The organism is Neobacillus drentensis NBRC 102427 (assembly GCF_001591445.1).
In the GTDB taxonomy this organism is placed as follows: Bacteria; Bacillota; Bacilli; order Bacillales; family Cytobacillaceae; genus Neobacillus; species Neobacillus drentensis.
Map to the genome: position 1 here is coordinate 57672 of NZ_BCUX01000023.1, position 42744 is coordinate 100415.

The following is a 42744-nucleotide window of genomic DNA, read 5'->3' on the forward strand; positions in this document are numbered from 1 at the left end:
CGATTAAGGTTAATAAAATCATGGCGGCCATGATGCCGATTATGATGATTGTGTTAAACCTCTCGACTGTAGCGATTGTCTGGTTTGGCGGACTACGAATTAGTCATGGTCATATGCAGGTTGGTGATATGATGGCGTTTATTCAATATGCCATGCAAATTATGTTCTCGTTCATCATGCTGTCGATGATGTTTGTGATGATTCCAAGGGCATCCGTATCTGCGGTCCGAATCAATGAAGTTCTTGAAACCGTAGCAGATATTAAGGATCCATCAACGCCGTTATCAGAGGATGGCTTAAAAGGGCATGTAGAATTCCAAGAGGTAACTTTCAGCTATCCTGGGGCGGAAATGCCTGCTATTTCTAATATTTCTTTTTCGATGAGGCCGGGTGAAGTGACAGCTATAATCGGTGGAACTGGCTCTGGTAAGTCGACATTGATTAACTTGATTCCGCGCTTTTATGATGTCGACAGTGGAAAAGTCCTTGTCGATGGGATCGATGTTAGGGAAATGGCGCAAGAACAGCTTAGGAAAAAAATTGGGTTTGTCCCCCAGCAATCCGTGCTTTTTACCGGGACCATTGCAGAAAATATACGTTATGGGAAAGAAACGGCAACAACAGCAGAGGTGGAACATGCGGCAGAAGTTGCCCAGGCCAAAGAATTTATTGCCAATATGCCTGAAGGGTTTGATGCGGTAATTGCGCAAGGGGGAACAAATGTTTCTGGCGGACAGAAACAACGATTATCAATTGCGAGAGCCCTCGTTCGAAAGCCAGAAATCTATATATTCGATGACAGCTTTTCCGCATTGGACTTTAAAACAGATGCCAAACTTCGCTCAGCCTTAAAAGCAGAAACTGGTAATTCCACTGTATTAATCGTAGCACAACGAGTAACAACAATTATGGATGCCGATCAGATTATTGTCCTAGATAACGGCGAAATTTCCGGAATTGGCAAACACAAGGAATTGATGGAATCGAGTGCGGTTTACCGTGAAATTGTAATGTCACAGCTGTCAGAGGAGGAAATCGCATGAGTAAGGATCAAAAACCCGAACATAATTCCGAACCTCGCAGACCTGGCCCGGGCCCAGGCGGAGGATTTGGCCCTATGGGTATGGGTATGCCCGTTCAAAAAGCAAAGAATTTTAAAGGAACCTTAAATCGATTAATCAGCTATTTGAAGCCTTATAAATTACAGCTGCTTTCTGTATTGTTAACTGCAATTATTAGTACCATTTTTTCGATCGTCAGCCCGAAAATTATGGGGAAAGCAACAACCAAATTATTTGAAGGCTTGATGATGAAGCTGAAGGGTGTCCCCGGGGCCAAAATAGATTTTGATTATATCGGTCAAATTATTATCTTACTCATTGGCCTCTATATATTGAGTGCAATTTTCGCCTATTTACAACAATACATCATGGCAGGTGTCGCTCAGAAAACAGTGTATAATCTTCGAAAAGAAGTAGAGGAAAAGCTTAACCGGCTGCCTTTAAAATACTTTGATTCACATACCCATGGGGAGATTCTTAGCCGAGCGGTCAATGATGTCGATAATATTAGCACGACCTTACAGCAAAGCTTAACCCAGTTGATTACCTCTGTAGTTACTATTATCGGAGTAATCATCATGATGCTATCAATCAGTCCATTGATGACATTGATTGTAATTGTTACTCTGCCACTAAGTGGTGTGGCGATTGCAAAAATCGCCAAAAAGTCACAGTTGTATTTTAAAGGGCAGCAAAAATCACTGGGCCAGCTTAATGGTCATGTGGAAGAAATGTACACAGGGCATAAGGTAGTCAAAGTATTTGGACATGAGCAGAAATCGATTGAAACATTTGAAGGAATTAATGAAACTCTCTACCAATCCGCATGGAAGGCCCAATTTGTATCCGGGATGATTATGCCACTCATGTCATTTATTAATAATATTGGCTATGTCCTAGTCTCAGTCGTGGGCGGAATCCTGGTTACGAAAAAAGCGATTGAAATTGGTGATATTCAGGCTTTCATTCAATATGCGCGGCAGTTTTCCCAGCCAATTGCTCAAACAGCATCGATTGCCAACGTTATTCAATCAACTATTGCCAGTGCAGAACGTGTATTTGAAATATTAGATGAAACGGAAGAGGTCCCAGAAGCAGTTCAAGCGATAGTAATTACTGCTCCAAAGGGCGAAGTAACTTTTGAACAGGTTACCTTTGGTTATGAGGAAAATGAAATCTTAATTAAAAATATGCAAATTGATGTGAAATCGGGCCAGACAGTTGCGATTGTCGGACCAACAGGGGCAGGGAAGACCACGCTTATTAATTTGTTAATGCGATTCTACGAGCTTAATTCCGGTCGAATCTTAATTGATGGAATTGATACTAGAGATCTTAAAAGGGAACACCTGAGGAGCTTATTTGGGATGGTTCTGCAGGATACTTGGCTATTTAATAGTACGATTTATGATAATATTGCCTATGGAAGGGAAGGGGCAACTAAAGAGGAAGTGGTGGCAGCGGCTCGTGCTGCTAACGCGGACCATTTTATTCGAACTCTTCCGGATGGATATGATACGATTTTGAATGAGGAAGCATCCAATATTTCTCAGGGCCAAAAACAACTGTTAACCATTGCCAGAGCGATTCTCGCTAATCCTGCGATTCTGATCCTTGACGAAGCAACAAGCAGTGTCGATACCCGGACAGAGGTACAAATTCAAAAGGCGATGAACCATTTGATGAAAGGAAGGACCAGCTTTGTGATCGCCCATAGATTATCAACGATTAGAGAGGCAGATTTAATCCTTGTGATGAATAATGGAAGTGTGATTGAAAAAGGAAATCATCTTGAATTACTTGAAAAAGACGGATTTTATGCGGATCTGTATAATAGTCAGTTTACTGGCAGTAATTCAATGAAAGATGCAGGATAAATGGATGCGTTTGGAAAGCTTTGAGCTTTCTGAACGCTTTTTTTAATTCCGGAAAATGAATAAAAATTTCGCTGCATCTCATTATCTTAAGTATACTTAGGAATTGAGATATTTCGCATTTTTGTTTACATAATATTATTATGTAAACTGATAAATTATATAAAAAAGACTGCCATAATGATGACAGTCCTATTATTTAGTCTATTTGTTCTTTCGGCATATCCATCTTATCAACTGCAATTTTAAGATCATCATTCTTTATGTGCGTGTAGATCATCGTTGTTTGGATGGATGAATGGCCTAATTGCCGTCTTAATTTCGGAACATCATTGATCTCAGCATGGTATCTGGTTGCAAACGAATGACGCAGCTTATGTACGGATAATGAAGGTTTACCAAATGAGGTGGCATATTTTTCGATCAGATTTTCAACGGCTCTAGCTTTTAATCTTCGTGATTTTACTTTCGGACCCGTTGGTCCACTAACAAATAATGCCTTTTCATTTTTATCAACGTTGTATTTGGCAGTTCGGACTGCTAAATATTCTTGGAGGTCAGCCATAGCCACTTGACTAAAATAAACGAATTGTTCTTTATTTCCTTTGCGGATAACCCTGACACAGTACTTTTTAAAATCAATATCATCTAGTTCAATGCCAATTAACTCGGAAAGACGAAGTCCAGACCCAAGAATTAATGATACAATGGCTGTATCGCGTTCTTTATTCAATTGATGAAAGTTAAATAACTTTTTATTTTCTTTATTTAAATCGCCGTAATCATTGGCAACAAAGAGGCGAAACTTCTCATATTCATCGCCCAGAAGAATTTTGCCTTCCATTTTAGTTGCCTTCGTTTCCATACTGTCTTTTACTTCATTAAATTCGATTTTTGCCATGACATTACGATTCAAATACGGCTTTAAGTCTGGTGTTTCAGCAATATTTTGCAAATAATTAAACAGTGATTTTAACGCCGATAATTTCCGATTAACGGTTAACTCTTTATTACTTAATTGATAATGGAGATAGTTTAAGAAACTTTCAATCTCTAAGACAGTCATTTGCTCCAATCTTTCTATAGGAATATCTTTGATGCTGCCAGAAGCTAATTGCTCATTGATCATCCAAGTAAAGAAGATTTTATAATCATGACAATAATTGAATAAGGATGCCGTCGAAAGTTTACGTAATTTATGGTTGATGTATTCGTCAACATACCAAGGAAGTTCGTTAAGGATCGTTTGTAGTTTTTGAAATTGATGCTGCTTATTTTGATTTACCATAAAATCACCCCACTTCTATATTTTACTAAATTAAGTTAATTGCGTCAAATTTATATTTTACGCAGTTTACTTATTTAATATGATCAACGACTTCAGGTTTGAATCTTCCCACTATAACCGATAAAAAACGCCGACTGGTCTTTATCACCAATCGGCGTCCCCGCTTCACCTAATGAACTAAAACATTTGTATGCTCTCGCACCATTTCAATAAAATACTTCATAATTCTTAGATCCTCTGTTAATTCCGGATGAAAGGAACATCCTAAAAATTGGCCATCCCGCGCTAAAACAATGCGCTCTTCATGTTTTGCGAGTACTTCAACATTTTCTCCTGCCGCAACGATATGTGGAGCCCGGATAAAAACAGCAGGAATATCCTCTCCTACTCCGCTGATGGACATCTCGACTTCAAAACTATCGACTTGGCGGCCAAATGAATTCCGTTCGACCACGACGTCCATCACCCCCAGATGTGGCGTATCATAACCAACGATTTCTGTTGCCAGTAAAATCAGGCCTGCACATGTTCCAAACATCGGAACTCCCCCGGCGGCTAGAGCTCGAATGGGTTCAAGCAACTCGTATCGATCCAGCAGTTTCCGCATTGTTGTACTTTCTCCGCCAGGCAGTACAAGACCATTCAATTCTTTTAGATCTTCAGCCGATTTAACTGAAATCGCCCTACAGCCAAGCTCTTCAATTTGTCTTATATGCTCTCTGACTGCACCTTGTAATGCAAGTACCCCTATTTTCAGCATATTACCAACCACGTTCCTGCATACGGTCTTTTGCATCTAACGCAGAAATTTCAATACCTTTCATCGGTGTCCCCAGCTCTTTTGAGATTTCGGCAATCAGTTTATAATCTCGGTAGTTTGTTGTTGCAGCTACAATAGCCCGTGCGAATTTTTCTGGATTTTCGGATTTGAAAATACCTGATCCTACAAATACACCATCAGCCCCAAGTTCCATCATTAAAGCAGCATCAGCCGGTGTCGCCACCCCGCCAGCAGCAAAATTGACAACAGGCAGCCTTCCCAATTTTTTAATTTCTAGCAATAATTCAAATGGTGCTCCTAAATTCTTTGCTTCCGTCATTAATTCGTCCGTATTCATACCGACAACGCGTCTTACTTGGGCATTCACTTTTCGAATATGACGAACCGCCTCTACAATATTTCCAGTTCCTGGTTCCCCTTTTGTTCGTAACATAGATGCTCCTTCGCCAATGCGACGTGCAGCTTCCCCTAAATCGCGGCACCCGCAAACAAAAGGTACGGTATAGTCGCTTTTTAATAAATGGTATTCCTCATCCGCAGGTGTCAATACTTCACTTTCATCTATGTAATCGACGCCCATTGCTTCTAATACACGTGCTTCGACAATGTGGCCGATCCGTGCTTTTGCCATTACTGGAATGGTTACAGCGTTCATTACTTCTTCCATAATCCGAGGATCTGCCATCCTTGCAACGCCCCCTGCTGCGCGAATATCGGAAGGTACCCGCTCCAACGCCATTACCGCAACCGCACCGGCAGCCTCAGCTATTTTTGCCTGCTCGGCATTAATGACATCCATAATAACGCCGCCTTTTTGCATTTCAGCCATTCCTCGTTTTACTCTTTCGGTTCCCACTAGTTTCATAAAATAACCTCCATCCATTTGATAATTACTAGTATAATAGAAATTGACTACATGAAAAGGTTCAGTTTCATGAAAAACAATGTGGTCAGTTGGAGGAAATTGCAAATGGATATGCTAATGTTTAAGTTGGATAATGGTACAGAAAAACCATTGTATTTACAGCTTTATAATGGGATCAGAGATGCCATTATCCAAAAACAAATTGAAGTGGGAACCAAATTGCCATCGAAGAAAAAATTAGCGGAATTTTTAAATATCAGCCAAACTACCATTGAAATTGCCTATGCCCAGCTCATGGCAGAAGGCTATGTGGCATCCAAGCCCCGCATCGGTTTTTTTGTGGAAGAGATCGACGAATTACCCTATATTGAAAAAGAACTCCTAAACATGCCTGTAGGAAAGGTCGAGAAAAAAATCATTCAATTCGACTTCCATCCCGGAAAAATTGATGCAGACTCCTTCCCTTTTTCACTTTGGCGAAAATATGCAAAAAATGTATATGATATCAGTTCAAAAGAGTTGCTGGAAATTGGAGACCCGCAAGGAGAATTCGCATTAAGAGTGGAAATTGCCAAATATCTTTATCAATCGAGGGGGATTGTCTGCAGCCCTGAACAGATTGTCATTGGTTCGGGAACAGAACAGCTGCTTCCAATGATTCTAAGGTTACTTGGAAATGATTTAAAATTTGCACTTGAAAATCCTGGCTATTCTGCCATACCTAAAATACAAATGCAAAATAGAGCCATCCCTATTCCGGTGGATGAAAATGGTTTAATCGTGGATGAACTGGAAAAAACGAAGGCCAATATTGTTTACATTACCCCTTCCCACCAGTTCCCTACGGGCGCCGTCCTATCCGCAACCAGAAGAACACAGCTATTAAACTGGGCTGCAAAGGATAAAAGCCGCTACATCATTGAAGACGATTATGATAGCGAGTTTCGTTATATCGGAAAACCTATTCCCGCCTTACAAGGGTTAGACCAAAACGGAAAAGTTATTTATTTGAGCACGTTTACCAAATCATTAATGCCTTCTTTACGTGTTGCTTATTTTGTCTTACCTTCAACCTTACTGCAAAAGTATATGGAGACATTTAGTTTTTACACATCAACCGTACCGAGATTCGATCAACATATTTTAGCTGACTTTATGAGAGATGGCTATTTTTCCAAACACCTAAACAGGATGCGGAAAATTTATCGCAAAAAACATGAAAAATTAACCCGTTTTTTAGAAACGTATTATCCGGATGTCATAATCACAGGTGACCTGGCAGGAATGCATATTTTAATTTCCGTCCCCTTGTCAATAGAGGAAGATCAGTTAAAACAAATAGCGGCAATGAACCATATTGCCATCTATCCAATAAGCGATTATTTGTTAAGTCCCATTGACTATCAATACCCAACTTTTTTATTAGGCTTCGGCGGTATTCCATTAGACCAAATTGAAAAAGGTATACACCAATTAATGCAATGTTGGAACCACAAGATGTCGGGAGGAAGGATCTAATGGCTTTTGTGCCACTAGACCTTCCCCCTCCTTTCTATTTACTAAATACCAAAGGTTATAAAATTACTATCCATGTCTTCACTGCTGTAGCCAAAATTAAAATCCCCATAATGACTTGTAAAACTTTCGTATTTACCCTTTTCCCAGCATTCGCTCCAATAGGTGAAGCAATCAAACTGGCGATAACCATAATGAGCGAAGGTAAGATATCCACTTGCCCTGTTGAGATTTTTCCGGAGACCGCTCCTATGGATGAAATAAATGTGATAGCTAAGGAAGAAGCAATGGTCATTCGTGTTGGAATCTTTAAAACAACCAGCATGATTGGTACTAACAAAAATGCGCCTCCCGCACCTACAATACCAGCTCCAATCCCAACGATGAAAGCAAATAACGCTGCCAGAAATTTATTAAATCGGACTTCTTCTAATGGAATTTTATCAATTCCTTTTTTTGGAACAAATATCATAATAACGGCAATTAATGCTAATAAACCATATACGATATTAATTCCGCTTTCCGTCATGTGAGTGGAACCAAATCCCCCAATAAAACTTCCAATTAAAATACTAATTCCCATGTAGGCAATAAGCGTTTTATTTAAATATCCACCTTTACGGTAAACCAAAACACCCCCAATTGTCGCAAATAACACTTGTATGGCTGTAATACCTGAAACTTCATGTGCTGTAAAATGACCCACCCCAAGCATGACCGGAATATATAACAACATCGGATAGTTGATGATAGCTCCACCTATCCCTAACATCCCAGAAATAAATGACCCAACAAATCCAATTAGGAAGAGCGTTATTATAAGGCTAATATCCATAGTGTCCTCCTTTAGAAAAGGGAACCTTTATTGGTTCCCAATTGTTTCAACCTTATCTAACTGCACAACGGTTTGGTCCGATTTCCATCTCGCGTTGTTTATCTAAGTCAGGATTTATTTTCCCCATATTCGTTTCACGAATCTCTTGATATGCATTTGGCTGTGGTGGTAAGTTTTCGGTAACCATTTTTCTAAATTCGTTTTCATCGTTAATATTTAGACCGTGATTTTTTGCAAACAATGTACCTAATTTTTCTGATACACTACCATCATCGTTTAATTCGTCAATAATCATAAAATGTGCTGGAAGAACAAGAAGATCTTCTGATAATTCTCTGTAACGTTTATAAAGAGTTTCTCTTAAATCCCCCACCCAATCTTCCGCCTTACCAGCTAGGTCAGGTCTTCCGATTGAATCAATAAACAAAATATCACCTGAAAGTAAAAACTTTTTATCCACAACAAAAGAAGTAGATCCAATCGTATGTCCGGGAGAATATAAAGCATGTATATTAATTGTAGTTTTACCTATTGGTACATCATTGCCGTCTTCTAATGGTTGGTAATCAAAGGTTACTTCTGTTGCATCTTTTGGTGGTAACCAATAGGTTGCACCAGTTTTCTCAGCGACTGTACGTCCTCCGGAAATATGGTCCGCATGAAGATGTGTATCAAATACATGGGTAATTCTTGCACCGATACTTTCAGCAAAATCAAGATAGATGTCCGTCATACGTGTTGCATCAAATAGTGCTGCCTCACCATTCGAAACAACCATATAAGATAAGCACCCTTTACCAATTCGAACAAACTGATAAATTTCGCCACCTTCATTTAAGCCACCAACTTTAACCGGTTCTAAATGTTCACTCCACACTTTCATTCCGCCCTTTAGGTAAGAAACAGACAAACCTGCTTCAGAAAGCATTTCTGCTACCATTACGGAAGAACCTTCTTTAGCACAAACGACCAATACTTCTTTATCGGTGGGGATTTTTTCGATGATTTCTTCTACGCCATCAAGCAATTCAAAATAAGGAATATTTAAATAGTCAAAGTTTTCGCCTTCGATTTTCCAATCCTGAAAATCATTTTCATTACGAACATCTAGAATAAATAATTCTTCTTTGTTTAACACCTTTTTTGTTACTTCTTTTGAAGTCATGGTATTAACAGTCATTTTCGAGTTACCCCCTATGGTATTATTATGTTGAAAAAAATATGCTAATTTAAAATTCCTGTTGTTTTCCCAGTCCATTGACTCATACCCGGTATAACATTGATTACATTCGTAAATCCTTTTTCCGTTAATTTTTGCGCTGCCAGATCACTGCGGCTTCCTGTCCGGCATACCACGTAGATTTCATTTTCTTTGTTTAATTCGTCAATTCGCTTTTCCAATTCACCCAATGGAATTGAGATTGCATTGGGGATATGATTAAAGAGGTATTCTGCCGCTTCTCTTACGTCAAGAACTATGATATTTTCATTGGCTTTAATTTTCTTTTCAAGAACATCATTATCTGTTACATTGAGGTGCTTCTTTTCTATAGTTTCATCATTAGAAGATTTGCGAAGATAATGCTTCAGCACTTCACCATCTTCAATGGTTCCCAAATATTGATGCCCTGAACTTTCAGACCATGCTTTCATGTCCGCTTTGGAACCTTTATCTGTTGCTTGCACTTCTAATACTTGACCTGCCTCTAGGTTATTCATAGCCTTTTTTGTTTTAACAATAGGCATCGGACAAGCTAGCCCTTTTGCATCTAAAATCATATTTGCTGTTATGTTATTCATGATAGACCTCCTGTTTATATACCTGCAAGGGTATTATTTTTGTTAAAAAAATTATTCAACTTTACCTTCCCAAGCAAGCATACCACCAGCCATGTTTATCACATTAAATCCATAACTTTCAAGAAATTGAGTGGCACGACCGCTTCTGCCTCCAGAACGGCATACCATGATATATTCCTTTGATTTATTTAATTCATGCATTCGAAATTCAACTAATCCTAATGGAATGTTTACGGCACCTGAGATTTTGCCTGTAGCAAACTCACCCACTTCACGTACATCAATAATATTTAATTTCTTTCCTTCGTTTAATAATGTTTCAACTTCTTTTGCTGTCATTTGTTTCATTTTTAATTCCTCCTATTATTATTTTGTTTAAGACCAAGCACTCATGCCACCTTTGACATTTGTTACTTTTGAAAATCCTAATTTTTTTAGAATCTTACTAGCCTGCCCGCTCCTCATACCACTTTGGCAAATGACAATTACTTCTTTTTCCATTGAAAGTTCTTTCTCTGCTTTTTGGGCAAGTTGTTGAAGAGGGATATTTTTAAAACCTCTAATATGGTTTCCTTTAAATTCACCGGGTGTGCGGACATCAACATATTGTTTATTTTTGTCATTTAATTCGGCTCTTAATTCAGTTGTTGAAATATTGTTAACACCTTTTGTTGGTAAGAACCTCTTGAATATAAACAATAGAAATAGTGCAATAACAAGATAGTTTACATATTCCATTCATTAACCCTCCCTTTTTATATGAACAGATTGACATTTCCTATCTCTGCATCTGCCAAGTACGCTGCTACTCCTGCATATTCGATTGATTCTATTAACTCTTCTTCTTTAAGACCTAACAAATCCATAGTCATGGTACATGCTACTAGTTTTACATCCTGTTCTTGAGCCAATTCAATTAATTGCGGTAAAGGCATCGCGTTGTGCTTTTTCATAATATCTTTAATCATTTTGGGACCAAATCCTGCAAAGTTCATTTTTGAAAGTCCCATTTTATCCGCACCTCTCGGCATCATTTTTCCAAACACTTTTTCCATAAATCCTTTTTTCACTTTAATGTTTTCATCTCTACGTAAGGCGTTCAATCCCCAAAACGTATGGAAAATCGTTACTTCATGATCATACGCTGCTGCACCATTCGCGATAATATAAGCAGCCATAGCTTTATCATAATCTCCACTAAATAACACGATTGTTGTCTTTTTCTTTTCTGTCATGTTGTGACCCCCTGAATGTAATTTTAACCCATACCTGTATAGGTATTAATAAGATGAAAAAAATTATCCTTTTCTTATCCAAAACATAAAAACATCATTTTCTTCTTCATGTTTCAATAGTTCATGACCACCTGATTTAGCCCAGGCTGTAAGGTCATTCTTAGCACCTTTATCCGTAGTATGAATTTCTAAAACTTGACCGGATTCAAGGTCATTCATCGCCTTTTTTGTTTTAACAATTGGCATTGGACAAGCTAAACCTTTAGCATCAAATACTTTTGTTATATTCATGTTTTATTCCTCCTCTCAATCAATTACAATTACCCCTACGGGTATTAATGTTATTAAAAATAAAAGAGGGTGTCAACCCTTTTTTATCGACTTTTTACTAGCAACTTAACAGCTTCTTGTACTAATTCTTCCATGCTTTTTTCCCCTTGTTCATTTGCTTTTTGAACACATTCCACTAAATTGGAACTAACTATTACCCCAATAGTACGGTCAATGGCACTTCGAGTTGCAGATAACTGGGTGATAACTTCTTTACAGTCCTTGTTTTCATCCATCATTTTTAAAATTCCTCGTAACTGTCCTTCAATCCTTTTTACTCTGTTTTTCATTTGATCATTATAATCCAATGTTTTTGCCTCCTTTAACCATTTGTTTCTATTTTCAAGGAATTTTCCCTTACTAATAATTGGTGATGGTTAACAATTGAATATCCTACAACACAAAAACCCTTTTTTCTTAAGAAGCGTATTCCTATATTTTTTTCAAGAGGGCTTGATACAATTAAATGCAGTTCCCTCTTTGAAATTTCTTTTAAGATAAGCAATAGGCATATTCAGTGCTCCATTAATTGGGTTCTTATCTGATTCATTATAATCTCTTAAATCAATTATCTTTATTTTACCCAAAACAAGGTCCTTCAAATTGATACAATGTACACCAAAAACCGGGAAATACCTTCTATATAAAATAATAGCAATTATTGTAGTTAAAAGTAATAATAACATTAAAATCTCCTTCAATGAACTAATGTCATCGACAAGTTATATAATATACCCCTATAGGTATAATGTCAATGGTTTAATTTTTAAAAATTGCTTATAGAAAAATTGACCGCAATAAACATAGCGGTCAAAGAAAAATATCGAATTTATATAATAAAATCATATGCTTTTATCAATGCAACTGATTAACCGGTTTTCAATGCCCTGTGCAAATTGCTTCATCTTTTCTTCCAGCACCTTAAACTCCTTTTGAAAGTCGAGACCTTTTTCCTGAAGCTTTTCCTTAATATCTCTTTTATTTCTTTTCAATCCAAAATTTAATTACATTTTCAACTTGTTCTGTTTTTAACAGGGTGTGACCAGCATTTTTCGACCAAGCAGGAAGGTCATTTAAGGCACCCCTGTCAGTTACATGAAGCTCAATTACTTGTCCGCTCTCCAGTGAATCAATACCTTTTTTAAGCTTAATAATTGGTATTGGACAAGTTAATCCTGTAACATCTACAAGTGTAGCAACCTTTATTTCATTCATACTTTCTACCACTGTTTCGCCACGGTCGTTTGTTGTGGTTTCAACATTTTTGTTTAAATTGCTTCCGTATACAGAAGAATATGTTTTCCAACCACCATCTAAATTAATAGCCTTAAACCCGCTATTATTCAAGATACGTGCTGCTAGATATCCTCTTAAGCCTACCTGACAAGATACATAAATTGGTTTATCCTTAGGCAATTGAATCATGTTACATCTTAAATCATTTAGAGGAATATTGATTGAACCTTCAATAAATCCAAATTCACGTTCCATTGGCTCACGAACATCGATTAAAAGTCCCCCCTTTGCAATAATCTTATCAATTTCATGCCACTGAATCATTTCCAATTCGCCTTCCATGATATTAGAAGCTACATATCCAGCCATATTTACAGGATCTTTCGCTGAAGAATATGGTGGTGCGTAAGACAATTCTAGATTTGTCAAATCTTCAACCGTTAATCCACCTTTAATAGCAGTAGCGATAACATCAATTCGCTTATCAACCCCATCCAGTCCAACGGCTTGTGCCCCGAAAATTTTTCCTGTTTCTTTATCAAAGATTAATTTTAATGCAATCGGTGCTGCTCCTGGATAATACCCTGCATGAGAGCTTGGATGAATATGAACGACTTCATAGGAAATGTCTAAACGTTTCAATATTTTCTCATTATTACCGGTTGCTGCAACCGTTAAATCAAACACCTTCGCAATGGAAGTACCTAATGTTCCTTGGTATTTTTCTTTTTTGCCCATCATATTATTAGCCGCAATGCGCCCTTGGCGGTTAGCTGGTCCTGCAAGTGGGATCATAGCCTTGGTACCGCTAATATAATCCACAACCTCAACCGCATCTCCAACTGCATAAATATCAGGATTAGAAGTTTGAAGAAAATCATTTACAATAATTCCTCCACGCTCGCCAAGCTCCAAGCCGGCTGTCTTAGCTAGTTCATTTTCCGGTCTGACTCCGATTGATAGAATTGTCATATCGGTTTCGATTTCTGTTCCATTAGTAAGAATAACCTTCTTACCGTGGTCAGCAAATGACTCGACACCATTTTCTAAGATTAACTTCACGCCTTTTTCTTTTAAATGCCTGTGTAAGATACTTGCCATTTCAAAGTCAATTGGAGCCATAATTTGATTAGCCATTTCAATAATCGTAACTTCTATCCCTCTATCAACAAGATTTTCAGCCATTTCAATCCCAATAAATCCTCCACCGATTACAACTGCCTTTTTAGGATTATGAGAATCAACATAGTTTTTAATTTTGTCCGTATCAGGAATATTTCTTAATGTAAATAAACTATGGCTATTGGTTAATCCTGGAATTGGGGGTACAATTGGTCTTGCTCCAGGTGATAACAGTAACTTGTCATAGGATACTTCATATACTTCATTAGTCTGTAAATTCTTGATAGTTACGTTTTTGGCATCTGGATTAATGGATACGACCTCGCTTAAATTGCGGATATCAAGGTTAAATCGTTCCGACATTCCTTTTACAGTTTGAACTAATAATTTGCTTCTGTCCTTAATTGTTTCACCGATGTAATATGGTAATCCACAATTTGCAAAAGAAATATGTTCTCCACGTTCGACAAGAACGATTTCCACATCTTCACTGATTCTTCTTAATCTTGCAGCAGCTGTTGCTCCTCCAGCTACTCCACCAACGATAATTACTTTTTGTGTCATGTTATTCCCTCCAAATATATTTTATTTACTATCTTTATAATTTTATTTCTTTTTAGATATACCCTAATGGGTTTAATACCTATAGGGGTATTATATAATCATTAAAAAAAATGTAAAGCCCTTTGATGAGAAGTTCACATTTTCGTCAAAAATGTAGCGATAATAGGATTTAGAGCCTATTTTTTAAAAATAAATGCGAAAAACGTCTGCCTTATAGGCAAACGTTCTTTAGAGGTAAAGATTTATAAATATTTGGCTTTGGTGTATTAATAGCATATTTTCAATTATTAAAAGTGTATAGACTTGTGCTTATCTAAAATTAAAAGAATTCTCCAAAATAAGACTTATCGCACTGGCTATCCACATGAATGATTATGTGGTAAAGTTCAAAAAAAATAGCCCATAAAGGGCTTTTTTTAAGCTAAGTGTAATTATTTTCCTTAAAAACAGATCGAAGCTCCAACTATGATTAACAAGATAAATAATACAACGATTAAAGCAAAACCGCCCCCGAAGCCGCCACCGTAGCCATAGCCACCACAACAACCACCAAATCCGCCGTATCCACCATATCCAAACATTTAATTGACCCCCTTTAGATGTATTCCTTACAATTTATGTTAAGTCAATTAAATTAGGAAGGGCTCTTTCACTATGATTTTTATTAGGACAAACTCATTAATTATTGCTGCTAGTTCTGATTCAACTATCCCACATTTATTTTCAATTTTCGCTCCCTGGCTTGTAATAATAAGGATCGCCTTTATGGTCCTTCATTTCATTATTATCTATAAATAAATTTCCATCTTCTAAAAAAGTGGCTAATGTAATATTTTCTAATTTTCCACCCATTTTTTCAATTTCGTCCATTAGCCAACTACGATCTAATTGCAGATATTTTAAATTATGGTGAATGATTTGACCATCCATTATCAATGGAATCGGGAGATATTCTTTCTTTACATGTAAATTTAAATCATTAGGTTGAACTGGCCGATAGTCCGATTTTGGGATCACACTAATACTACCTGTTCCCTCCATTACTGCAATGGCAATGTTTTGCGTATCTGTGTACCCTTTTTCTCTTAAATGGGACAATAATTGATTGATAGGCATACGCACCCTTTTCAGCCCTTTTTGATCAATATCCCCGTTTTGGATTAATACCGTTGGACTTTCATATAATATCCATCTTAATTTATTATGTAGTGATAAACGTGTAAATACCTTATATAGAATGACTACGATACCAGCATAGATAATTGCCTTTCCTGTATTATTAACCTCTACTGGACTGCTGATGATATTGGTTAGGACAAGAATATACAATAAATCGAAAGAGTGCATTTGTGCAACAGCTTTTTTTCCAGTTAACCTTAAAAATAAGTACCCCACCACAAAAATCAATAATGCACGGTAAAATGAATCCAAATTTGCATCTCTCCTTAGAAACTTTTCACCCTTTTAACATCCCAAGGGAACTAAAGTTATCTTTAGTATGGGAAGTTTCATTCGTGTCTACACCAGAGATTTAATTTGTTTTTCTGTTTCATGAATTGGGTGAATCTTAAAATCAGCTTAACTTCATCCTATTGCGCTAATACTCTCTCTCCTTTTTTTTATGGTATGATTAATTTAATTAATTACTTTAGGAGTGAAATCATGAGTGTACATAAAGATTTAATTAAACATGCGGCCAATCAACATGTAACCTATCAAGAATTCCTGGCTCTCGACCAACAACGGGAACTATATATCGAGGAAGCAATTGAGTTATGTAAACAAGGCCAACCCTTTTCTACTGATAAAATAAATGCAGTCACCAATAGGATTAATAAAATAAACTTGCGCTTTATACCCACGAGAAAAAACGTTACGGGCGAAATGATTCAGGAATTCGTAAGTAAACAATAATAAACAAAACAAAAGCCGGACAGTTTCTACCATGCTGTCCGGCTTTTGTTATATCTATATTTACTTTTTAAAAATAGTCGCGATAACTTGATCATACGTCATTTCCGTATCAACTGTGAATGTACCCGGACGTAAATTTTTCTCGACACCTTTTTTCTCCACATCTTGAGAGAATTTAAAATCATCAGGTACGATTTTTGCCTTTTCAAGCATTTTACCGACATCAATGCTGGTCATTCCCTGTGATACGGTTATAACTGCTCGGTAGGCAATCTTTTTAGAATTATTATTAGCTGCGGAAGCTGTCGCAGCCGCCTTTTTTGCTTCTTCTAATGTCTTATCATATTCTGCTTTCGGTTGTACAACATACCCAGCAGCTAATAGTTTTTCTTGCATCTCTGTTTCTGTTGGTTGAGCAACAACTTTCTGCACGGTTTGTGTTGGTTTAGATGCTGCTTTTGTGACTACCGGATCTTCAGTATAGTAAACAGCACCACAAATGGTCGTTGCTAAAAGAATTCCGGTCGCAAAGCTGCTCACTACATTAAATTTCATGGGCTAATTTGCTCCTTCCATCCTTTGCTGCTAGATACGGGGCAAGTAATTGGTTGATTTCACTCTCTGAAACTTGTTTTTTCTGAGCAATCGTTTCAATCGAATATTTGCGCTTATATAAATCTAGCACTTCACGTTTAAAAATCATTTCTTCTGGAGTCAAATGAACGCCTGCTTCCTTTGTGACCACCTCTATATCAAGCTCCAGGTTGCGAATTTGCTCGTTCACGTTATTGATATCTTTCATAACAGCAATATGGACCATATCAATTTCCTTATGTTTCTGTTTTTCTGCGTTCCGATTTGATGCTATTGAAACGATTAGCAACACAGCTGATATCGCAATTAACAGAATAAATGTCCATTCCATCATATAAGTTTCCTCCTTATTCTACATAACAAACCACATTTCCCTATTATACATCCTAATCGAAAATAATTCGACGAATTTCGAGTAAATGAGACACAAGTCGGATGTTTTGGGAAATTAAACCTCTCTTTCAATAAAATTACTACATAAAAATGTACCCCAGCTATTAATTGTGAAGGCTAAGAGAAGGTTAGATTTATGATATAAAACTAACTCCTTTTTAAATAAGATATCTTGTCCTTAATCGAGTAAGCAGTAAAAGTAAAATAAGCGGAGCTTTTCCGGTTAAATGCAAAATGGAGCCCGTTTCAGGGGATATAAGCGGAGGTTTTCCGGTTATGCAAAGTAAAAACCTCCCTTTTCGAATTTTTCGAGTGAATAGACGGAATCTCTCCGTCTATTTAAGCCTTTTTTAATAATAATTACGAATTAAGCGGAATTTTTCCGTCTATTTATTAGCTCAGGTGATTAACCTACCGTCCCCCAACAGATAGATGCGGATCCTCTGCAGCTTTTTTAACTTTGAAAAAAGCTAACCAAAGTTCCACTAGCAAGCGTATGTGAGTCCAAAATTGGCGCTAGGTCTTCAAAGAATACCACCTGATTCGGAACCTCAACCCTTTCAATATCTAAAGCATAAACAGCGATTTGATACGCATGATCTCCTGTTAATTCAGCGGGCTGCATCCCGTAGTACGGTTTAATCTGTTGCTGCCCTGTCAAACTCTCAGCTGCATTTTCTGCAATTTCCGCTGTATTACTGTCAATATTAACCACGGCCCAGTGAACCCAATATTCATTCAGTATATGGGCATCATAGACTACTACTGCAAATGATTTCGTGTTTGTCGGTGCACCTGTCCATTTTATCGGCAAACTAATATTTTCACCGCCAACGCTATGCTGGACGAATTTGTGTGGAATATTTCCCCAAGCCTCGAATGCTGGTGAAGTTACTTTTAAGTCATTTTCAGGCAGCGTCTCAATCGTTACAATCCCCGCCCCTGACTCTCTGCCTAGTTTAGCTTTCAATACGGTCAATGCTAAACGAACACTGACAAAGAGTTCACCATCTTCAAAAAGGACCGGGTGATCTATACTAAGTGTCGTAGAACCCGGCTCATTGATCGTCACTTGAGTTTCACCTGCTGCCACTTGGAATGAGAAATCATTAATACTTACAGTAGCAGTTGTAAAAGTTTCATTTATTTTTACCTTAGCACCAACACTTTCAAACACTTCCTTTAATGGCACCAGTAGCTTGGAATTTATATTGATTGCTGGTGTGGTCATGCTATTGCCATTAACTTTTAACGGAACTGATATGTTCCGTTGTAAATCATTACTCATCTCATACACCTCTATCGAATTTGGGTTCATTCTATTAATATCCATCACCTGTCAGTAATTCATTCGCCCTTACAGTTCAAACTCCCATTCCTCTCGGAGTATTAAATAGAGCACAAGAAGGATGTTTTCAAACTCTGAAGTCGTTTTCCCTGCAGGATCCAGTCCGATTTTCGGAAATAATACTTCGGCGATTTGGATTGTTAGTTGGTTTCTTTCGGCTAATGGGAGTTGATGAAAACGATGGACGTATGTACTGACTAGTTTCCATTCCTTTATCCCTAAAGATTTCAGCGTCCATTCATCAATGATGAGACCATCCTTGGAAAGCCCTCTGTTTGTAATTTCGTTTTCAAACGGAGATTGTTTCTTTTTCCGTTTTGCCTTACGCTCATGAACGACAATCGTCCCTGCGACAATATCACCGAGCCGCTTATGTTTGGAGTGGAAAAAGATCATGATAATTCCGAGAAAATACGCAGTCGGCAAGGAGTCAATGATTCGGATGAGGTTCCGAATAAAGCTCGAAAGCAATGTAATACTATGACCGTTTTCCTGTATGACCCTAATTCCCATAAGTTTCTTCCCAACCGTTCGGCCCCCTGAGAAAAATTCAAACACAAAAAAGTAACCCCAATTCACGATAAACAAGGCGATAATCGTTATCGCTATTGGCAACGAATTCCCAACCAAAATAAATTCTAGCTCTGACATTCCGTCCAGAACGAAAAAAAGGACAATCAATGACAAAACGTTAATGACCATTAATAGTAACTGATCGATGATAAAAGCAGCAGACCTGCTTCCTAAACCAGCGATTTGAAACTGAATTGACACAAATTCTGGTGTTTTAATATCTACTTGATCTTCATTCATTTGCTTCCCCCGTCACATGGTTGATTATTTCTATTTCTATTTTTCTACAATCTTACTATAATAAGGAGAATAAAGATTAATTAATATAAAGCTCTAATATAAAGTAGGTGTCAAAATGAATGTTAAACAATTTGTAAAAATGCATCGTGAAGAATGGAAACAGCTTGAAGAATTAATCACGACGTTAAGCAAGCACAGAAGATCTATAACAGGTGACCGTGTCACTCAATACCATCGACTCTACCAAAAGGCAGCCCAAAATCTTTCCTACAGTCAAACCTATTTTCCTAATGATGAAGTTACCCAATATTTGAATGGACTTGTTGCCAAATCCCATAACCTTTTCTATAAAGACCAAGTATCAAGCCTCAAACAAACTCGTCATTTTTTTAGTGTGAAATTTATTGGACTATTGTTAGAGCAATGGAAATTTGTCATCTTTGCGATGATTTTATTTTTGATTGGCGCCTTGGGGAGTTTTCTTTCAGTTATGAATGATCCTCTTCACATCTATGCCATTCTGCCGACGGAAATTGCCAAAGGTGTTGACCCTGATCAACTTGGGAAGGGCCATGAAGCTGTGGACTCCTCCCTCATGTCGGCAAGTATCATGACAAATAATATCAAGGTGGCCATCTTTGCTTTTGCCGGTGGAATCACCTTTGGGCTCGTGACCGTTTATTTGATGGTCTACAATGGTATTATCATTGGAGCCCTCGCTGCCTTGTTTTGGCATCATGGAAAATCGTATGATTTTTGGGCATATATCGTTCCCCATGGAATGATTGAACTCACAGCCATTTTTATTGCGGGTGGCGCTGGTCTTCTTATGGGTTACAAGCTGTTTGTACCAGGACAATTTTCTCGAAGCTATCAATTAAAACAGCAAGCAATAAGATCCGTTCAACTTCTGCTTGGCACCATTCCTTTGTTTGTTATTGCAGGTATCATCGAAGGATTCATCACCCCGGCAGCTATTTCATTAGAAGCAAAGTACATCGTTGCCTTCTTAACGGTAGTCGGCTTGATCCTCTATATGGTAATTGGTAAATTAAAACTTACTAAGATTATAAAAGGTTTTGATTCATAATTTCAATATAATGAGATACGGCTGTAACCGCCAACTTGTCCTCTCGGGCCTCAATCATTTGGAGGCCTTGTTTTTCCCATTTGATTTTTTCTCTTTTCTTTATAAGTATTTGTTGCTGCGCAATACTTTTCCGCATGGCTGCTTGGAGGGAATTCGGCTCCTCCCTAACTCTCCTTAAAAGTGTCTGATCTTCTATTCCAATCATTAAAAATAAATGCCGCTTGCGAAGCCTTTTTAAAAGGACAAGAGCACTTTCCTCATGTAGGAAGGTACGAACATCACTAAATAATAGCAGCAGACTTCGTTTCTTTTGAACCGTTTCTAAATATTGCAATACAGCAGCATAATTGGACTCAGCTGCATCCACATTTACGTCATAGATAGCTTGGAGAATCGTCTGAAGATGCGCCATTCCTTTTGCTGGCGGTACATAGACTTTAATATTTTTTGAAAAGGCTAGGACAGACACATAATCCCCCTTTTGGAGGGCTGCCGCTGTCACGGTCAAGGCCGCTTCTAACGCTTGTTCTAAGCGATTTCCCTGCGACAATTCTGCCCCCATCATTCTTCCGCAATCCATTAAGATAGTAATATACTTTCCGTGCTCCGGTTCATATTCATTCGTCATTACTTCTTGGAGCTTCGCTGTTTGGCGCCAGTTAATTTTACGGGGATCATCGCCGATGACATAATTTCTAATCTTAGAAAAATCGCCTACACCACTGCGTTGCCTCCGAATTTTTAACCCTTCGTAAACCAAATATCTTTGTGCATTTTCTAAATACTGCTTGGTCTCGGTTAAATCAGGGATGACTTTCACAGAATCCTTCAAATCAACGGTTACTTGCTTTTCCCACATGCCCAGCAAACTCGTATATCGAAAATAAAGCTTGTTAAGCTCGTATTTTCCTCGGACCATGGCAGTTGTATCAAACGAAATCTCGGCCGTTGCTTCTTTAGGTATAGAACCAACAATAGGAAACGGTCTTTCGAAGGTCTGCGGCAAACTATCGACCAACCGGTAGCTAATAGGATATACAGAGGGATTCTGCACTTCAATCTTTACCGTATAAGGGATTCCTCTTTCTAATTCATCAGCGATCGATCGCTGAAAGAAAAGCTGCTTTTTAGAGGGCGAAAATAGCAAGTCTACCAGACTTATCAAAAATACAATGATATTTGCTGCAATAACATACTCCCACGCGATATTCCAAACCGTTCCAATCGATAATATAAGTGATAACAAGAGGAAAACGAACAATAATCGCTTCGATGGTAAAACCCCTTTATCTTGGAACAGGAACCGAGCCCACAAGCTCTTCAATAATTTGGTCAACGGTTGCTCCCTCCAATTCTACATGTGGGGATAACTGAATCCGATGCCTTAACGCAGGTTTGGCAACCATTTTGATATCATCGGGTGTGACATAATCCCTGCCTGAAAGGTATGCCCACGCTTGTGCTGCCTTTCCAATTGAAATGCCTGCTCTTGTACTAGCCCCAAAGCGGATCGCTTCTGCCTCGCGAGTTTTCCTAACAATTTTCATCATATAGTCTAATACATTCTCACTCACCGTGACTTTTTCAATTTCTCGTCTAATCCTTAAAAAATCCTCCATATCTAGGATGGATGAAACAAGCTTTTCTTCAAAGCTATTTTCAATCACTTGTTTTAAGATCTTTTTCTCTTCCTCAAAGCTAGGAAACTCTATTTTCAGCTTAAATAAAAAACGGTCCTGCTGCGCCTCTGGGAGTGGATAGGTTCCTTCAAATTCAATTGGGTTCTGGGTCGCAACTACAAAAAACACCTCGGATAGCGGATAGGTTTCCCCTTGAATCGTCACCTGTTTTTCTTCCATGGCTTCGAGCAGTGCAGCTTGTGTCTTCGCAGGTGTCCGGTTAATTTCATCAGCTAACAGGATATTTGTAAAAATAGGGCCTTTCAATGTTTGAAAGGTGCTCTCCTTCATATTGTAAATCGCGCTCCCGGTAATATCACTTGGTAATAGATCCGGTGTGAACTGAATTCGATTAAAGGTCCCTCCTAGAAGATTCGCAAGGGTTCGAACCATTGCCGTTTTGCCGGTACCTGGCACTCCTTCTAGAAGAACATGACCCCCTGCTAAAATAGCGGATAAAAGGAGTCTAAGATTTAGGCTCTGACCTAATATCCTGCTTTCATATTTTTCCAAAAAAGATGTTAATTCTGTTTTCATTCTTCAACCTCTCTCCTTAATTCCTCAAGCTTTTTCGACCATAATAAGTATTCTTGTTTCGTGATTTTTTCTTTTTCAAGAATGTTGACCAATCCTGTTAAGAAGGAATTGATTTCATAAGCAGACAACCCGGTCCACTTTTTCTCAAAGGTACTCGATATATCCATCCATCCTCTGTTATAAGGGATCTGCCATTTTTCATTGAGAACCAGTTTGATATAGTCTGCCTGAATCTTAATTGAATCATGATACCGTTTGCCACGGAGATACCATGCTGCTAGGGCATGGATACCCTCATCACTAAAGCGAACCGACGCTTCTCTTGGTTCAAAAATAGGGCCAAATCGTTTTCCTTTTGCCCATAACCAGAGAACCAACAAAAGTATTCCCTGCAAAACAAGCAGTAAAAACCACATCGGGTACACATTCCAAAAAGTTGATGCGTTTTCCCCGCCATGGATGTATTCATCAAACAGGATTGTGTTCGCTTTCTCTCCATTTAGCAAATAGAAAAGCAGCATTAAATGATCCTTTTTTAAGAGGCTAGCATTAGTCATCCACTTAGGGGTTACTGCTACAATTAAATGACCTTTTCCAAACGATTTTTTCACCGCAATGGGACCAGCCTGATCAGAAAGTAAAACTTGATCTTCCTTTTTGATCTGCAATCGGACAGCTGAATCAATTTGGGCATGAAAGGAAGTATGTTCTTGTGTATAGATCTTCATTTCCTTGTTGGGTTCAACTGACCCTGTTTTTACATCAAACATCCCTTGTGGATTGTTTTGTAATAATACAATGGTGTTTCCAGCCTTCATAAAACGGATATAGGCATTCATCTCAGCCTTTTCAGGAATAAAGGCCGGTTCGACCATAACAAGTAATTGTTGCTCCACCGTTGCATTTAACAATTCTGGTGCATGACTCCAAGTTTTCCCTGCTTTTTCTTTCTCTACATATGTAAAAAACGCCTTGACACCCGTTGGCGAAGGTGAATTGGTAACATAATCTGGGTAAAACTTTGGTTTTGGTGAATAGCTCATATAACTAAAGACCAAAAATAAGAAGAGCAGGATAATAAGCCACATCCATGCGCGTATTTTAGAAAGAGGTTTCATAGACGGTTCCCCTCCTCCTTATCGCTAAGCAGACTTATAGCCTCATTGTGAAATTGCCAATATTCGTCCTTCTGCACATTGCGTTCCCCGTAGGTCACTTCTTCAAAAAAACGTGCAAGCTTAAAAAAAAGCTCAGCTTTTTGTTGATTTACTTTTCTTAGCTCATCATAGTAGTCCCAATTCGTTTTCCAGATCCTTGCCTCTAACAATCCCTTTTCATGGAAGTTAAGCAGTAAAGCTAAAAACAGATGACGGATTGAAAGTGTGTATTCCTCATCACCCTCATGTTTTTCTGCCTCTTCCAGATGTCGTAGATACGTCCAATTCATATCTTTTCTCAATTTAAGGGGCTTCTGTCCGTGCAGAAGACGATTTCGCTTAGAATTACGAATGAGAAAATAAGCAGATAATGCTAATAGAATAATGACAACAGCAATAATTGAAATAAGAATCGGACCAGATGCCCCTCTTGCAGAATCAATCGCAGGAAACAACTTTTCAATCAGTGCTGCCACCCACTCCTTTGCTTGATCCCACCAAGATTCAATGAATCCCTTTGAATTGTTATAAACAGTATATTCTTTTGTTTTTAAAATTTTTTCTAGGTCATCGCGTGCCTTGTCTGTATCTAACATAATCATCACCTAACATAATAGGTTTTTTATTATAGAGTCTTATAGTCATCTAGCATTTCCTTTAAATCATCCGCATCATGTCTTGTTTTTAAATCCAGATACATGACTCCATAACCCACAGAGAAAATCATTGTCGTTACTAACGTGACGAGGTTTGAACTCAGTGTTAACAACACACTATTACCTAAAACGATCCCAAACGTCATTTGGACTCCAAAACTTATACTTGAAATAATAAAATAAAACACGATATAGAGTCCCATCAATGCCCATGTCCGTTTCCTTGACAATCTCCAACTTCTGCCAAGGCCAGGTGAATCCTTATCCAAAACGACAGAGCCGAAATAAAAGCTCCACCGTGTTAATAATAGACCAATTCCAAGGGCGAAACCTAGAAATAGGACGACGCCTAAAAGAATCCCTAATACCATATTTACCTTCGTTGCAACAACACCACCAACGACACCGACAATACCGAGGGGAATAATAATAACCCCCACCGTAATAAGAAAGAAAAGGATACTACTGCCAATCATCGGCCAAAATCGGGAAAAGGCTTGTTTAATCACTGAACTCACGGTATATACTTCATTTTTCCGGACATGATTGATCGTAAATAGGATGGCTGCCTCCGCAACAGGTGCCAAAATAGCACTAACCAATCCGATGACTATTAAACCAATGTCAGCACCTAGACTGCTGGAATCAAAAGTTCCTGTCTCTTCAAAACTCGAAAGGATCTGCTCAAACCAAACACCACCGCTGCCAACCTCTCTAAAAAAACTAGTTCCAGAACTGAGCTGTAGAATAGCTTGAAGCAAGTAAACCGGACCCATGAATATCAGTAAAATCATAAATAAGTCCTTAAAACGATTTTTTGTTAATTGGAAGGTATGATCGAGTATTTCTCCGAAACCTTTGGGTGTCGTAAACTTTTTATCCACCGTTAAAATCCTCCTAGTATCATTATAATAAGACCTATTTTATCATTATTCCGATATATTTAGTGTAAAATGTTGTCAAAGGACATAAAATTTGGACTAGTTTTACCGGTAGTACTTTATTTTTCGAATAAGATTCATTATTTTGCCCAAAAATAATAATGGTCTGAAGTTTTTTACATATCAATAAAAAGTCGTAAAGGACGGACATATGCTGAGGTGAGGAAACATGGTATGGAAATGGAAACAAAAGCAGCAACTCATGAATTATAACGTGGAAGGTTATTATATCATCGACCAAAAATTAAACACTGAGCGGAATTCAACATTAGTTTCGGTGATTACACCCGTTTATAACGCTGAAAATTACCTGAGGAAAACGATTGACTCCGTCCTAAATCAATCCCTAGGCATGGAGAATATTGAATTTATATTAATCGATGATTGTTCTACCGATTCCTCAAGAGATATTTTATTAGAATACTCTTCAAAATTCGCTAACCTCATCGTTGTTTTTCTAAAAAGAAATACTGGCACACCTGGTCGCCCGCGTAATATCGGTATACAGTTGGCTAGCTCTAAATATATTACATTCTTAGATGCCGATGATTGGCTTGAACCCAACGGCCTGGAAGTATTATCGACCATCTTAGCGGAAACAGGTGATGATTATGCCGTAGGTAAAACTATTCAGATTCAATCCAAAGGGAAGACAATTATCGGTGAGCATGAATCCTGTAAAGAAAGAAGAGGTGAATCACCCTTTTCGATTCCTCATATCTTCCATCATTTAGGACCAAGAGCTCGCATGATAAAAACAAGTGTAATAAAGGACAATCAGATATTATTTCCAGAAATGAAATTTGCTGAAGATAAGCAATTTTTTATTGATGTTTTAACACATTGCCGGACGATTTCTACGACACAACATCCCATTTATTATTTAAATCGGCTCGATAATGAAAACACACGTTTGTCTAATCAAACCAACATTATTCAAAAGACAAATTGTAACCTTAAAGTGATTAATCATATCATCAATAAAAAGTTAGATTTAGAAAAAGAGAAGATGGTTTTAAATCGACTGTATGAATTTGATTCGATTTCAAGGTTTTTTCATACACCTCATTTTCAAAAAACTAAGCTTAAAATTGTTTATTACTATATGCTTAACCAAGTGTTAAAAACAACGAAAAAGTTAAATTATGAGTTTTCCGAGGAATTCATCCAACCAATGAACAAGATGGTATATAATCTGTACTGTGATCGTAAATATAAGCAGCTGGAGAGCCTTTTTGCGTGGGAAAAGAAGGAAAAAATAAAGGAGGTTATCATTAAAGAGAATCTCCCCTTTGTTGTTGTTCCCTTCCTAGAAGACAAATACAAATATATCAGGATTCCTATGCATTCTGTTTTTGAAAAAGAATATGTGGATAAAAATAGATATTATCTTAAATTTAACGTGTTTGGTGATTATCTAGATTCAATCACACACGGACTAATTCGTGATACTAAAAATGCCTTGAATGAATCTTCCCTGCCTGTCAGCGTAGATAAAAGTGGGGATGGCATATTAGAGGTAGATTTAAATTTATTAAACCACCTGCCCACATCAACCTATTCGATCTTTTTATGTTTTAATGATTATTTAAAAATTAATATCAGAAAACAGATACCAAGTAAGAAGCAATATCAGTATAGGAATCGTGATTTTACCTTTTATAATACTATCTATTCGAACGTTGGATTAAAAATAACTACCATTAGCATAAGTTAAAGGGACAGCGGTTACTGTCCCTTTAATTAATATTAAAAAATGTCTAGTTCTCTTTTTCCGCAACCTGATCATTTTTTTCATAAACAAGCCAATTGGAACCATTGATTTTGTTATTTTCTGCTTGACTCTATTCTGTTCGGAACCAGTCAATAAAGTAGGCTGATAATCATTCCGCGAGGAAACCGAAGAGATAGAAAATGGCACAACGCTGATTTCCTTCGTTTCATCTAACGCTCCATTTTTCAAATGAAAGGTTTGTTGAAACACAAACATATCCTTATCACTTGGATTTCTATTTCCGCCAAACATAAAGTTGCCTAAACTATAGACAATAAATTTCCCCTTATCAGGTTTTTCCTTGAGGTTGGTGCTTTTTGAAGTTGCATTCTCTTCCATCTTACGACTGTTCAAATAAAAGCCACCAGCAATCAGCAAAATTGCAACAACGATAATGACGGGGATAAATGATTTTTTCCGCCCTCGATATTTGTCTTTTCTACTCTCCATAATCCAAATTACCCCTTTAATTCACTTAACTTTCCTTATTCTACAATAATTCCAATTATTCCACTATAAAAAAATAAAACCCACGGCTGTCTCTTGTAGAAAGACAGACATGGGTTTTGGAGTTGAATATTTTTACAAGCGAGAGAATTCCTCTACTAAATCACCAAACCTTTTCATTGAATTTTCGATTGGATAAGGAGTGGTTAGGTCGACACCCGTCTTTTTTAACAGTTCCAGAGGGTAATCCGAACTGCCGCTTTTTAAGAATTCCAAATAGGAAGTTAGCGTTTCTTGGTCCCCATCAAGAATCTTGGTTGCCAAATGGATAGCAGAAGCAAATCCGGTAGCATACTTGTAAACATAGAAAGGACGGTAGAAATGAGGGATTCTTGACCATCCAAATTTTACTTCCTCATCGAAGACAACCTCATCCCCATTGTATTCCCGGAATAAAGTCTCATAGGTTTGATTAAATACTTCCACATTTAAAGGAAGCCCCTTCTCTGCCATTTCATGTGTTTTCATCTCAAACTCAGCAAACATGACTTGTGTAAAAAATGTTCCTTTAAATTGATCAATGAAATGATTGACTAAATGCTTCCGAACATCGGGATTTTGCTCATTGTTTAATAAATAGTTAATTAACAGAACCTCATTGACGGTAGATGCCACTTCAGCAACGAAGATACTGTACCGAGCAGTAATTTGCGGCTGGTACTGAGAACTCAAGCGGCTGTGGACACCGTGCCCGCACTCATGAACCAACGTGAATAAACTGTCCAAATCGTCCTGATGATTAAGAAGGATATAAGGATGGACCCCGTAGACACCAAGATTATAGGCACCTGAACGCTTTCCGGGTGTTTCTCTAACATCTAGATACCGAGCAGTTTTAAATTCCTTTAGGATATGGATGTAATCCTCTCCAAGCGGAGCTAAGGCCTTACACATCGTGTCATAGGCTTCCTCATATGAAATCACTTGTTTTACACCGCCGACAAGCGGGACACTCATATCATATTGACGAAGTTCATCCAGCTCCAACTTTTCCTTACGAATACGTGAATAATGATGAAGTGGACCAATATTATCTTTGGTTGTTTTGATCAGATTCTCGTATACCTCTTTCGGGACTTTATCCCCAAACAGTGCCTTTTCTAGTGCGGATGGATATTGACGGATTTTAGCTGTCGTCACATTATTTTTAATGGCGGCTGAAAGGGTAGCAGCAATCGAATTTTTCAATTGCAGGTAGGGCTGGTAATACGCCTTAAAGGCCTCTCTTCGCTTTTCTCGATCCGTATCTTCAATTAACTTAGAGTACATGCCTCTAGTTAGTTCCACACGATCGCCGTTCTCACTAGTAACTTCCCCGAATTTAATATCTGCATTATTCATCATGCCAAATATGTTCCCTGGGGTCGAGAGTGCTTCACCTAACTGCGAGAGAACAGCTTCTTGTTCTTTGGTTAGTACATGCTGCTTATAACGAAACGACTCCCATAAATCCTCCGCAAAGTAGTCTAGCTCTTTTTCTGCGGATATGTAGGCTTTTAAAGTTTCTTCATCAAGGCTTAATAAATAAGGCATAAAGAAAGAGGTAGCCGCACTAACCTTAACACTCAGTTGTTTTGCTCTGTCTAAATGGGACTGTGCCTGGGAATCCCTCGTATTTTCATCTACACTCAACATGGCATAGGCATAAATTTTGTTGAAGGTATAAGATAACTCTTCTCTTTGCTTTAGATATTGATACAGTGAGTGTCCATCTTGAATGTTCCCATCATATTGCTTTAGGTTCGCCGCCATCTTTTCAATCAGCAGATAATCCTCTTCCCATTTCTTAATATCTGAATAGATATCGGCTAAGTTCCACTTTTCATGTGCAGGGACTTCATTTCGATTTGTATAGGTCACCATTTGCCCATCCGCTCCTCTCAATGTAAAAAATTTCAAAAATAGCTTCTATCCTCTATCATAATAAATATATTCCTAAATTCCTATTCGCAAGCCTAAAAAAAAAGCAAACAGGACATCGAAATGACCTGCTTGCTTAAATCAATCAATTATCTGGTTAACTCTTTCTCAATCACTGCCAATCTTTCTTGGACCTCTTCCTCGCTTAACCCGTGTTGAGCAACATAACGGTTGCGAGGATGGACCCTGCACTCATGTGAACAGCTGCGTAAGTGTTTATGTTCATTTTCTTCAGAGCAAAGAATTTTTTTATTACATTCTGGGTTGGCACAATTGACGTATCGTTCACATGGCTCACCAGTAAAATAATCTTTCCCGACAATAATATGCTCTTTTTGGTTAACAGGAACACTTATTCGCTCATCGAAAACATAGAGTTGTCCATCCCATAAATCGCCTTGGACTTCAGGGTCCTTACCGTAGGTGACAATTCCTCCCTCTAATTGTGATACATCTTCAAAGCCTTCTTTCAATAACCAGCCTGAGAATTTTTCACAACGAATTCCACCAGTACAATAAGTAAGAATCTTTTTACCTTCAAACTCCTGCTTATTTTCCCGTATCCATTGTGGAAGGTCACGGAAGTTTAAAATATCCGGTCTTACCGCCCCTCTAAAATGACCTAGATCATATTCATAATCATTTCTGGCGTCGATGACCACCGTATCTTCCTTTTTCATTTCAGCAAAGAAATCTTTTGGTTTTAGATGCTTACCAGTTTGTACGTTCGGATCGACATCATCTTCCAAACGCAAAGTAACAAGCTCCGGTCTACAACGCACCCGCATCTTTTTGAACGCATGCTCAGTCGCTTCATCTATTTTAAAAATAGTCCCTGCAAATAATGGATGCTCATCCATGTATTTCATATAGGCATCCGTTTGTTCAATGGTGCCTGACACCGTTCCATTGATCCCTTCCGCCGCAATGATAATTCGGCCTTTAAGGCCCATTTCATTACATGCGTTCAGATGTTCTTGAGTCACTTCTTCGGGATTCTCGATTGTTACATATTTATAATACAGTAATACTCTATATTCTTGATTCATGTTGACCACCTTACAATTTTATATATAAAAAACACGTAGTTTTTAACATTAACCTTATAATTATATCAAAAACAAGCATAGATATTCAAATTTATTCACTCTTTGATGTAGATAGGTGGATATTACCAACCGTTCTTCTTCCGCTTTTCTGTTACAATTTTATAAGTGAGAAATAATAAGGAGGAACAAAAACTATGATTAAACGTTATCTCCTCCTTGGCCTGGTAATTGCGGTTACCTTCATTGGAGGAATACTAACTGGAGTCTTTTTCACCACCAATAATGACAATCAAGATCGTCCAAATACGCTAATTTTAGAAGATGCACCAAAGTCAGCAATTAACCCAGATTCAAAAGAGTTTCCTAAATTTAATACGAAACCAGGAAAGGTACTCATTGGTTATGTTCAGGATTATCGGGATCCTAACAAGATTGATTACTCTAAACTAACACATGTCATTTTTTCGTTTGTTCATCCGACAAAAGATGGGGAAATCTTATTTAATGGTGATACAGCATTAAATAATCTTCGAACCGTTGTTTCAAAAGCAGAAAAACACGACACAAAGGTGATGCTTGCTATTGGCGGTTGGTATCACATCAAGGGCGGCGAATCCTATAATTATTTTAAACCAGCGATTTCTAATCCTAAATCACGCGCAAAACTAGTTAAAGAGCTTACTAATATTGCAGTCCGTGAAAAGCTGGACGGCATTGATATTGATTTTGAACACCCTCGTACTGAGGCAGATTCACGAAATTTGGCTGTCTTTGCAAAGGAGTTAAGTGCCCAGCTTCATCCAAAAAAGAAGGAGCTGTCCATTGCTGTTTATTCACAGATTCATGCGGTGACTTTAACGGAGGTTGGCTTTATTAAGTATGAACCTTCGATGTTCCAGCATGTCGACCATGTCAATATTATGGCCTATGATGGTCAGTGGGACGGCAGTTACAATGCAGCAAATTTATCACCCTATCCCTTTACTGAGAAAATCGTAAACTATTGGTCTAATCTTTTCGAGAATCAGAAACTTTCAAAAGAAAAACTAGTCTTAGGTGTACCTTTTTACGCTCAGCCGGAAGATCCTAAAATCAAACAGGTTTCCTTTGCCGCGATTATTAACAAGAACCCTGCGAATGCTGGAAAAGACATTGTTAAGATGAATGGCACAACTTATCATTATAATGGCAGTGCTACGATGAAAAAGAAAACACGTTTGGCACTAGATCACGGCTTTGGTGGCATGATGCTTTGGGAATCAGGACTTGATGCCCAAGGATCCCACAGTCTAACAGGGACTATTTTTACAGAATTAAAGAATTCATCAAAAGAACCATTGAAATACTATACTGCAAAAGGATATTAAATATGAAAAGGCTGTTCCCTCCATTAAATGGGGAGCAGCCTTTTAGTTTCTGTAGTAATGGATCTCTATTGGATACCTTCCCTTTACTTTTTTCATTGTTTGGTAGTCAATGATTTACTTCGAATTAAAGGTAACATTTATTTGAACAATTTCAGAGCGTGTCCCGATTCGAATCGGTGTTCCCCAAAAACCATAGCCCGATGAGACAATCGATTGCAGCTTATCTTTCTTTAAATAGCCCCAATCATTTTCATAAATCATGTTTGTAATTAAATTCATCGGAGCAATCTGTCCACGGTGTGTATGCCCTGATAAAATTAAGTCCACGCCGTTTTTTAAGGCGATGTCAAAATCATAGGGCTGGTGTTCCAGGAGGAAGACCGGTTTCGTTAAATCAACCTGCTTTATTAAATCGGAAAGTTCCGCACGAGATACATCTTGATAGCCCCTGTCTTTCCTGCCTATGAGTGTAATTCCATTTTCCAAAACAAGTGTTTCATCCGCTAAAAGCTTCATTCCGCTTTCATTGAACACCTTTTTTAGGTCAACACCTTCATCACGGTCATGATTTCCAAAAGAAGCATATACCGGTGCTTTAATTTGCTTTAGTATGTCAGGAATTCCTTCATCAAGATAAGGCTTCACGTCATCGTCAATGATATCGCCGGGGAAGAAAACAAGATCAGGTTCCATCGCATTAATATGTTGAACAAGATTTTCCGCATGCTTTGCACCTGCTAACGTCCCAAGATGCATATCGGATGCCATCACAATGTTTAGACTTTGTTTCCCTTCCACAGGCTTAGCTATATGTATTTGATAATTTTTGATTACTGGGGTATACGCGTTATAAATACCAAAAGCAAAGAATGCTACCATCCCGATGAGCACAGTATGCCCAAACCACTTTATGACAGTATGTTTAGATAGAGGAGTAAATTTCGTCAAATAGATTAGCAGATTAATTAGCGGTAGAACTATAAGTAAAAAATAAAAAGCTCCCAGCCAAATCGCACCTATCCAGGTAAGCACTTCACTATCTTCAACAAAGCGCCCGAAAACAAAGGAATATCCGAACAGAACAAGAATGAGCCAAAATACGTACTTCACCTGCTTTTTGTCTCCAATGATTATTTTTAACCATTTCCAGCCATTCCAGCCTATGTAAAATAAAAGCATATTGTAAATTAAGATAATACCAAGTATAAACCACACAGGAAAATCTCCTTTTACTGTTTAGAGTCGTACTTCCATTAGAACCTATTTATGGAAAAATGACAACAACTTGGTGCCTGACACCCCTTTTGACACGAATTTGTAATAAATTTTTACATTTGTCGAATATTTTTCCACACTTTTTGAAGGAGATTGTCGAAAAAAAGAGAATCAAGTTAAAGAGGTTAAAATATAGGAGGAAAAAAGATGAAAAAATTATTAACAGTTTTATGTGGAGTAGTTATTGCATTGTCGTTGTTTGTGACTACAGGGAATACGGTAAAAGCAGCAGAACCAGATGATGGTTGTACATGTCACGAACTAATTCCAATTCAAGGTGCAGAAAGAAATAAAATTGTTGCTAAGTTTATAAGTAGTGAAGTGTTTAAGGCTAAGAAATTGGAACTCCTTAAATCGGGTAATAAATGGAATGGAGCACATTCAATTGAAGTTGTCTTGCCTGCAGAGGGTGTAACAATGATTGGTGTACCTTTTATTAGTGCTGATGGCATCCAAGCAATGTACGTATTTATAAATGGAAGTTTCGTAGGTTCTGTACCAGCAGAATAAGAATAACAATAAAAATCCCAACCATTTCGGTTGGGATTTTTTTGAACCTATATTCACCCAAACTGCCAAACACTATGACTCAGATTTCCATATCGAAAACTGCGATGCAACAAAGCCGCTTTTCGACTATCATCTGCTGCTCCCAGCGCATAGAAGATCGGAATAAAGTGTTCTTTGCCATAACGGGGTACGGCATATTCAGCATTTGGAGCTAAAGAATCATACTTGAATAAGGAGTCTAAATCCCAATTATTCAAGTGGTGTGCCAACCAATCGTCAAACTCAAGCGCCCATTGGTCGACTTCGTTATCTGCCCATTTTACCGCTCTAAGATTATGAACGGTTCCTCCACTACCAATAATTAAAATATCATTTGCACGTAAGGCTGACAGAGATTTACCGATTTTATATTGTTCTTCAGGTTTTAGATTTTGATTAACGGACATCGAAATCACCGGAATATCAGCATTCGGATAAAGAAGACGAAGAACCACCCATGCCCCATGATCGAGCCCGCGTTTTGTTTCAACTTCAAATGTTACCCCATTTTCAGTAAACAAATCTTTAATTTCTTTTGAAATCTGCTGATCACCTTGGGCTGGATATTTAATGCGATACAATTCCGGATCGAAGCCACCGAAATCATAAATCGTGTCATACGTGTCGACGTCACTTACCTTTTGCATCGTTGATTCCCAATGGGCTGAAAATAAGATAATCGCCTTTGGCCGGGGCAGCGTTTGCCCAAGCTGATTTAAAAACTGAGTATAATCATTATTCTCCATCGCTAATAACGGTGCACCATGCGCAATAAAAAAAGATGGTAACATACTAATTCCCCCTATTTAGTTACTTAAACTTTTCGAAAAAGAGGTTGTTTCTTCCTTTTGTCCTTTGAAAATTAGCTGATCCAACGCGAACATTTTGCTGCCATTGATCGTAATAAACACAGCCATTGCCAACAAAGCTAAATCTAATTCATAACCTGCCATTTGTCCATTCCCTAAAAAGCCTACTGAAAGTTTCACTTTTACAGTTGCTCCAATCATCAACAAAGCAAGTAAACCTGAAACAATTCGGCTTCCTAATCCAAGAACTAAAGCTGCCCCACCAATCATCTCAACAGATGCAACACCATACGCTAAGAATCCTGGTAACCCGATACTGTCAAACCAACCAACGATATTTTCAATTCCACCTTGGAATTTAACTAACCCATGAACAAAGAAAGTAATTCCTAAGATAACTCTTAATATTAATGTACTAGCTTCAAATTTATTATTTAACATTTTTCATTTCCCCTTAGTTGTAATTTGTTTTTTATGATTTTATTTTTTATAATTTTACTTTTTCCGCTATCCATTGCATGAAATCCTTATGGTTTTCCATTGAAACTGTATGTCCTTCTTGATAAGTCTTAAAGGTGACATCAGCCCCCAACTCACGAAAATACTCATTATTTGCCAAACCCCATTCAAATGGAAGAACCTGATCCATCTCTCCATGGGAAATAAACAAGGATAGTTTATCAACTGGCTTAATGCTATACTCTTCTTTTACAAAAGCAGGAATGTAACCGCTAAGGGCAATGATACCCTTGATTCGATTCCCCAGTGCTAATCCTAAAGTCATTGAAAGGATTGCCCCCTGGCTGAAGCCGAGTAAGAACAATTGACTCTCATCTATCGGGTATTCACTACATGCATAATCAATAAATCTAGTTAGTTTACTAACTCCTTCATCGAACACTTCCCGATGCGGTTTTCCATATCCTTGAATGGTAAAATAAGCAAAACCTGGGGGTTGAGGAAGATGACCGCGAACACTGAAAATAAAAAAGCGGTCTTCTAATCCATTTACTAATGACAACATGTTCTGCTCGTTACTACCAATCCCGTGCATTAGAAACAATGCTGGATAGGTTTTAGCTGGTTCAATTTGTGCTGGCCGACGAAGCTCATAAATCATCGGTGCATTCAATTTCATCATCCTTTCTACTAGCAAATTTTTTAATACACTCCTAATAACATTAGGGTGGCTGAATATGTGAATACTAACCCTCAAAAAAGTTAAGTATTTGTAGTAATTTCAGCATTTGCATCTTAATGTGCAAAAAAGATTCATATTAAGAAACAAGTTAACAAAAAAATAAAAACATCTCTGTTTTGTTTTTAGATATGAACTTTTGTTGTTTATAAGATAACATCTTTCCACATAGATAGTCAATTGTTTTTTTCTCCAATGTGAAAAATTGTTTTATATTAGAATATAAATGAATAAAGGAACCAGATTGGTTCCTCTACTTATAATTTTATATTCGATAAAAAATTTTGAATCTCTGAAATGAGATCCATGGGATTTTCATACATACTCATATGGCCGGAATCCTTTATTAATGATTGTTTTATATTGTCTTTGCTAACCGAAAAAGTCTTATCAGAAGGGATAATTTGATCTTGCTCCCCTGCTATTAAAAGAACAGGTAATGTAGAAACTTCTAATAGATGATTACGGTCAGGCCGATTCTTCATCGCATTTAGGGCATCTATTGCACCCTCTGCTGAAGTAGTATAGCCTATCTCCATCGCTTCACCTACGTAATTCTCATCCTGGTTTTCCGGCGAGAAAAGTTTTGGTACCAAACCGTCGATTAGCGAGTAGATTCCTGACTGGTTTACTTTTTCAATATTGGCTAGCCTGCCTTTTTTCGCCTCTTCCGAATCTGGAAAGGCGGTTGAATGAATAAGAGAATATCCATTTAATTGACCGCTATATTTTTCTGCGAAGGCAAGTGTGATGTAGCCGCCTAACGAGTGACCAAACATAGTCACTATAGGTACATTTAATTTATCCAAAAGGCTTTTTACTTGATCAGCGATATTTTCAATTGTAGTGTTACCTTTTAAGGGATCAGATTGTCCATGCCCAGGCAAATCAGGAGCTATTACCCGGTAATTAGCTGACAAAGCCGGGATAACATGTTCCCAATAACGAGAGCTTCCACAAAAACCATGCAGTAGAACAATTGGTTTCCCTGACCCGCTATCTATGTATCCTATTGATGTATCTTGGAGAGTAAGTTTCTTAAGTTCCATATAGGTTTCCACTCCAGAGTATTTTAGCTAATCTGCTCTTCAGTATTGTCTGTGCTTAGTAATATGCGTTTACTTGGAATTTGTGTAAGGTTTGATTTTTTTAATAAATAATTTAAATGTTCTATTGGCATGGAGCCATGACCTTTGCTGTCTGCTAGAATAAATTGTACAGTGACTCCATTATAACTTTGGACCGTCATCGATTCAGCTGAATTGAAAAAACCTTTAATACCCGGGGAAATTTGATATTTTGTACCTTCTTCAATTAACATTACATTACTCCTTTATAGATGTTCTTCATCAGTAGTATGCCAAGAAAGACTTTATACATACATAAATTTTCCAATTGATTGCATAGAAAATAAAAAGAGAGACTAATGAATCCCTCTTGTCCCAAGCATATTATTCATCTGTTCCTTCTTCTTCGTCCATCATTTCATCAAATGCTGCTGAAACTTTGTCGAATTCTTCATCACTTTCAATGGCGGAAAAATCACCGTCTTCATCGACCTTCAGAAAAAAGATATCAATATCTTCATCTGATTCTTGTCTAACATCCTCCGCAAATCCCACAGCCACATAATCATTTCCTTCTATCGTCATGACGCCTAACACTTCGACTTCTTGTTCCTCATCATTTTCATCGCTAATGGTAAAAATTTCGCCTACTTCAACTTTACTCATTTATACGTTCCCCTTTCATATAAAAAGTATATACTTTTACCATTATCTCATAAAAGAATGGGTTTCATTCGAAATTATGTATTTCCACTATATATTCGACAAAAATCTTATATAATAAATTCATAACGATTTCTAAGGAGACCTTGAAATGGATCAAAAACAGTTAGAAGAAAAGATTATCGAAAACTATCGCGGTGAAGAGAAAATGATGATTCTAGTATTTGCACAATGGTGCGTGAATCACGATCTTAATCCAGAAGACTTCTATTTACGGGCTTATCCCGATCAAGCCTCTAATCCTGCCCTAAAAGAAGCAATTGAGTTAACCGTTCCAAAAGAAGAAGCGGGTGAAGTGAGCGACGAAACCTTGCTTGGAGTGTTAGCGTTATTTGGCAATGACGACCTTGCATTTGTCGTAACGGAAGAAATCAATAGAATGAAAAAATAAGTTTTTTTAAAGCAGACATACTCTAGGAGTATTGTCTGCTTTTTGACACTAATAATGATACTCCCTGTTAACCGGCGAGGGTTTTAGTAAGAAATCCTTTAATGCCTCTCGATTTTCTTCAAGATTTATTTCAAGAACAGCTCCGGCATGGGGATAGGTTTTATTTTCAAAACTATTTTGGACGGGTATCCGTAAACTATCGATATTCTTAATCGGATAAAAGACTAGTTTAGATAAGACTGATAAAATCTCCCCTTTGTCCATATCTGATTCCACATGATTTAAACTTTCCTCCACAAAATCCGGCAGCACTGCCAGCGACTCAAAATTGCTAAATTTATTTTTCAATTGTTCCTTTACCTTGACGATAACTTCTTGTTGTCGTTTAACACGGCCAAAATCACTTTCGTCATCATGTCTAAACCGGACATATTTTAGTAATTCTCTTCCATTTAGCGCATTTTCCCCAGGCTTAACTTCCATGTTAAAATCGTCAATCATCTTTTGACTAACATTCACAGTAATACCTTCTGGCGCAATCAGATCAATGAAGTTAGCAAATCCTTCAAAATCAATCGAAATAGAATGATCCACTTGCATTCCGAAATTTTGATAAATGGTCTTTTTTAATAACTCATTTCCACCTATAAAATAAGCCTTGTTAAGCTTATCGTACCCTTTTGAGTACCCCGGGATTTTTACATAACTATCTCTCATCAGGGAGATTAACTTGATATTACCTTCTTTAGGAACATATTGAGCAATAATGATTGCGTCTGAGAAAGATTGAGGTTCGCCTCTTGAATCGCTCCCAATTAATAGGAAGTTCATGATACCTTTTTTATTTTTATGATTGGTGACATCTTCTAATTTTGATGGTGAAGAGGGATTGACTTGATGTTGGTCACTCAAATTACCAGCTGAACAGCCTCCTAATAATATAGACAATAAAATAATCATGAATATTCTCAAACTTTTCACCAACTTTCAACAATATTCGCTCAAAAGTATAAGTTACTGCCTACTTAATTTCTCATTTTTTACTTTTGATTATTCTTCCTTAACAATATCTATCCTTATATTTGCTTAACAAATATGGGATATATTGCATAAAATCCCCTATTCTACGCATAATGAGAAAAAAGTTTTTTGAGGGATTGGTGTGGATCCTCTGGGTCTTGGGGCTAAATATAAGGAACATTATCGCCGGTTTAACGAAAAACAATGGAAAAGATTTTATCCAACCGTAAAAGTTCATGTGAATGTAAAAGTGGATATCAAACAAACTGGGATTATAGATTAATTTTTTAAAATGAAAGGGATATACTTGAAGAACTTGGTCAAAATAAAATCAGGGCTTGTAGCTCAATTGGCAGAGCAACCTGAAGTCCCATCTCGTGGACTGCAGTGTGTGTTGTGGGTTCAAATCCCACCAAGCCCTTCTATTTATTAACCTTTAATCGAATATAAAAAAGGGACTAACAAACGTGTCAGTCCCTTTTTAACATTGTAATTACAGTAAACCAAAATATCTCACCGTTTGTGTGATAATCAGCGGAACAAGGATCGCGATAACGGTCGGGATAAGGAAGGCAAGAAATGTCCATTTCATACTCTTTGTTTCTTTATAAATATTTAGCAAGGTTGTGCCGCACGGATAATGAAGCAATGAGAATAACATCATATTCAATGCTGTCAGCCATGTCCAGCCATGGTTTAGAAAAATTTGTTTCAAATCCACTAAATTATCCACTTCCGTCAGTGAACCCGTTGATAAATAACCCATCAAAAGGATTGGAAGGACAATTTCGTTTGCTGGTAACCCTAAAATGAACGCCAACATGATATAACCATCAAGGCCAAGCAGTTTTCCAAACGGGTCTAAGAACTCGACGGCATACATGAGAATACTCGTGTCACCAATATATAAATTTGCAAACACCCAAGTTAATATTGCTGCAGGAGCGGCAACTTTAACAGCGCGAACTAATACGGACCAGGATTTTGTTATGGACGAACGAATTACCGTATCAAAAATCTTTGGTTTCCGATATGGCGGGAGCTCTAACGTATAATGTGTCGGTATTCCCTTTAATAATGTTTTCGACAGTGCCCAAGAAACAAAGAAAGTGACAATAATTCCAAATAGGACTATGCCGACAATGACACCGGTTGTTACTAGTGATTTAAGTCCTCCAGTAAAATTAGCTGCCATGAATAACGAAGCCAAGACAATTAATGTTCCCCACCGGCCATTACACGGAACAAAGTTGTTTGTCAAAATGGCAAGCATCCGTTCTCTTGGGGATTCAATAATCCTCGTGGAAATAACGGCAGCTGCATTACACCCAAATCCCATGGCCATTGTTAATGATTGCTTCCCATGGGCACCGACTCTTTTAAACAAACGATCCATGTTAAACGCTACCCTTGGCAAATACCCATAATTCTCTAACAGCGCAAAGGATGGGAAGAAGATGGCCATTGGCGGCAGCATCACGCTTATAACCCAGGTCGTTCCCCGGTATAACCCAAGAACCAGGATCCCATGCAGCCAATCAGGTGCATGAATAAAGGCAAAAAACGCGGTAATATATCCCTCTAAAAATCCAAAAAACTCAGCTATCATTGAAGATGGTACATTGGCCCCAGCGATGGTTAAATAAAACAAAACCCCTAACATAATTATCATAATAGGAAAACCAAAAATAGGTGAGGTAAAAATCTCATCTAGTTTTTCTGTTCGTGTATCCCTTTTCGATTTTGTGTAGGTGATTCCCTCGCCGCATAATTTATGACTGCGGTCATAAAGATGCTGGACGATGTCATCTCGCAGCTTAGAGGTCGATAACTCCTGAGCCTCTGCAAATAGTTCTTCTATACGCATAGCGCTAAACCTCCTCCGGCACTAATCGTTTACTAATTTCATTAAGTAAGGCCTCGTCTCCGTCCAGTAATCTCAAAGTTACCCAGCGAGAAGATAAATGATCTCCCACAATTTCACGTACTTTTGGTTCTATTTTCATAATCTTTGCTTCAATTTCATCCGGATAGAACATCTGAACCGGATGACATTCGATCGCTCCCGTTACAATCCGGTCAATTGTATCGAGCAGCATCGGGAAACCTTTTTTGTTTCGGGCCGAAATTTTGATAACAGGTACCCCTAACCGGTTGGTTAACAACCGCTCATTAATGTTAATGCCTTGTTCTTCCGCCACATCAATTAAATTTATACAAATAATTACGTTAGTTGTCATCTCTAATACCTGTAGTGCTAAGTTGAAATTTCGTTCTAAGGATGTTGCATCTAGCACCACAATGGTCACATCGGGTTTTTCAAACACAATATAATTACGTGCCACTTCTTCGTCAGTTGAATTCGAAAAAAGTGAATAGGTTCCTGGCAGGTCAATTAGTTGAAAGACTTTATCTTTAAACTGGACACTTCCTTGCGCAAGGGAAACGGTTTTTCCTGCCCAATTTCCGGTATGCTGTCTAAGGCCGGTTAAGGCGTTGAACAAGGTACTTTTTCCTGTATTCGGGTTTCCCGCTAAGGCAATTCGGTATTCATTCCCCATTAGATATCAGCTCCCCTTCTATTTTAGAACTCTCCTCTCTTCGGAGGGCAATCGTTGTTTGACTGACACGAAAAGCAATCGGGTCTCCCAATGGACTTTTTCGGATAACTTCCACAAGTGCTCCAGTCACAAATCCTAAATCTAATAATCTTCTTCTCATAACACCTTCTAGATTTAACTCAGTTATTTTTATCAAATTTCCTTTTTGTCCATTCACGAGTTTAATAATATTAGGTTTATCCATCTCTCTTTCCCCACCTTTAAAGTTTTTACCATGTGCAACTTTTGTTTAATTATATGTAAAAATTTCAATAATGTCTCCTAATTAGCAAAAATAAATATTATCTGCGTAGTAGAAACTAGTGTTTTATCAAAAAAATTGGAAAAATATATATTTTTCTTCATTTTAGTAATGTGTTTCACTTGAATTATTATCAGAATATGGTAATCTAATAGTAATTTTTATAATATTCAGTCATTTAAAAAGAAAAGGGAATGGAGTGGGTAAAATGTTTAATCCTTCAGGCGGGTCCTTCGAAGTGGTTAACTCGAATGTTTGTCAAAGTTGCGGGAGTGTAACTCTTCATCATGAAGCTGCTTCCACCAGTAAAAGTAAGGGGATAATGTATGCAGTATTAGGATGGCTGTTCTTTGCCATTTCGCTCCTATTTATGCCGCTATTGTTTGGTGTAGGGGCAGTATTCATGGGGGTTATGACTTTTCTTGAACGTAATCAAGTCCACGGTGCCATCCTAACTTTTTTTGCGGCAATAGGTTTAGTACTAGGGTCCCTATTTAGCTTTATGGTCTCTGGCACATTTTTCATTTAAGGCAAGAAGAACTCTTATGGATATTTTCCTAACTAGTTTACTTGTGAGATGCAAAACGGTTAATCACAAACCAATT

At 37.7% G+C, this 42744-nt stretch carries 48 protein-coding genes, 1 tRNA gene and 1 pseudogene (1 of these 50 cut by a window edge); 12 read left to right on the top strand and 38 right to left on the bottom strand.

The genetic code is table 11. The annotated features are described in order from the left end of the window. Positions 1 to 1043: the 3' portion of an ABC transporter ATP-binding protein gene (locus tag BDR01S_RS12920; protein WP_066254824.1), read on the top strand. It extends 685 nt beyond the left edge of the window; the window shows 1043 of its 1728 coding nt (coding positions 686–1728); its start codon lies beyond the left edge, outside the window; its stop codon occupies positions 1041 to 1043. Beyond that, entirely contained in the window at positions 1040 to 2938 is a 1899-nt protein-coding gene (locus BDR01S_RS12925; protein ID WP_066254827.1) for an ABC transporter ATP-binding protein, read from the top strand. The genes BDR01S_RS12920 and BDR01S_RS12925 overlap by 4 nt, the downstream gene beginning before the upstream one ends. Positions 2939 to 3134: 196 nt before the next feature. Here the strand turns inward: BDR01S_RS12925 and xerS are convergent, their stop codons facing one another. From xerS to pdxS, 3 genes are all read right to left on the bottom strand, one after another. Beyond that, a complete protein-coding gene (gene xerS, locus BDR01S_RS12930) occupies positions 3135 to 4223 on the bottom strand; it encodes a tyrosine recombinase XerS (protein ID WP_066254830.1) in 1089 nt (362 codons plus the stop codon). A 169-nt stretch (positions 4224 to 4392) separates the two neighbouring features. Continuing rightward, positions 4393 to 4983: a pyridoxal 5'-phosphate synthase glutaminase subunit PdxT gene (gene pdxT / locus BDR01S_RS12935; protein ID WP_066254832.1), complete on the bottom strand. Its 591-nt coding sequence runs from the start codon at positions 4981 to 4983 to the stop codon at positions 4393 to 4395. A 1-nt stretch (position 4984) separates the two neighbouring features. Next, on the bottom strand, positions 4985 to 5869 hold the full coding sequence (gene pdxS, locus BDR01S_RS12940; RefSeq protein WP_066254834.1) for a pyridoxal 5'-phosphate synthase lyase subunit PdxS: 885 nt from the start codon (positions 5867 to 5869) through the stop codon (positions 4985 to 4987). A 105-nt stretch (positions 5870 to 5974) separates the two neighbouring features. Here pdxS and pdxR point away from each other — a divergent pair, with 105 nt between their 5' ends. Then, complete coding sequence (pdxR, locus tag BDR01S_RS12945; RefSeq protein WP_157406166.1) at positions 5975 to 7387, top strand: MocR-like pyridoxine biosynthesis transcription factor PdxR; 1413 nt, start codon at positions 5975 to 5977, stop codon at positions 7385 to 7387. Positions 7388 to 7442: 55 nt separating this feature from the next. On the opposite strand, the gene BDR01S_RS12950 is transcribed toward pdxR, so the two are convergent. The 12 genes from BDR01S_RS12950 to BDR01S_RS13005 all read right to left on the bottom strand — a co-directional run bounded on the left by BDR01S_RS12950 (position 7443) and on the right by BDR01S_RS13005 (position 15937). Continuing rightward, positions 7443 to 8219: a sulfite exporter TauE/SafE family protein gene (locus BDR01S_RS12950; RefSeq protein ID WP_066254836.1), complete on the bottom strand. Its 777-nt coding sequence runs from the start codon at positions 8217 to 8219 to the stop codon at positions 7443 to 7445. A gap of 52 nt (positions 8220 to 8271) precedes the next feature. Beyond that, positions 8272 to 9399, bottom strand: a complete 1128-nt coding sequence (locus BDR01S_RS12955) for an MBL fold metallo-hydrolase (RefSeq protein WP_066254838.1) — start codon at positions 9397 to 9399, stop codon at positions 8272 to 8274. A gap of 44 nt (positions 9400 to 9443) precedes the next feature. Then, the gene (locus tag BDR01S_RS12960) at positions 9444 to 10019 is read right to left on the bottom strand and encodes a sulfurtransferase TusA family protein (RefSeq protein WP_066254842.1); all 576 of its coding nucleotides are present in this window, start codon (positions 10017 to 10019) and stop codon (positions 9444 to 9446) included. Between the two features lie 51 nt (positions 10020 to 10070). Further along, on the bottom strand, positions 10071 to 10367 hold the full coding sequence (locus BDR01S_RS12965; protein ID WP_066254845.1) for a rhodanese-like domain-containing protein: 297 nt from the start codon (positions 10365 to 10367) through the stop codon (positions 10071 to 10073). 27 nt (positions 10368 to 10394) lie between these two features. Further along, entirely contained in the window at positions 10395 to 10757 is a 363-nt protein-coding gene (locus BDR01S_RS12970; RefSeq protein WP_066254847.1) for a rhodanese-like domain-containing protein, read from the bottom strand. Positions 10758 to 10774: 17 nt separating this feature from the next. Then, positions 10775 to 11254, bottom strand: a complete 480-nt coding sequence (locus tag BDR01S_RS12975) for a DsrE/DsrF/DrsH-like family protein (protein WP_066254850.1) — start codon at positions 11252 to 11254, stop codon at positions 10775 to 10777. Between the two features lie 63 nt (positions 11255 to 11317). Continuing rightward, the gene (locus tag BDR01S_RS12980; protein ID WP_066254852.1) at positions 11318 to 11545 is read right to left on the bottom strand and encodes a sulfurtransferase TusA family protein; all 228 of its coding nucleotides are present in this window, start codon (positions 11543 to 11545) and stop codon (positions 11318 to 11320) included. An 83-nt stretch (positions 11546 to 11628) separates the two neighbouring features. Continuing rightward, entirely contained in the window at positions 11629 to 11892 is a 264-nt protein-coding gene (locus BDR01S_RS12985) for a metal-sensitive transcriptional regulator (RefSeq protein WP_066254855.1), read from the bottom strand. Between the two features lie 534 nt (positions 11893 to 12426). After that, positions 12427 to 12576, bottom strand: coding sequence for a hypothetical protein (locus tag BDR01S_RS26070; protein WP_157412996.1), 150 nt, complete (start codon positions 12574 to 12576; stop codon positions 12427 to 12429). Beyond that, positions 12563 to 14506 (bottom strand): CoA-disulfide reductase, encoded by a 1944-nt coding sequence (locus BDR01S_RS12995; RefSeq protein ID WP_066254858.1) that lies wholly within the window; start codon positions 14504 to 14506, stop codon positions 12563 to 12565. Before BDR01S_RS12995 ends, BDR01S_RS26070 begins: the two co-directional genes overlap by 14 nt. Before the next feature lie 440 nt (positions 14507 to 14946). Continuing rightward, positions 14947 to 15087: a YjcZ family sporulation protein gene (locus BDR01S_RS13000; protein ID WP_066254861.1), complete on the bottom strand. Its 141-nt coding sequence runs from the start codon at positions 15085 to 15087 to the stop codon at positions 14947 to 14949. A gap of 142 nt (positions 15088 to 15229) precedes the next feature. Continuing rightward, the gene (locus tag BDR01S_RS13005; protein ID WP_066254863.1) at positions 15230 to 15937 is read right to left on the bottom strand and encodes a DUF421 domain-containing protein; all 708 of its coding nucleotides are present in this window, start codon (positions 15935 to 15937) and stop codon (positions 15230 to 15232) included. Positions 15938 to 16168: 231 nt separating this feature from the next. On the opposite strand from BDR01S_RS13005, the gene BDR01S_RS13010 reads away from it, so the two are divergent. Beyond that, on the top strand, positions 16169 to 16420 hold the full coding sequence (locus BDR01S_RS13010) for a DUF2533 family protein (protein WP_066254865.1): 252 nt from the start codon (positions 16169 to 16171) through the stop codon (positions 16418 to 16420). Positions 16421 to 16480: 60 nt separating this feature from the next. Here the strand turns inward: BDR01S_RS13010 and BDR01S_RS13015 are convergent, their stop codons facing one another. From BDR01S_RS13015 to BDR01S_RS13030, 4 genes are all read right to left on the bottom strand, one after another. Beyond that, entirely contained in the window at positions 16481 to 16975 is a 495-nt protein-coding gene (locus BDR01S_RS13015; RefSeq protein ID WP_066254868.1) for an aminodeoxychorismate lyase, read from the bottom strand. Continuing rightward, complete coding sequence (locus tag BDR01S_RS13020; RefSeq protein ID WP_235846557.1) at positions 16965 to 17348, bottom strand: hypothetical protein; 384 nt, start codon at positions 17346 to 17348, stop codon at positions 16965 to 16967. The genes BDR01S_RS13015 and BDR01S_RS13020 overlap by 11 nt, the downstream gene beginning before the upstream one ends. Positions 17349 to 17861: 513 nt before the next feature. Beyond that, the gene (locus BDR01S_RS13025) at positions 17862 to 18695 is read right to left on the bottom strand and encodes a YbhB/YbcL family Raf kinase inhibitor-like protein (RefSeq protein WP_066254871.1); all 834 of its coding nucleotides are present in this window, start codon (positions 18693 to 18695) and stop codon (positions 17862 to 17864) included. 69 nt (positions 18696 to 18764) lie between these two features. Then, positions 18765 to 19568 (bottom strand): RDD family protein, encoded by an 804-nt coding sequence (locus BDR01S_RS13030; protein WP_066254873.1) that lies wholly within the window; start codon positions 19566 to 19568, stop codon positions 18765 to 18767. Between the two features lie 115 nt (positions 19569 to 19683). On the opposite strand from BDR01S_RS13030, the gene BDR01S_RS13035 reads away from it, so the two are divergent. Next, the gene (locus BDR01S_RS13035; RefSeq protein ID WP_066254876.1) at positions 19684 to 20658 is read left to right on the top strand and encodes a stage II sporulation protein M; all 975 of its coding nucleotides are present in this window, start codon (positions 19684 to 19686) and stop codon (positions 20656 to 20658) included. Here BDR01S_RS13035 and BDR01S_RS13040 read toward each other — a convergent pair. The 5 genes from BDR01S_RS13040 to BDR01S_RS13060 are packed head-to-tail and all read right to left on the bottom strand — an operon-like array spanning position 20636 to position 25571. Continuing rightward, on the bottom strand, positions 20636 to 21982 hold the full coding sequence (locus BDR01S_RS13040; protein ID WP_235846558.1) for a DUF58 domain-containing protein: 1347 nt from the start codon (positions 21980 to 21982) through the stop codon (positions 20636 to 20638). The two genes, BDR01S_RS13035 and BDR01S_RS13040, sit on opposite strands and share 23 nt — an antisense overlap. Then, positions 21945 to 22874: an AAA family ATPase gene (locus BDR01S_RS13045; RefSeq protein WP_066254881.1), complete on the bottom strand. Its 930-nt coding sequence runs from the start codon at positions 22872 to 22874 to the stop codon at positions 21945 to 21947. The genes BDR01S_RS13040 and BDR01S_RS13045 overlap by 38 nt, the downstream gene beginning before the upstream one ends. Beyond that, entirely contained in the window at positions 22871 to 23992 is a 1122-nt protein-coding gene (locus BDR01S_RS13050; RefSeq protein ID WP_066254884.1) for a DUF4350 domain-containing protein, read from the bottom strand. The genes BDR01S_RS13045 and BDR01S_RS13050 overlap by 4 nt, the downstream gene beginning before the upstream one ends. Then, positions 23989 to 24627 carry a hypothetical protein gene (locus tag BDR01S_RS13055; protein ID WP_066254887.1) on the bottom strand — a complete coding sequence of 213 codons (639 nt, stop codon included), beginning with the start codon at positions 24625 to 24627 and terminating at the stop codon, positions 23989 to 23991. The genes BDR01S_RS13050 and BDR01S_RS13055 overlap by 4 nt, the downstream gene beginning before the upstream one ends. Positions 24628 to 24656: 29 nt before the next feature. Next, positions 24657 to 25571 carry a hypothetical protein gene (locus BDR01S_RS13060; RefSeq protein ID WP_066254889.1) on the bottom strand — a complete coding sequence of 305 codons (915 nt, stop codon included), beginning with the start codon at positions 25569 to 25571 and terminating at the stop codon, positions 24657 to 24659. A 226-nt stretch (positions 25572 to 25797) separates the two neighbouring features. Between BDR01S_RS13060 and BDR01S_RS13065 the strand changes: the two genes are divergently transcribed. Further along, positions 25798 to 27345, top strand: coding sequence for a glycosyltransferase family 2 protein (locus tag BDR01S_RS13065; protein WP_066254893.1), 1548 nt, complete (start codon positions 25798 to 25800; stop codon positions 27343 to 27345). A gap of 111 nt (positions 27346 to 27456) precedes the next feature. Here the strand turns inward: BDR01S_RS13065 and BDR01S_RS24900 are convergent. The 3 genes and pseudogenes from BDR01S_RS24900 to trhO form a co-directional block, all read right to left on the bottom strand. Further along, positions 27457 to 27690, bottom strand: a pseudogene (locus tag BDR01S_RS24900) (CapA family protein); the annotation flags it as partial. Positions 27691 to 27984: 294 nt separating this feature from the next. Beyond that, positions 27985 to 29772 carry an oligoendopeptidase F gene (gene pepF, locus BDR01S_RS13075; protein WP_066254898.1) on the bottom strand — a complete coding sequence of 596 codons (1788 nt, stop codon included), beginning with the start codon at positions 29770 to 29772 and terminating at the stop codon, positions 27985 to 27987. Between the two features lie 146 nt (positions 29773 to 29918). Beyond that, complete coding sequence (gene trhO / locus BDR01S_RS13080; protein ID WP_066254903.1) at positions 29919 to 30878, bottom strand: oxygen-dependent tRNA uridine(34) hydroxylase TrhO; 960 nt, start codon at positions 30876 to 30878, stop codon at positions 29919 to 29921. A gap of 194 nt (positions 30879 to 31072) precedes the next feature. On the opposite strand from trhO, the gene BDR01S_RS13085 reads away from it, so the two are divergent. Beyond that, on the top strand, positions 31073 to 32245 hold the full coding sequence (locus tag BDR01S_RS13085; protein WP_066254908.1) for a glycoside hydrolase family 18 protein: 1173 nt from the start codon (positions 31073 to 31075) through the stop codon (positions 32243 to 32245). 114 nt (positions 32246 to 32359) lie between these two features. Here the strand turns inward: BDR01S_RS13085 and BDR01S_RS13090 are convergent, their stop codons facing one another. After that, positions 32360 to 33460 carry a metallophosphoesterase gene (locus BDR01S_RS13090; RefSeq protein ID WP_066254911.1) on the bottom strand — a complete coding sequence of 367 codons (1101 nt, stop codon included), beginning with the start codon at positions 33458 to 33460 and terminating at the stop codon, positions 32360 to 32362. A gap of 207 nt (positions 33461 to 33667) precedes the next feature. Between BDR01S_RS13090 and BDR01S_RS13095 the strand changes: the two genes are divergently transcribed. Then, positions 33668 to 34030, top strand: a complete 363-nt coding sequence (locus BDR01S_RS13095) for a hypothetical protein (RefSeq protein WP_066254914.1) — start codon at positions 33668 to 33670, stop codon at positions 34028 to 34030. 53 nt (positions 34031 to 34083) lie between these two features. On the opposite strand, the gene BDR01S_RS13100 is transcribed toward BDR01S_RS13095, so the two are convergent. From BDR01S_RS13100 to BDR01S_RS13125, 6 genes are all read right to left on the bottom strand, one after another. After that, a complete protein-coding gene (locus BDR01S_RS13100) occupies positions 34084 to 34860 on the bottom strand; it encodes a dioxygenase family protein (protein ID WP_066254916.1) in 777 nt (258 codons plus the stop codon). A 15-nt stretch (positions 34861 to 34875) separates the two neighbouring features. After that, a complete protein-coding gene (locus BDR01S_RS13105) occupies positions 34876 to 35319 on the bottom strand; it encodes a DoxX family protein (RefSeq protein ID WP_066254919.1) in 444 nt (147 codons plus the stop codon). 46 nt (positions 35320 to 35365) lie between these two features. Further along, complete coding sequence (locus BDR01S_RS13110) at positions 35366 to 36034, bottom strand: alpha/beta hydrolase (RefSeq protein WP_157406167.1); 669 nt, start codon at positions 36032 to 36034, stop codon at positions 35366 to 35368. A 299-nt stretch (positions 36035 to 36333) separates the two neighbouring features. Next, positions 36334 to 37125 (bottom strand): alpha/beta fold hydrolase, encoded by a 792-nt coding sequence (locus tag BDR01S_RS13115; RefSeq protein ID WP_066254920.1) that lies wholly within the window; start codon positions 37123 to 37125, stop codon positions 36334 to 36336. Between the two features lie 23 nt (positions 37126 to 37148). Further along, positions 37149 to 37397 (bottom strand): hypothetical protein, encoded by a 249-nt coding sequence (locus BDR01S_RS13120; RefSeq protein WP_066254922.1) that lies wholly within the window; start codon positions 37395 to 37397, stop codon positions 37149 to 37151. 130 nt (positions 37398 to 37527) lie between these two features. After that, the gene (locus BDR01S_RS13125; RefSeq protein ID WP_066254926.1) at positions 37528 to 37809 is read right to left on the bottom strand and encodes a DUF1292 domain-containing protein; all 282 of its coding nucleotides are present in this window, start codon (positions 37807 to 37809) and stop codon (positions 37528 to 37530) included. 148 nt (positions 37810 to 37957) lie between these two features. Here BDR01S_RS13125 and yxiS point away from each other — a divergent pair, with 148 nt between their 5' ends. Then, positions 37958 to 38257 (top strand): protein YxiS, encoded by a 300-nt coding sequence (gene yxiS / locus BDR01S_RS13130; RefSeq protein ID WP_066254928.1) that lies wholly within the window; start codon positions 37958 to 37960, stop codon positions 38255 to 38257. A gap of 48 nt (positions 38258 to 38305) precedes the next feature. Here yxiS and BDR01S_RS13135 read toward each other — a convergent pair whose 3' ends face one another. Next, positions 38306 to 39217: an LCP family protein gene (locus BDR01S_RS13135; protein WP_066254930.1), complete on the bottom strand. Its 912-nt coding sequence runs from the start codon at positions 39215 to 39217 to the stop codon at positions 38306 to 38308. 202 nt (positions 39218 to 39419) lie between these two features. Between BDR01S_RS13135 and BDR01S_RS24905 the strand changes: the two genes are divergently transcribed. Both BDR01S_RS24905 and BDR01S_RS13140 read left to right on the top strand, forming a co-directional pair. Further along, entirely contained in the window at positions 39420 to 39560 is a 141-nt protein-coding gene (locus BDR01S_RS24905; protein WP_169801438.1) for a Ger(x)C family spore germination C-terminal domain-containing protein, read from the top strand. A gap of 51 nt (positions 39561 to 39611) precedes the next feature. Then, positions 39612 to 39698 (top strand) — tRNA-OTHER (locus tag BDR01S_RS13140). 72 nt (positions 39699 to 39770) lie between these two features. Here the strand turns inward: BDR01S_RS13140 and BDR01S_RS13145 are convergent. The 3 genes from BDR01S_RS13145 to BDR01S_RS13155 are packed head-to-tail and all read right to left on the bottom strand — an operon-like array spanning position 39771 to position 42082. Then, the gene (locus BDR01S_RS13145) at positions 39771 to 41144 is read right to left on the bottom strand and encodes a nucleoside recognition domain-containing protein (RefSeq protein WP_066254933.1); all 1374 of its coding nucleotides are present in this window, start codon (positions 41142 to 41144) and stop codon (positions 39771 to 39773) included. Between the two features lie 4 nt (positions 41145 to 41148). After that, positions 41149 to 41838, bottom strand: a complete 690-nt coding sequence (locus BDR01S_RS13150) for a FeoB small GTPase domain-containing protein (protein ID WP_066254936.1) — start codon at positions 41836 to 41838, stop codon at positions 41149 to 41151. Beyond that, the gene (locus BDR01S_RS13155) at positions 41828 to 42082 is read right to left on the bottom strand and encodes a FeoA family protein (protein WP_066254942.1); all 255 of its coding nucleotides are present in this window, start codon (positions 42080 to 42082) and stop codon (positions 41828 to 41830) included. The genes BDR01S_RS13150 and BDR01S_RS13155 overlap by 11 nt, the downstream gene beginning before the upstream one ends. A 265-nt stretch (positions 42083 to 42347) precedes the next feature. Here BDR01S_RS13155 and BDR01S_RS13160 point away from each other — a divergent pair, with 265 nt between their 5' ends. After that, positions 42348 to 42668 (top strand): hypothetical protein, encoded by a 321-nt coding sequence (locus BDR01S_RS13160; RefSeq protein ID WP_066254946.1) that lies wholly within the window; start codon positions 42348 to 42350, stop codon positions 42666 to 42668. Positions 42669 to 42744: the final 76 nt, after the last annotated feature.

Bases quoted from the DNA above. Each gene is read 5' to 3' on its own strand.
- BDR01S_RS12925 (WP_066254827.1), top strand. From the start codon at position 1,040: ATGAGTAAGGATCAAAAACCCGAACATAATTCCGAACCTCGCAGACCT.
- xerS (WP_066254830.1), bottom strand. From the start codon at position 4,223: ATGGTAAATCAAAATAAGCAGCATCAATTTCAAAAACTACAAACGATC.
- pdxT (WP_066254832.1), bottom strand. From the start codon at position 4,983: ATGCTGAAAATAGGGGTACTTGCATTACAAGGTGCAGTCAGAGAGCAT.
- pdxS (WP_066254834.1), bottom strand. From the start codon at position 5,869: ATGAAACTAGTGGGAACCGAAAGAGTAAAACGAGGAATGGCTGAAATG.
- pdxR (WP_157406166.1), top strand. From the start codon at position 5,975: ATGGATATGCTAATGTTTAAGTTGGATAATGGTACAGAAAAACCATTG.
- BDR01S_RS12950 (WP_066254836.1), bottom strand. From the start codon at position 8,219: ATGGATATTAGCCTTATAATAACGCTCTTCCTAATTGGATTTGTTGGG.
- BDR01S_RS12955 (WP_066254838.1), bottom strand. From the start codon at position 9,399: ATGACTGTTAATACCATGACTTCAAAAGAAGTAACAAAAAAGGTGTTA.
- BDR01S_RS12960 (WP_066254842.1), bottom strand. From the start codon at position 10,019: ATGAATAACATAACAGCAAATATGATTTTAGATGCAAAAGGGCTAGCT.
- BDR01S_RS12965 (WP_066254845.1), bottom strand. From the start codon at position 10,367: ATGAAACAAATGACAGCAAAAGAAGTTGAAACATTATTAAACGAAGGA.
- BDR01S_RS12970 (WP_066254847.1), bottom strand. From the start codon at position 10,757: ATGGAATATGTAAACTATCTTGTTATTGCACTATTTCTATTGTTTATA.
- BDR01S_RS12975 (WP_066254850.1), bottom strand. From the start codon at position 11,254: ATGACAGAAAAGAAAAAGACAACAATCGTGTTATTTAGTGGAGATTAT.
- BDR01S_RS12980 (WP_066254852.1), bottom strand. From the start codon at position 11,545: ATGAATATAACAAAAGTATTTGATGCTAAAGGTTTAGCTTGTCCAATG.
- BDR01S_RS12995 (WP_066254858.1), bottom strand. From the start codon at position 14,506: ATGACACAAAAAGTAATTATCGTTGGTGGAGTAGCTGGAGGAGCAACA.
- BDR01S_RS13000 (WP_066254861.1), bottom strand. From the start codon at position 15,087: ATGTTTGGATATGGTGGATACGGCGGATTTGGTGGTTGTTGTGGTGGC.
- BDR01S_RS13010 (WP_066254865.1), top strand. From the start codon at position 16,169: ATGAGTGTACATAAAGATTTAATTAAACATGCGGCCAATCAACATGTA.
- BDR01S_RS13015 (WP_066254868.1), bottom strand. From the start codon at position 16,975: ATGAAATTTAATGTAGTGAGCAGCTTTGCGACCGGAATTCTTTTAGCA.
- BDR01S_RS13020 (WP_235846557.1), bottom strand. From the start codon at position 17,348: ATGATGGAATGGACATTTATTCTGTTAATTGCGATATCAGCTGTGTTG.
- BDR01S_RS13025 (WP_066254871.1), bottom strand. From the start codon at position 18,695: ATGAGTAATGATTTACAACGGAACATATCAGTTCCGTTAAAAGTTAAT.
- BDR01S_RS13030 (WP_066254873.1), bottom strand. From the start codon at position 19,568: ATGAATGAAGATCAAGTAGATATTAAAACACCAGAATTTGTGTCAATT.
- BDR01S_RS13035 (WP_066254876.1), top strand. From the start codon at position 19,684: ATGAATGTTAAACAATTTGTAAAAATGCATCGTGAAGAATGGAAACAG.
- BDR01S_RS13045 (WP_066254881.1), bottom strand. From the start codon at position 22,874: ATGAAAACAGAATTAACATCTTTTTTGGAAAAATATGAAAGCAGGATA.
- BDR01S_RS13050 (WP_066254884.1), bottom strand. From the start codon at position 23,992: ATGAAACCTCTTTCTAAAATACGCGCATGGATGTGGCTTATTATCCTG.
- BDR01S_RS13055 (WP_066254887.1), bottom strand. From the start codon at position 24,627: ATGTTAGATACAGACAAGGCACGCGATGACCTAGAAAAAATTTTAAAA.
- BDR01S_RS13065 (WP_066254893.1), top strand. From the start codon at position 25,798: ATGGTATGGAAATGGAAACAAAAGCAGCAACTCATGAATTATAACGTG.
- pepF (WP_066254898.1), bottom strand. From the start codon at position 29,772: ATGGTGACCTATACAAATCGAAATGAAGTCCCTGCACATGAAAAGTGG.
- trhO (WP_066254903.1), bottom strand. From the start codon at position 30,878: ATGAATCAAGAATATAGAGTATTACTGTATTATAAATATGTAACAATC.
- BDR01S_RS13085 (WP_066254908.1), top strand. From the start codon at position 31,073: ATGATTAAACGTTATCTCCTCCTTGGCCTGGTAATTGCGGTTACCTTC.
- BDR01S_RS13095 (WP_066254914.1), top strand. From the start codon at position 33,668: ATGAAAAAATTATTAACAGTTTTATGTGGAGTAGTTATTGCATTGTCG.
- BDR01S_RS13100 (WP_066254916.1), bottom strand. From the start codon at position 34,860: ATGTTACCATCTTTTTTTATTGCGCATGGTGCACCGTTATTAGCGATG.
- BDR01S_RS13105 (WP_066254919.1), bottom strand. From the start codon at position 35,319: ATGTTAAATAATAAATTTGAAGCTAGTACATTAATATTAAGAGTTATC.
- BDR01S_RS13115 (WP_066254920.1), bottom strand. From the start codon at position 37,125: ATGGAACTTAAGAAACTTACTCTCCAAGATACATCAATAGGATACATA.
- BDR01S_RS13120 (WP_066254922.1), bottom strand. From the start codon at position 37,397: ATGTTAATTGAAGAAGGTACAAAATATCAAATTTCCCCGGGTATTAAA.
- BDR01S_RS13125 (WP_066254926.1), bottom strand. From the start codon at position 37,809: ATGAGTAAAGTTGAAGTAGGCGAAATTTTTACCATTAGCGATGAAAAT.
- yxiS (WP_066254928.1), top strand. From the start codon at position 37,958: ATGGATCAAAAACAGTTAGAAGAAAAGATTATCGAAAACTATCGCGGT.
- BDR01S_RS13135 (WP_066254930.1), bottom strand. From the start codon at position 39,217: ATGATTATTTTATTGTCTATATTATTAGGAGGCTGTTCAGCTGGTAAT.
- BDR01S_RS13145 (WP_066254933.1), bottom strand. From the start codon at position 41,144: ATGCGTATAGAAGAACTATTTGCAGAGGCTCAGGAGTTATCGACCTCT.
- BDR01S_RS13150 (WP_066254936.1), bottom strand. From the start codon at position 41,838: ATGGGGAATGAATACCGAATTGCCTTAGCGGGAAACCCGAATACAGGA.
- BDR01S_RS13155 (WP_066254942.1), bottom strand. From the start codon at position 42,082: ATGGATAAACCTAATATTATTAAACTCGTGAATGGACAAAAAGGAAAT.
- BDR01S_RS13160 (WP_066254946.1), top strand. From the start codon at position 42,348: ATGTTTAATCCTTCAGGCGGGTCCTTCGAAGTGGTTAACTCGAATGTT.